Consider the following 47,815-nt stretch of genomic DNA (forward strand, 5'->3'; position numbering starts at 1 on the left):
GCCACCACCCGCCCGCCGCCCAACCCCGCCCGATCCGCCGCCCCGCCCGATCCGCCGCCCCACCCCGCCCAGGCCCCCGCCGGCCTGGCCGGCGGCGTCCGCGCCTGAAGTCGAGTTGACCTTGGTGACTTTCCGCCGCCCAGGCAACGGAAATCCACCAAGGTCAACTCGGCCTCAGGCCGCGAGCGCCGGGCCGCGAGCAACAGGCGCGGGCAACAGGCGCGGGCGGCGGGCGCGGGCGGCGGGCAACGGGCGCGGGCGGCGGGGCGCGGGCGGCGGCCTGGCCGGCGGCGTCCGCGCCTGAAGTTGAGTTGACCTTGGTGACTTTCCGCCGCCCAGGCAACGGAAATCCACCAAGGTCAACTCGGTCTCAGGCCGCGAGCGCCGGGGCGCGGGCGGCGGGCGCGGGGCGCGGGCGGCGGGCGCGGGGCGCGGGCGGCGGGCGCGGGGCGCGGGTGGCGGGCGCGGGCGGCGGGTGATCCCGGCGGAGCGCGTGGGGGCTGAGTGGATGGTTGCGCTTCGGGGGCATCGCGCCGAGGATGCCGACAGGTGGCGGACCGGGTCCATCGGCGGGAGCCGGCGGCCGCCGTGGAGGGGTGTCGTGGTCGGTGCTGGTACCATAAATCAATTTGATGGAGGAAGCCCTGGGAGGATCGTGGAGAAGCGGCTGCCGACGAGGCGTGGCACCAACCTGCCAAGGATGGGCGACTTCAACGAATCGGTGGTGCTCGACGCGATCCGCAGGGTGCCCGACGGGCTGAGCCGCGTGGAGCTGGCCGACGTCACCGGCCTGTCGGCGCAGACGGTGTCGAACATCTGCCGGCGCCTGATCGACACCGGCCTGGCCCGCGAGGCCGGCACCCGCAGCTCGGGCAGCGGCAAGCCGCGGCGGCTGCTGCGGGTCAACGCCGGCGCGCGGTACGCGGTGGGCGTGCACCTCGACCCCGCCGTGGTCACGTTCGTGGTCCTCGACCTGCTCGGCACCGTCGTGGCCCGCGCGCAGCGGCCCACGCCCGAGGCGGCCGACCCCGACCACACGCTCGTCGAGATGAGCGAGTCGATCAACACGCTGATCCGCGACTCCGGGGTCGCCCGGGAGACCGTGCTGGGGCTCGGCATCGCCGCCCCCGGGCCGGTGGACGTGGCGTCGGGCCTGGTCATCGCCCCGCCCGAGCTGGCCGGCTGGGGCCGGGTGCGGCTGCGCGACTACCTGGCCGAGACCACCGGGTTGCCGGTCCTGCTGGACAAGGACGTGATCGCCGCGGCCGTCGCCGAGCGCTGGGCGGGCGCCGCCCGGGACACCGGCAACTTCCTGTTCTTCTACCTCGGCACCGGCTCCGGCATGGGGCTCGTCGTCGACGACGTGGTGCTGCGCGGGTTCTCCGGCAACGCGGGCGAGGTCGGCGGGCTGTACGCGGCGTGCACCACCAACGCCCTGGTCACCGAGGCGATCGAGCACGGGGTGCTGGGGCCGGAGTGCAAGCCGGCCGGCCCGCGCGACGCGGAGCAGAGCCTGCGGCAGCTGTGCCGGCACGCGGCGGCCGGCAACGTGACCGCCGGGGAGATCATCGACCGCTGGGCGGTGCGGGTCGGGCGCGGGGTGAGCGCCGCCGCGACGCTGGTCGACGCGGAGATGATCGTGTTCGGCGGGCCGATCTGGCCACTGCTGGCCGACCGGTTCACCGCGATCGTCCCGGGGATCGTGGAGAGCTCGCCGTTCGTGGAGCGGATCCACCCGACGGTCGTGACCACGACCGAGCTCGGCATCGACGTCGGCGCGATCGGGGCCGCCTGCCTGGTGCTCGACCAGATCCTGTCGGTGCAGCCCCAGTCGCTGCTGCTGGGGTAGGCCGTCAGGGGCGGTGGGCGGCGCCGTCCACGCCGCGCAGCAGGGCCCAGCGGTCGTGCTCCAGCGGCGGCGGCGCCGGGTGCCGGCGGGCGGCGGCCTCGTCGAAGTCGACCCCGAGGCCGGGCGCCTCGGACGGGTACAGCACGCCGCGGACCGGCACCGGCGTGCCCGGGAACACCTCGAGGGTGGCCTCGCGGAACGCCGCCGCCTCCTGCACGCCGAAGGCCGGGGACGACACGTCGAGGGCCACGTTGGCGGCCTGCCCGACCGGGCTCACGTCCCCCGGCCCGTGCGGCGCGGTCCGCACCCCGAACAGCTCGCACGCCGCGACCAGCTTGCGGGCCGGGGTCAGCCCGCCCAGGGTCGGGATCCGCACCCGGGCGAAGTCGATGACCCGCGCCTGCAGCAGCGGCAGGAAGCGGCTCACGTCGTCGAACAGCTCGCCCATCGCGAGCGGGACCGGGCCGGCCGCGCGCAGCTGCCCGAAGTGGGCGCTGTCCTCCGGGGCCAGGGCGTCCTCCAGGAAGTACAGCCCGGCGTCGGCGACCGCGGCGACCAGCTCGCGGGCCTGCGACGGGGTGAGCCGCTCGTGCGCGTCGTGCAGCAACTGCACGTCGTCGCCCACCCGGCGGCGCACCTCCGCGAGGGCCGGCGGGACGTGCCGCAGGTAGGCCAGCGAGTCCCAGACGCCCCGACGACCCCCGTCGCCGGCGCCGTACGTGTCGACGCCCGGCACCGCCACCTGCACGCGCACGTGCCGCCAGCCGGCCTCGACGGCCGCCGCCACCCGCTCGGCGACCTGTCCGGGGTCGGCGCCGTCGACGTGGGTGTACGCCTCGGCGCCGTGCCTCGCGCGCCCGCCGAGCAGCGAGTACAGCGGCAGGCCGGCGGCCTTGCCCTTGATGTCCCACAGGGCCACGTCGAGCGCGCCGAGGGCGTTGCCGGCGATCGAGCCGCCGCGCCAGTACCCGCTGTTGAGCAGCAGGCGGTGCAGGTCCTCGACGTCGGCCGGGTCCCGGCCGAGCAGCAGCGGTCCGAGGTACCCGTCGACGACCGCCCGGACGGCCAGTGTCCGCTGCGGATCGCTGGCGCAGCCCAGGCCGTAGAGGCCGGGCTGGTTCGTCTCGACCCGCACGATGAGGTACGGACAGCCCTGCGGCGCGCACAGGAACGTCCGGACCTGCGTGATCCGGGTGCCGCCGCCCGTGTCCCAGGGCGCCGCCGCGAGCGGGAACATCGATCACCGCCTTCCCAAGCGTTGGTTGACACAGTACATCAATTCGATTTACGTTCCCCGTCAGTGGCGCAAGTCGATGCGCCCCGGACAAAGGCTGGGCACCGTGATGACACACGACCGACGCGCGTGGCGGCCAGCACTGGCCGTGTTATTGGCGCTGACCCTCGGGGCCGGCGCCTGCAGCGGCGACTCCGACAACGGCGCCGGGGACGACAAGACCCTCACCATGTGGACCTTCAAGCAGTCGCACGTGAAGGCGCTGCAGAAGGTCGCCGAGGGCTTCGCCAAGGAAACCGGCATCACCGTCAAGGTCGAGGCCTACGGCCCCGACGACGCTTACGTGACCAAGGTGCAGGCGGCGGCGCAGACCCGCAACCTGCCCGACCTCTTCGAGGTGCACACGACCGGCGACGACTTCACCTTCGGCGCCGCCGGCCTGCTCACCGATCTCCAGAAGGACGTCGACGACGCCTGGCTCAACAGCTACCTGCCGCAGGTGCGCAAGGACGGCAGCGTCACCGACGAGTACTACCAGAAGTCCCTCGCGCAGGACGCCAAGACGAAGGGCATCCAGCTCGGCCAGCGGTACAGTGTGCCGCTGACGGTGGGGACGTTCGGCATCGTCTATGCCAACAAGCGGCGCCTCGCCGACGCCGGTGTCACCAGCGCCCCCACGACCTGGGAGCAGTTCATCGAGGTCCTGGGGAAGGTCAAGGCCAAGTACCCGGACAACGGCGGCGTCACCGTCGGCCTGAAGGCCCCCACCACCGGCCTGGAGTGGTTCCTGCAGCCCATGGCCTACGGCATGCTCGGGCCCGACAAGTTCCGCGCCCTGTGGGGCAAGGACAAGGCGAGCAACTTCTCCTCCCCCACCGGCGTACGGGTGCTGGAGACCTACGGGAAGATCACGCCGTACTGGACGCCGGGCACCCAGAGCCTCGACATCGACGCGGCCGACCTGTCGTTCGTGCAGGGCAAGTCGACGTTCGACATCGGCGGCACGTTCACCCTCGCGTTCCTGGCCCAGAACGGCTTCGACGCGGGCAACGTGCTGACGTTCCCGGTGCCGGCCCCCGCCGACGGCGCCGTCAAGGACCTGAGCCTCGCGCCGTTCACCCTCACCGGCATGTCGGTCTCGGCGACCACGAAGAACCGGGCGGGCGCGATCCAGTGGCTCAGGTACCTCGCCAAGGCGGACGTGTCGGCCACGTTCGCGAAGGAGGCCCTCGACGTCCCGCCCACCGACCTCGGCGCCGACCCCAGCGCCGCCGTCGGCCCCGCCCTCGGCGCGATGATCAAGGCGTTCGGCTCCGGCCCCAGCGCGTACAACCCGGGCGACACGAGCTACCGGCCCAACGCCTACGACGGGCCCACCGTCGCCTCGGTGCTCATGGACTACAGCCCGCTGCAGCAGCGGTCGGCCGCCGACGCCGCCGCGGAGATGACCAAACAGATCGACGCCTTCTGGACAAAGCAGTAATGGCGGTCGAGACGATCGCGAAGGGCCCGTCGCCGACCCGGCGGGCCCCGAGCCCCCGCCGCCGGCGCCGCTACCGCCCGGCGGACGTCGCCTGGGGCGCCGCCTTCGTGGCCCCCGCCGTCGTCCTCTTCGCGGTGATGGGCGCCTACACCATCGGCTACGGCTTCTCGCTGAGCTTCGCGACCTGGAACGGCTTCACGCCGACCTGGCGCTGGGTCGGCCTGCAGAACTACGCCGACCTGCTGTGGGCCGACCCCCGCTACGCCCCGCGGGTGCACGACGCCGCCCGCAACACGCTGTGGGTCATGATCGCGGTACCGCTGCTCACCGTCGCGGTCAGCTTCCCGCTCGCGGTACTGCTGAACTCCGTGCGGCGGCTCAAGGGCCTGCTGCGCTCGGTGTACTTCCTGCCCCAGGTGACCAGCGGGATCGCCGTCTACTTCGCGTGGATGTACGTGCTGCAGCCGGACGGGGCGATCAACCTGCTGCTGCGCTCGGTCGGCCTCGGCAGCCTCCAGCAGCCGCAGGGCTTCCTGGGCAACCCGTCGACGGCCCTGCCGACCCTCATCGTCATCACGGTGTGGTCCTCGGTGCCGATCGCGATGATGCTGTACCTCGCGGGCCTGCAGACGATCGACCCGAACCTCGTCGAGGCGGCCCGGGTCGACGGCGCCGGCGCCTGGCACGCCACCCGGCACGTCGTCTGGCCGCTGCTGCGCCCGATCACCGCGATCGTCGTGCTGCTCTCGGTGCGCGACTCGCTGCAGGGCTTCCAGACGTTCCTCATCATGACCAACGGCGGCCCCGGCAACCACACCAACGTGCTGGGCCTGGAGACCTACAAGCTGGCGTTCCTGTCCCAGCTCGACCCGACGCTCGGCCTGTCCAGCGCGCTGGGCTGGCTGCTGTTCCTCGCCGCGCTGATCCTCGCCTTCGTCAACCTGCGCGCCATGCGGCGGCTGACGTGAGCGCCCGCTGGATCGCCCGCGGCGTCGTGTTCGTCCTGCTCCTGCTGTACGCCGCGATCAGCGTCTATCCGTTCCTGTGGATGGCGTCCGCCGCGTTCAAGGACCAGTTCGAGGTGGTCGCGAGCGGCAGCCTCATCCCCCGCCGCCCCACGTTGCACACGCTCGCCGAGACCTGGAACGAGCTGCACTTCCTCGACTACTTCCTGAACAGCCTCAAGGTCACCGCGCTGACCGTGGTCCTGGTGCTGGCCAGCTACGCGGCGGCCGGCTACGCGTTCTCGGTGCTGCACTTCCCCGCCAGGAAGGCGCTGTACCGCCTGTTTCTCGCCCTGCTGTTCGTGCCGGGCGTCACCGTCCTGCTGCCGATCGTGCTGCTGGAGCACAAGCTGAACCTGCTCGGCACGCACTGGGGGCTGATCCTGCCGTTCGTCAACGGCTCCGCGCCCCTGTCGATCCTGCTGATGACCAACGCCTTCGACGCGATCCCGGGCGAGCTGCGCGAGGCCGCCCGCGTCGACGGCGCGAGCGAGCTGCGCATCTTCGCCACCATCTACCTGCCCCTGTCCCGGCCCGCCCTGATCACCATCGCCGTGCTCACCGCGATCCCGACCTGGAACGAGTACCTGCTGACCCGCGTCTCGCTCAACGACCCCGACAGCTTCACCCTGCCGATCGCGCTGCAGAACCTGCAGTCCGGCGCGGTGCTGCACTACAACGTGCTGATGGCCGGCGCGCTCATCGTCGTCGTGCCGGTCATCGTGCTGTTCGTCGCGGCGCAGCGGTACATCGTCAACGGGCTCATGGGCGCGGTGAAGGCATGACCCCCGGAGGCACTCCCATGCGACGGTTCCTCATCGCGCTGGTCACCGTCCTGGTGGCCGCGGTCCTCGTGCCGGTGCGGGCGCAGGCCGCGCCGGTCATGTACCCACGCGGCATCGGCGCCGACCTCGGCCCCGCCCCCGTCACGCTCGGCGCCGCCGTGCGCGCCGGCGACGACCCGGCCGGCCTGCGCACCGGCACGCTCGACGGCCGCGGCTACTGGCGGACCCAGGCCGCCGCGGGCACCACCTACCTCGGCGTCACCGCCGACGCCAGCTACGCCGCGAGTGTCGCCGGTGCGCCGGTCGTCGTCGTGGTCACCTACCGCGACGAGGGCACCGGGCAGCTGACCCTGCGGACCGCGTCCGGCGACACCACGGGGGTCGCCGACCTCGCCGGCACGAACGCCTGGCGGCTCGCGGCGGTCAGCCTGCCCGGTGCCGCGCTGGCCGGCGAGCTGCGGCTCTTCGTCGCGGAAAACGACGTCACCGTCGCCCAGATCAGGATCACCACGACCGGACCGCAGGCCACGCTCGGCCCGACCGCGACCGACACCGGCCTCAGCCCGCGCGCCGGCGACAACGAGGCCGGGCTGCGCACCGGCACGACCGCCGGCCGCGGCTACTGGCAGACGAACGCCGCCGCCGACCCGCCGGGCACCAACTACCTGTACATGAACGTGGCCGACAGCTACGCCTACGACAACACCGACGTCGTGATGGTGAGCGTCGACTACCTCGACGCGGGCAACGGCACCCTCTTCCTGCACTACGACTCCCCCGGCGAGGACCTGCCCGACAAGTTCAAGCCGTCGCCGGCCGTCAGCTACGGCGACACCGGGACCTGGAAGACCCAGCACTTCGTGCTCGACGACGCGATCCTCACCAACCGCACCAACGGCGCCGACTTCCGGCTCACCCACGACGGCTCCCCGGTCGAGCTGACGATCGCCGCCGTCCGGGTCACCGTCGTGCCGCGGCAGCTCGACGCCAAGGCGGGCCTGCGCAGCCTCGTCGCGTCGGCGAACCTGGCGCTGTACGCGGCCCGCGAGGGCACCCGCGACGGGCAGTACCCGCCCGGCTCGAAGGGCGCGCTCGCCGCCGCCGTCGCCGCCGCGCAGGCCGTGCTCGACGACCCGGCGGCGACCGAGGACCGGGTGGCGGCGGCGCTGCGCGCGCTCTACGACGCCGACCGGGCGTTCCGGGCCGCGGCCGTCGACACCGACCTGGCCCGCCACGCCACGCTCACCGCCAGCAGTACCGCCGGCGGGTCGAGCCCGGCCGCGGCGAACGACGGCGACCCGGGCACCGTGTGGACCAGCGGCAGCGGCGGCAGCGGCGAGTGGCTGCGGGCCGACCTCGGCACCGCCCGGCCGGTCGACGAGGTCGTCGTCCGCTGGGGCAACGCCTTCTCCCCCGACTACACCGTCGAGGTCTCGGCGGACGGCGCGAGCTGGGCCACCGTCGGCCGCAACGGCGCCGGCGGCGGCACCTCGCGGACCCGCTTCCCCACGGTGACCGCCCGCCACGTGCGGCTGCAGCTCACCGGCTACGCGGCCGGCCTCGGCACGTTCGACGTGGCCGCGCTGCAGATCCGCGACCAGCGCGACGTCGCGCCGGCGCCGCGCCTGGTCGCGACGCGGTACCCCACCGGGGACGCCGTGGTCGCCGACTTCGACGCCACCGCGTACGGCGCCGACCCGACCGGCCGCCGGGACGCCACCGCGGCGCTGCAGGCGGCGCTGTGGGACTGCTACGACGCCGGCGGCGGGACGGTCTGGCTGCCGGTGGGCACCTACCGGGTCACGGCCACGGTCGAGGTACCGGCGTTCTGCACCCTGCGCGGCGACCGCCGCGACCCCGACACGGGCCACGGCGCCTACGGCACGGTCGTCTCGGCCGACCTGCCGTCCGGCGACGCCGGCCCGGTGCTGTTCCGCATCGGCGGCAGCGCCGGCGTCGTGGGCCTCACCACCTGGTACCCGCAGCAGAGCGCGACCGCCCCGGTGCCGTACAACTTCACGTTCGAGATCCCCGGCAGCGCCTGGGCGAGCGACGAGAACTACATGATGAGCACGATCTCCGACGTCACGATGCTCAACTCGTACCGCGGGATCGGGATCAGCACCATGCGCGACGAGCGCGGCCGCCCGCCGGGCAACGGCCAGACCCACGAGTCGGCGACGGTCCGCAACGTGCGCGGCACCGTGCTCTTCGCGGGCGTCGAGGCCTACAACGGCGCCGACGTCGGCACCTGGGAGGACGTCCGGTTCGGCAACGCCTACTGGGCGTCCGCGCCGGCCGCCTTCAACCCGCCGCGGCGGGCCGCGCTCGACGCCTGGACCCGCGCCCACGGCACCGGGTTCGTGCTCGGCGACCTGGAGTGGGACCAGTTCGCGGGCCTGGCCGCCGCCGACTACCGCATCGGCATCCATGTCGTGCGGGGGCTGCGGGCCGAGTTCACCGGCGTCTTCGACGGCGTGCGGATCGAGCGGGCCGGCGTCGCGCTGCAGATCGACCAGTTCGACGCCCGGTGGGGCCTGGCCATGGCCAACAGCTCCCTCGACGGCGCGGTCGTCAACGCCGGGGGCGGGTACGTGAAGCTCACGGCCACGCGGGTGACCGGGTCGATCCAGGGCACGGTGTACCAGCTGGCCGGCCAGCCGCCGGTCGTCGCCGCCGACCCGGTCGCCGCCAAGCCGTCCCGGTTCGCCTTCTACGACGCGGGCGGAGCGCCGCACGGCAACGGCTACCTGCCGGCCCCGGACGCGACCGCGGCCATCCAGCGGGTCCTCGACCGGGCCGGGCGCGACGGCGGCGGCGTGGTGTACCTGCCGGCCGGCTGGTACCGGCTCGACGGGCGGCTCGTCGTCCCGGCCGGGGTCGAGCTGCGGGGCGCCTCGTCGGTGCCGAACCGGGACGAGGACGGGCGCAGCGGGGGTACCGTGCTGCAGTCCTTCGCCGGTCGCGGCGCCACGGCGGCCGACACCGACCAGGCGGCCGTCACGCTGCGGGGTGCCCGGTCCGGGGTGAGCGGGCTGCGGGTCTTCTACCCGGAGAACAACCCGGTCGCCCCGGGCGGCCTGGTCCCCTACCCCTACACGATCCGCGGCCAGGGCGCCGGCAGCTACGCCGTGAACATCGGCCTGCCGAACGCGTGGAACGCCATCGAGATGACCGGCGACCGGTTCCTGGTGCGCAAGATCAAGGGCACGTTCGTCCGGCACGGCGTCACGGTCGGGCGCGCCGACGGCGGCCGGATCGAGGGCGTGCTCAGCAACGGCAACACGTTCGTCCGCACCGGCTACCACGTGCCGAACTGGGTGCTGGGCAAGGACCTGTTCCCGCAGGTGATCGACGGCTGGACCCGCAGGCACGCGGACCTGGTCACCGTGGACGGCGCGCGGCGGCTGACCGTGGCCGGCGTGTTCGGGTACGGGCTGCACAACGGCGTGGTCGTGCGCTCCGGCGACGTGCGGGTGGTCAACCTCGGCACCGACAACCTGGGCTCGGACGGGTTCAGCGTCAAGGCCGACGGCGGGGACGTCACGGTCGTGAACCTCATGCGCTACAACGGGACGACGAGCAGCGGCCGGCTGTCGCTGTACAACGTGATGGTCATCAACATCGTGGAGCATCCGGTGACCGTGGCGGCGGCGCCCGGCGACGCGGGCAAGGTGCGGCTGGACGGCAACGCGACGCGGCCGGGGTACTACGAGCCGGGCACCCAGGTCGTCGCGACGGCGTCGCCCGCGCCGGGCCTGCGGTTCGTGAACTGGACCGTCGACGGGGTCGAGGTGTCCGCGGCGCGCCGGTACGCGTTCACCGTGACCGGCGGGCTGGCGCTGGTCGCGAACTTCGCCCCGGCCGCCTCGTGAAGGTCCTCGTGACGGGAGCCGGCGGCATGCTGGGCGGGGCCGTGGCGGCCCACCTGCACGCCGCCGGCCACCGGGTCCGCGCGCACGACCTCGCTGTCGCCGGACCGGTCGCCGACGACACGGTGATCGGCGACCTGCGGTCCGGCGCCGGCCTCGACCGCCTGGTGGCGGGCGTGGACGCGGTGGTCCACGCGGCGGCGATCCCGGCGCCGGTGCACGACGACGTGTTCGACAACAACGTGAGCTCGACGTACCGGCTGCTGGAGGCGGCCGGCACGGCGGGCGTGTCCCGGATCGTGTTCGTCTCGAGCCTGTCGGCGGTCGGCCTGGCCTGGTCGCGGCGCGGCGCGGCGCCGCTGCGCCTGCCGCTGACGGAGGACCACCCGTACGTCGGCGACGACCCGTACGGACTGTCCAAGCTGGCCGGTGAGCTCGTGACGGCGACGGTGAGCAACCGCTGGGGCAGCCCGGCGGTGAGCCTGCGCTTCCCGTTCATCGGCACGGGCGACCGCCTGCGCCACCACCTGGCCCACGTGCACGAGGAGCTGTCCCGCGACCGCGGCGGCCTGTGGGCGTGGATCGACACCCGGGACGCGGCGGCCGCGGTGGCCGCCGCGCTGACCCGCCCGCTGGAGGGCCACACCGTGCTGCACGTGGCCGCCGCCGACACGACCGCGCCGGTGCCGACGGCGGAGCTGCTCGCCCGCTACCACCCCGCCGCGGCGCTCACCGCGGACCTGCCGGGCTTCACGGTGCCGGTCGCGACGGACCGCTGCCGCGACCTGCTGGCCTTCGCCCCGGCCCACGGCTGGCGGTAGCGGGCCGTCTGGGCGGTCAGCGGGACTTCGCGTCGCGCCAGTCGCGGGGGGTCAGGCCGTAGGTCCGGCGGAACGCCCGGCTGAAATGGGTGGCGTCGGCGAAGCCCCACTGGTGGGCGATCGACGCGATCGTGCGGGTGCGGGACCTCGGCCGGGCCAGCTCGCGGCGGCAGGCCTCCAGGCGGTGCGTGCGCAGCCAGTCGCCCAGGCTCACGCCCGCGCGGGACAGGACGGTGTAGAGGTGCCGGACCGAGACGTGGTGCGCGGCCGCGATCTTCGCGGCGGTCAGGCCGTGGTCGCCGAGGTGCGTGTGGAGGTACTCCATGAGCCGCAGCTCCAGCGTGGACTCCATCGACTCGCGGCCCAGCGACGGGTCGGCCAGGCCGCTGAGCAGCGCCGCCCGCACCAGGTCGATCGTCGGCTGGGCCAGGCTGCCGGCGACCGCGCGCGACCGCAGGTCGGGGCTGTCGGCGATCCGGCGCAGGTAGCCGGCGGTGAGCTCGGCGACCGGGTTGCCGGGGCCGAGCGCGCGGGCGCAGACCTCGCGCAGCGCCGGCTCGGGCAGCGCCAGCTCGGCGACCGGGATCCGGAAGAAGTGCGCGTCCAGGCCGTGGTCGAACATCAGCGTGTACGGGTTGGTGGTGGTGTAGACGGCGAACTCGCCGGTGCGCAGCCGAGCATGCCGGCCGTGCTGCGCCATCGCCGACTCGCCGGCGCCCTGCAGCGTCAGGAACAGCTGCGGCTCGGCGCCGTCGCGGGCCAGCCGCGGGCTGCGGGTGACGGTCGTGGCCATCGAGCGGACGGTCAGCACCTGGACCGGGCCGGCGTCGGACAGGGTGAGCTCGACGTCGATGTCGCCCGGGTCGTCGGGCAGGGCGATCTCGACCCGGACCACGCGGCTCCCTACGGCTTCCCGCACGGCGGCCGCGCGCTGCCCGGCCGGCGCCCCGGCGGCGTTCCACACTGTCGTCATCGGCAGACCCCCGCCAAGCATCCCCAGCCAAGCATCCCCAGCCAAGCGAACGAGCACAACCACCGTGCACACCGGGCCGACCACGCTGCACACTGAGCCGATCGACGTACGCCAGGATCGTGGTGTCCGCACATCTTCGGAAGGGAGCGCCGCCGATGTCCGCTGAGCACGACCGCCAGCAGATCGAGCAGGCCAACGCCGGTGGCCGGGTGCCGGCCGTCTTCGTCCACGGGCTGTGGCTGCTGCCCAGCAGCTGGGAGCGCTGGGCGGCGGTCTTCGCCGAGGCCGGCTTCGCGCCCGTGCTGCCCGGCTGGCCCGACGACCCGGAGACCGTCGCCGAGGCCAAGGAGCACCCGGAGGCCTTCGCCGGCAAGACCGTCGGGCAGGTCGCCGACCACTTCGCCGGGCTGGTCGGCGGCCTGACCCGCAGGCCGGTCGTCATCGGGCACTCGTTCGGCGGCCTGCTCGCGCAGATCCTCGCCGGGCGCGGCCTGTCCTGCGCCACGGTCGCCATCGACCCGGCCCCGTTCCAGGGGGTGCTGCCGCTGCCCATCTCCTCGCTGCGCGCGGCGGCGCCGGTGCTCACCAACCCGGCGAACTACCACCGGGCGGTACCGCTCACGTTCGACCAGTTCCGGTACTCCTTCGCCAACGCGGTCAGCGAGGAGGAGGCGAAGGAGCTGTACGAGACGTTCGCCGTGCCGGCGCCCGGGGCGCCGCTGTTCCAGGCGGCGGTCGCCAACTTCAACCCGTGGAGCGAGACGAAGGTCGACACCGAGCATCCGGACCGGGGGCCGCTGCTGCTCATCTCCGGCGAGAAGGACCACACGGTGCCCTGGGCGCTGACCAACGCCGCGTACAAGAAGCAGGCCCACAACCCCGGCGTCACCGAGATCGTGGAGATGCCGGGCCGGGGCCACGCGCTGACCATCGACAGCGGCTGGCGTGAGGTGTGCGACACCGCGTTGACGTTCGTGCGCAGGTTCGCCGGCGAGCTCTGACGACAGCGCTGCGCCGGCCCGCAGCGGCCGGGCCGGCGCAGACGGGCGGGCGGATCAGGCCGTGCCGGCCCGCTCCGGCTCGGCAGCCGCCGCGGCCGGCGCACCGGTGCGCGTGCGCAGGGTGAGCGCGGCCAGCACCGCGCCGGCCGCTGCGACGAGCGCGGCGCCGGTGAACGCGGCCGAGTAGCCGCTCGTGAGGGCCGGCAGGTCGCCGAGCCGGTCGGCGCCCGCCGCGGCGGCGACGGCGGTCATCGCGGCCAGGCCGAGGGCCGAGCCGACCTGGTAGCTGGTGTTGACGATGCCGGACGCCAGGCCGCCCTCCTCGGGGCGGGCGGCGCCGATCGCCGTGCCGAGCGACGGGATGAACGCGAGGGCCATGCCCAGCGCGGCGACGAGCGAGGCGGGCAGCACGTCGGCGGCGAAGCTGCCGGACGGGCGCACGAACGCCAGCCAGGCGAGGCCGGCCGCGAGGAGCGCGAGCCCGGTGACGACCGTCGGCTTCGGGCCGAAGCGGGCGATCACCCGCGGCGCGAGGGCGATCATGCCCACCATGATGAGCAGGGTCATCGGCAGCAGGGCCGCGCCGCTGGGGAACGCGCTGTAGCCGAGGACCTGCTGGAGGTACAGGTTGAGGTAGAACCACATCGGGATCCACGCCGCGCCGAGCAGGAACTGGGCCAGGTTGGCCGCGGCGAGGTTCGGGGCGCGGAAGATCGCCAGCCGCACCAGCGGGTCGCGCCGGGTGGCCTGCCGCACGACGAACGCGGCCAGGGCGACAACCGCGCCGGCGAGGACGAGCCAGGTCTGCGCCGCGCCCCAGCCGGCCTCCGGCGCGCGGACGACCGCGAACACCGCCGCGCCGAGCCCGGCGGTGACCAGCAGGGCGCCGAGCAGGTCGAGCGAGCCGGGCCGGGCGGCGCCGGCGGGCATCACGGCCGGGACGGCGGCGAGCACGAGCACCGCGATCGGGACGTTGACGTAGAAGACCCAGGGCCAGCTGAGGTACTGCGTGAGCACGCCACCGAGGAACACCCCCGCGGTGCCGCCGGCCGGCGCCGCCGCCCCGTAGAGCGCGAGGGCCTTCGTCAGCTCCTTGGGCGCGCCGCCGAACAGCGTCATCAGCAGCGTCAGCGCCGACGGGGCGATGAGCGCGGCCCCGGCGCCCTGCACCGCGCGGGCGGTCAGCTCGACCGCGACGCTCCCGGCGAGGCCCGCGGCGAGCGAGCCGGCCAGCAGGATCGCCCAGCCGGCGACGAACATGCGCCGGGCCCCGAACAGGTCGGCCAGCCGCCCGCCGAGCAGCAGCAGGCCGCCGAACGCCACGACATACGCGTTGAACACCCACGACAGGTGCTCCGGGGAGAAGCCCAGGTCCTCGCGCATCCGCGGCAGCGCGACGCCGATGATCGAGGTGTCCATGATGACCATGAATTGCGCGAGGGCGATGAGCCCGAGGGCCCACCACCGGCGGGAAGTCGCCATCTCCATCACTCCTCAATACCCCTAGGGGGTATCCGAATTCGATGGAGAGATCCTTACCCCCAGGGGGTATCAAGTCAACCGTGTGCGGCGCCACACCGGGCGGCGTCAGATGTCGAGGTCCTCCACGACCGGGTCGTCCTGGATGGTCTGCAGCGCGACCACGTACAGCTCGGCGGGCAGCACCGACTCCAGCTCCTCGACCGTGTCGACGACCGAGAACGTGGCCTGGGCCGGGGTGCGCATCCAGGCCTGGTCCGGCGACCAGTCGCCGATCCAGCCGCGCCAGCCCGTGGACCACTTCCTGCTGCGCTCCGCGTTCGGGCCGACCGGGGTGTGCAGCGCCGACCGCGCGTGGTGCACGGCGAAGCGCCCCTTGCTCGTGCGGAACAGCGCGTAGGTCTCCTGACCCTCGGAGCTCGACGAGCTCCACTCACCCAGGGCCACCCCGAGGAAGCGCTTGATCGAGGTCTTCCCGACGCCCACCTTCACGGTGATCTCGTCGAACCCGGCCCGCTTGGCCTCCTCGACCTCGACCAGCCGGCGCAGCCCGGTGATGATCGCCGCGGACAGGTTGCTGCCGGTCAGCTCCTGGGCGCGCTGCAGCAGCGGTAGGTCGTCGTCGGCGACGTAGATCGTCTTGTTCGGCATCCGCATCTCACCCCTGGACAGCAGTGTACTCATACGTGTAAGACTACGTACATGCATACGTACACAGCAGCGGTGGAGGTCGACGACCTCGCCGTGACGTACGGCAAGGTGACCGCGCTCGACGGTCTCCACCTCCGGGTCGGGCCGGGCACCGTGTTCGGGCTGCTCGGCCCGAACGGCGCCGGCAAGACCACGCTGGTGAAGGTCCTGTCGACGCTCCTGCAGCCGGCCCGCGGCAGCGCCCGGGTGATCGGCCACGACGTGGTCCGCGACCCGATGGCGGTGCGCCGCTCGATCGGGCTGGCGGGGCAGTACGCCGCCGTCGACGAGGTGCTCACCGGCCGGGAGAACCTGGAGATGGTCGGCCGGCTGTACCGGCTGACCCGGGCCGAGGCCCGCCGGCGGGCGCGGGAGATCCTCGAGCGGTTCGACCTCGCCGATGCCGGCGACCGGCGCGTCGGCACCTACTCCGGCGGCATGCGGCGCCGCCTCGACCTGGCCGCCAGCCTCACCGGGCGCCCGCCCGTCCTGCTGCTCGACGAGCCGACCACCGGGCTCGACCCGCGCTCCCGGCTGGAGCTGTGGGCGATCCTCGACGAGCTGCGCGACGCCGGCACGACGATCCTGCTCACCACGCAGTACCTCGAGGAGGCCGACCGCCTCGCCCAGCGCATCGCCGTCATCGACGCCGGCGCCGTCATCGCCGAGGGCGCGCCCGCCGAGCTCAAGGCGAGCGCCGGCACCGACGTGCTGCGCGTCCGGCTGCACGAGCCGTCCGACGTCGGCGCCGCCGAGCCCCTGCTGGCCGCGTTCGCCGCCGCCGGCACCACCGTCGCCGCGGACAAGCCGGCCGGGGAGCTGACCGTCCGGGTCGCGCGCGAGGACGCCTCGGCCGAGGCCCTGCGCCGCCTCGACGCGCACGGCCTGCGGGTGGCGACGATCCAGCTCACCCAGCCGAGCCTCGACGACGTGTTCCTCTCCCTGACCGGCCACACCGCCACCGCCACGACCCCCGAGGAGTCCCGATGACGCCCGTCGCGGTCCTGCAGGACACGCAGGTGATGGCGACCCGGCAGCTGCGCCGGACGCTGCGCCGCCCGACCTACATCGTGTTCTCGTTCGTCCAGCCGGTCATCTTCGTGCTGCTGTTCCGGTACATCTTCGGCGGCGCCATCGACACCGGCCCGGTCTCCTACGTCAACTTCCTGATGCCCGGCATCATCGTGCAGACCGCGATCTTCGGCGCCCTGGTCACCGGGCTCGGCCTCACCGAGGACCTCGGCACCGGCATGGTCGACCGGCTGCGCTCGCTGCCGATGGCCCGCTCGGCGGTGCTGCTCGGGCGGACCGCGGCCGACCTGGTCACGAACGTGCTCACGCTGCTCGTCATGGCGGCCGTCGGCCTGCTGGTCGGCTTCCGCCCGTCGCAGCCGGCCTGGCAGCTGGCCGCCGCGTTCCTGCTGGTGCTCGCCTTCTCCTACGTCTTCTCCTGGATCAGCGCCTGGGTCGGCCTGTCGGTGCGCAACCCGGAGACCGCGCAGTCGGCCGGCTTCATCTGGGTGTTCCCGCTGACGTTCGCCTCCTCGGCGTTCGTGCCGACGGACAGCATGCCGGGCCCGGTGCGCGCGTTCGCCGAGGTCAACCCGGTCACGCTGGTCGTCGACGCGGTGCGCGGCCTGACCGTGGGCGGCCCGTCACCGGCGACCCCGGCCCTGCAGGCGCTCGCCTGGCTCGCGGCGCTGCTGCTGGTCTTCGTGCCCCTGTCGGTGCGCGCCTTCCGCCGGGCCTGAGCGCCGAGATGGTCGCGTCCCACGGTGTTCCCGAGCCCATCGCAGGACAGCGCCGCCTAGGCCGGCTCGGGCGATGCGGCCTGCGGCCGGTAGATGTCGGGCTCGACGAAGATGAGGGTGGCGATCGGCAGCCTGGCCCGGATGCGGGCCTCGGCGCTGTTCACCGCCGCGGTGATGTCCTCGGCGACGTCGCCCGGCGCGATCGCCACCTTCGCCGCGACGAGCAGCTCGTCCGGGCCGAGGTGCATGGTGCGCAGGTGGATGACCCGCTCGAAACGCGGCTCGGCGGCCAGCGCCTCGCGGATCCGGGCGATGTCGGCCTTCGACGCGGCCTCGCCGACGAGCAGGCTCTTGGTCTCCATCGCCAGGATCACCGCGATCGCCACGAGCAGCACGCCGATGACGAACGTGCCGATGCCGTCGAACACGGTGTTGCCGGTCAGCACGCTCAGGCCGACGCCGAGCAGCGCCACCACCAGGCCGATGACCGCCCCGGCGTCCTCCAGCAGGATCGTCGGCAGCTCGGGGGCCTTCGCGTGGCGGATGAACTGCCACCACGTCTTGCCGCCGCGGATCTCGTTCGCCGACTTCGCCGCGGTGTAGAGCGCGTAACCCTCCAGGCCGATGGCGATGACCAGGATCACGACCGCGACGAGCGGCGAGGTGAGCTCGTGCGGGTGGCGGATCTTCTCGTAGCCCTCGTACAGCGCGAACAGGCCACCGAGCGTGAACAGCACGATGGAGACGATGAACGCGTAGATGTACCGCTCGCGGGCGTAGCCGAACGGGTGCTTCTCGTCGGCCTCGCGCCGGGCCCGGCGCCCGCCGACGAGCAGCAGCGCCTGGTTGGTGGTGTCGGCGAGGGAGTGCACGGCCTCGGCGAGCATCGACGAAGATCCGGTGACGAGCGCCCCGACGCCCTTGCTGACGGCGATGCCGAGGTTCGCCGCCAGCGCCGTCACCACCGCCCTGGTACTGCCGCCGTCCGCCGCCACCGCATCCGCTCCCTCGTCCGTGTTGAGATCAACAGTCTGCCACGGCCGCCGCCCGCCGGTACCATCGCGGACCGATTCCGGTCCTGCGGGGCCGGCACGCCGCAAGAGTGCCGGCCCCGCAGGACGTTCAGCGCAGGCCGTTGTCCCGGATCACGTCCGCGTACCAGCGGGCGCTGCGCTTCGGGAGTCTCCGCTGGGTCGGATAGTCGACGTAGTAGATGCCGTAGCGGACGCCGTAGCCGGAGGCCCACTCGAAGTTGTCCATGAACGACCACGGGAAGAAGCCGAACAGCGGGACGCCCCGCGTCAGCGCCTCGTGGGCCGCGCGCAGATGACCTTCGAAGAACGCCACCCGCTCGTCGTCGGCGATCTCGCCGTCCGGGCCCGCGTAGTCGTGCAGCGCCAGGCCCGTCTCGGTGACCACCAGCGGGAGGGGTGTGTACTCCTTCGCCACCCGTTCCAGGATCTCGGACAGGCCCTCCGGGTGGATGCCGATGCCGGTCACGGTCGGGTGTTCCGGTGGGACCCGCTGCCAGCCGCGCGCCGGGTCGGCCGGGTCGGCGCGGACGTGGTGGCGCTCGTAGTAGTTGATGCCGAAGTAGTCCAGCGGGGCCGCTATCTGCTCCAGGTCGCCGTCCCGGACGAACCCGAAGTCGGTGACCGGGGCGTAGTGGGCCGCCGCGTCGTCCGGGTAGGCGCCGCGGAACAGCGGGTCCAGGTACATCCGGTTCTCGTGCAGGTCGAGCCGGCGCGCGGCGGCCACGTCCTCCTCCGCGTCGCTCGCCGGGTGGACCGAGGTCAGGTTGCAGGTGATCCCCACCTGGCCGGTTACGCCCGCGGCGCGCAGTGCGGCGACCGCCTTGCCGTGGGCCAGGAGGAGGTGGTGTACCGCGGTCACCGCAGTCAGCTCGTCGCGCAGGCCCGGCGCGTGGCGGCCCTCGAGGTGCCCGACGACGGCCGCGCAGTACGGCTCGTTCAGCGTCAGCCAGTACGGCACCCGGTCGCCGAGGCGGCCGTGGACGACCGCGGCGTAGTCGGCGAAGTGCTCGGCGGTGTCGCGGTTCGCCCAGCCGCCGGCGTCCTGCAGCGCCTGCGGCAGGTCCCAGTGGTACAGCGTGAGCATCGGCGTGATCCCGCGCTCCAGCAGCCCGTCGACCAGCCGGTCGTAGAAGTCGAGGCCGGGCGCGTTGACCCGGCCGGCGCCGGCGGGGACGACCCGGGGCCAGGCGACCGAGCAGCGGTAGGCACCGACGCCCAGCTCGCGCAGCAGGTCGAGGTCCTCGCGCCAGCGATGATAATGGTCGCAGGCGATGTCGCCGGTGTCGCCGCGCAGGACCGCCCCCGGGGTGTGGCTGAAGGTGTCCCAGATGGACGGTCCGCGGCCGTCCTCGGCGACGGCGCCCTCGATCTGGTACGCGGCGGTGGCCGCGCCCCACAGGAATCCGTCGGGAAAGCGCATGGTGGAGCCTTTCTGGTGAGTCCGCTGAGTCCGCGGCTTAGTCCGCGGCGCCGCGGGCGAGGCGCCGGCGGCGGCTGACCGCGTCGAGCACGACGGCGACGACGAGGATGACGCCGGTGGCGATGTTCTTCACGGCGGCCGGCTCGCCGAGCAGGTCGAGGCCGTTCTGCACGCTGCCGACGACGAGCGCGCCGAGGATCGCGTGGTAGATCTTGCCGCGGCCGCCGAAGAGGCTGGTCCCGCCGATCACCGCCGCCGCGATCGCGTTGAGCTGCAGGGTGCCGCCGCCGAGCGCGTTGGAGGCCGAGAACTGCCGGGACGCCTCGATGACACCGGCCAGGGCGGCGATCGCGGAGACGAGCACGAAGACGACGACCACGGTCCGGGCGACCGGGATGCCGGCGCGGCGGGCCGCCTCCCGGTTGCCGCCGATGGCGGTGACGTGCCGGCCGAAGCCGGTGCCGGTCATGAGCACGCCGGCGCCGCCGGTCAGCAGCAACAGGAGCACGAACACCCAGGGGATCCCGAAGTACGAGTTCAACAGCCACGTGACGGCGGCGACGAACACCGCGACCGCGGCCACCGCGAGCGCCTCGTGCAGGTGCGGCGGGTTGGGCAGGCCGTGCTTGGCGCGGCGGACGCGCCGCACCGCCCGCAGGCCGGCGAAGCCCGCGACGACGAGCAGCGCGAGCACCCACCCGAAGGCCGGCACCACGTAGCTCGACGCGATCGACCGGATCGCGGTGTCCCGGATCGGGATCTGCCCGCCGTCGCCGACCAGGGCGAGCTGGGCGCCCTGCCAGACGAGCAGGCCGGCGAGCGTGATGATGAACGACGGGATGCCGGCCGAGGTGATGACCAGGCCGTGCACGAGGCCGATCGCCCCGCCGGTGAGCAGGGCCGCGGCCACGGCGAGCCCGGCGGGCGCCCCGTGGTCGGCGATGAGCCGGGCCAGGACCGCGGCGCTGACGCCGGCGACCGCGCCGACCGACAGGTCGATCTCGCCGAGGACGAGCACCATCACCATGCCGACCGCGAGCGTGCCGAGCACCGCGATCTGCAGCAGGAGGTTGGACAGGTTCCGCGCGGACAGGAAGTTGTCGTTGAGGGCCTGGAAGATGCCCCAGACGACGACCAGCCCGACGAGGACGGTGGTCGTCCCGCTCGCCCGCCGGATCACGATCGGCTCCCGGTGATGGCGGCGACGACGTCGTCGGTGGTGTCGTGGCCGGGCCGGAACTCGCCGGCGTTGCGGCCCAGCCGCAGCACGGTGATCCGGTCGGCGACCGCGAACACGTCGGCCATGTTGTGCGAGATGACGACGACGGCCAGGCCGCGGTCGCGCAGGCGGCGGATGAGGTCGTACACCATCGCCGTCTGCGCCACCCCGAGCGCCGCGGTCGGCTCGTCGAGCAGCACGATCCGCGAGCCCCACAGCGCGGCCCGGCTGACCGCGATGGCCTGCCGCTGGCCGCCGGAGAGCGCCGAGACCGGCTTGTCGAGGTCGGGCAGGTGGGCCGCGAGGTCGGCGACGACCGCCGCGGCGTGCGCCTGCATCGCCTCCCGGTCCAGCAGCGGCGAGTGGCGGCGCCGGCGCTCGCGGCCGAGGTACAGGTTGGCGGTCACGTCGAGGTTGTCGCAGAGCGCCAGGTCCTGGTAGACGGTCTCGATGCCGAGCGCCGAGGCCTCCGCCGGCGAGCCGATGGTGACCGGCTCGCCGTCGAGGAGGATCCGCCCCGCGTCGATGCGGTGGGTGCCGGCGATCGCCTTGACGAGGGTGGACTTGCCGGCCCCGTTGTCGCCGACCAGGGCCACCACCTCGCCGGCGGTGGCCGTGAAGTCGACCTCGGTGAGCGCCGCGACGCGCCCGTACCGCTTGACGACGCCGCGGAGCTCGAGGGTCGGGGGACTCACAGACCGCACTTGTCGGCCGCCAGTCCCGCGCAGATCTTGTCCTTCGTGGTGTACCCGTCCTTGATCACGACGTCGGCGATGGTCTCGCGCGTGACCGCGACCGGGTCGAGCAGCACCGCCGGGACCTTGCCCGTGCCGTTGTCGACAGTGCTGGTCGTCAGCTGCGTGGCCCCGGCGGTGTCGCCCTTCGCGAGCGCCACCGCGATCTTCGCGGCGGCCGTCGCCTCGGCGCGGATCGACTTGTACACCGTCATCGACTGGTTGCCGGCCACGATGCTGCCGAGCCCGGCGTCGGTCGCGTCCTGGCCGGTCACCAGGACCTTGCCGTTGAGCTTGCGGGCGGTGAGCGCGGTGATGACGGCGTTGGCCAGGCCGTCGTTGGGGGCGATGACGCCCTGCACGTCGTCGTTGAGCTTGGTCAGCCCCTGCTCCATCGCCTGCTGGCCCTTGGCCGGGTCGAAGCCGGGGGTGTCCGACTCGTACCCGAGCTTGAGCCGGCCGGACTGGAACGCCGGGTCGAGCACCTTGTGCGCGCCGGCCTTGAACGCCCGGCCCGGCGCCGACGTGACGTCGCCGTTGATCATCGCGACCGTGGCGCCCTGCGGCAGCTTGTCCAGCAGGTACTGGCCCTGCAGCTCGCCGACCTTCTCGTTCTGGAAGGAGACGTACGCGGCGGGCACCGCGCCCTCGATCGCGCCGTCGTAGGCGATCACCTTGGCGCCGGCGGCGTCGGCCTTGGCCACGATCGCGGCGCCGGTCTCGGCGGTGAACGGGCTGACGACGATCACCTTGGCGCCGTTGGTGAGCGCGGACTCGGCCTGCTGCAGCTGGACGGCGGCGTCGCCCTGTGCGTTGTTGGCGATCACCTTGATGCCGGGGTCGAGGGCCTTGACGGCCTCCTCGAAGTACGGCTTGTCCTTGCTCTCGAAGCGGTCGGCGCAGGTCGAGCAGGGCATCAGGAAGGCGATGGAGAGGTCCTTGGTGCCCCCGCCGGGCTGGTCGGCGGCCGGTGATCCCTGCGTGCAGGCGGTGGTGGCGAGGGCTAAGGCCAGTGCGGCCGGAGCGAGCAGGCGTCGCAGCATCTGGGTGTCCTTCTCTTTCGGGTGTGGGAGAACGCTTTTGGGGTGTTGGAGAACGCTTTTGGTTGTGGGAAATGCTTTTGGGTGTGGGAAACGCTTTTGGGTGCGGGGAACCGTGCCACCGGCTCTCGCGGGTGGCGTGACGGGGTGTGTCGGGTCTGGTCGGGCGGTTGGTCAGGCGGTTTGGTCAGGCGGTGGTCAGGCGCTCGACGCCGGCGCCGGACTCGATGAGCTGGCTGATCGGGAGCGTGGCCGCGCCGAGGACGGCGGCCTCGGGACCGAGCTGGGAGCGGACGAGGACGACCTCGCCGCCCGGCTGGTCGAGGGCGAACGCGCGCACGGCCGCCTGCAGGTCGCCCAGCAGCTCGGCGGCGATCCGGTCGCCGAACCAGCCGCCGACGATGATCTTCTCGGGGTTGTACAGGTTGACGAGGTTCGACAGGGCGAGCCCGAGGTGGCGCACCAGGCCGTCGATCGCCCGCTGCGCGGCGGGATCGCCGTCGCGCCAGGCGGTGAGGACCGCGTCGACGCCCTCGGTCTCCCGGCCGAGCCAGGTCTCGTCGGGGCCGCGCCACTGGCTCAGGACCGCGGACGCGCCGACGAACGTCTCGACGCACCCGGCCCGGCCGCACCGGCAGTGCGGGCCGTCCAGGCTGATCTTCGTGTGGCCCCACTCGCCGGCGCTGCTGGACGAGCCGCGGTAGAGCCGGCCGTCGGTGATGATGCCGGCCCCGGCGCCCTCGCCGATGAGCACCATGACCGCGTGGTCCGTGTCGCGCGCCGCGCCGAACCAGGCCTCGGCCTGCGTGGTCGACTTGGCGCCGTTGTCGATGTACGCCGGGATGCCGAGGTGGTCGCCGAACCCGGAGAAGTCGACGCCGTGCCAGCCGACGACCTCGGCGTGCACGACCTGCCGGTCCTCCTCGACGATGCCGGGCACGCCCAGCCCGAGGCCGACCACCCGTGCGGCGTCGACGCCCAGCTCGGCCAGCATCGAGGTGACCTGGTCGGCGATGGCGGTGCGGGCCTCGCCGACCTCGATGCGGCGGCCCTTGAAGGGGTACACGCGGCCGGCGAGGCGGTTGAGGCCGAGGTCGAGGACGTCGACCCCGATCTGCGTCTCGCCGACGTCGGCGCCGATGACGAGCGCGGCGTCGTGGGCGACGCTGACGATTGCCCGCCGCCGCCCGCCGTCGGAGTCGAGGAAGCCCTCCTCGCGCACGGTGCCCTCGGCGAGGAGCTCGTTCATCACGTTGGTCACGGTGGCGGCGGACAGCCCGGTCGCCGCGCCCACCTCACTGCGCGAGGTGGGGCCGTTCAGCCAGACGTGCCGCAGGATCAGCGCCCGGTTGCGCCGCCGCACGTCCCTGACCGAAGCCTTCTTCGCCACCGGCCGCCTCCAATCCTTGGTTCAATGATTGTTTTTTAGTCGAAAAAAAGTCCCGGCGCAAGCGTCCCCAACCATCGGCCCGGTTTGCCGCCTTGCGGACCAACACGCGCGACCTTGGACTTGTGGTCCCGAATTTGTCCCCCTTGTCGGACATTTCCGGGACCACAAACTCCAAGATCGGCGCGGTGGGGCGCTGCGCGACGGAGTCAGGCGGGCGACGGCCCGGGCGACGCCGCCCCCGGGAGGGTCACCGTGACGTGCAGGCCGCCCTCCGGGATCGGGGCGGCGACCACCGTGCCGCCGTGGACCTGGGCGATCGACGCGACGATCGCCAGGCCCAGCCCGAAGCCGTCGGTGCCCATGCGGTCGTGCAGGCGGCGGAACGGCTGGAAGAGCGCGCCGACCGCCTCGGCGGCCACCACCGGTCCGTGGTTCGACACCTCCAGGCGGACGTGGCCGTCGGCCACCGAGGTCGCCAGGCGCACCTCGCCGCCCGCGACGTTGTACCGCACCGCGTTGTCCACCAGGTTCGCGGTCAGGCGCTCCAGGAGCACCGGGTCGCCCGTCGTCGGGGCCGGGTCCAGCGACACGCGGGCCCGGCGGTCGCGCAGGTCGGTGCCGTCCAGGACGTCCTCGGCGACCGTCGCCAGGTCGGTCGGCTCGCTCACGACCAGGCCGCGGTCGTTGCGGGCCAGGGTCAGCAGCGCCTCGATGAGCGTCTGCGCCTGGTCGACCGCCGTGCGGACGTCGCGGGCCATCCGCAGCAGCTCGGCCTCGGTCGCGTGCGGCTTGGCGAGGACCACGTCGACGCTGGCGCGCATGACGGTCAGCGGGGTGCGCAGCTCGTGGCTGGCGTTGGCGATGAACTGCCGCTGCCCGTCGAACGAGCGCTGCAGCCGGTCGAGCATCCGGTCGAACGTGTCGGCCAGCTCGCGCAGCTCGTCGCGCGGGCCACCGAGGGCCACCCGGGCCGACAGGTTGTGCTCCGAGGCGGCCCGCGCGGCGGCGGTGAGGCGGTGCACGGGGCGCAGGACCCGGCCGGCGACGAACCAGCCGGCCACGGCCGCGAGCAGGGTCGTCGCGCCGAGGCTCAGGCCCGACTGCCACAGCAGCGAGTCGAGGGTCGCGTCCCGCTGGGTCCGGGCGCCGACGATGATCCCCTCCTCGTACGCCTTCTGGCACTTGACCCGCTGGTTGTAGTCGGCGGCCGGCTCGCCGTTGAGGATCCGCTTGCACGCCTCGATGAACTCGGCGGGCGGCACGTCCCGCCTGCCGTCGACCGGGGTGCTCACCCGGCCGTTGTCGCCGGCGGCCAGGTCGTCGATCCCGGGCAGGTTGGCCGCGAGCAGGCCGTAGGTGATCGCGATGAGCGCGGTGCCGCAGGCCGCGAACAGCACCGTGTACAGCAGCGTGAGCCGCACCCGCACGGTGAACCGGGGGCGCCTCACAGCCGGTAGCCCTTGCCGACGACGGTCTCGATGAGCGGCGGCGCGCCCAGCTTGCGCCGCAGCCGGGCCAGGGTGACCGAGACGACGTTGCTGAACGGGTCGGCGTTGGCGTCCCAGACGTGTTCGAGGAGGTCCTCGGCGCTCACCACGGCTCCGTCGGCGGCGACGAGCATCTCCAGCACGCCGAACTCCTTGCGGGTCAGCGACAGCGGCTGGCCCGCCCGGCTGGCCCGGTGCCGGGCCCGGTCGACGGTGAGGTCCCCGCGGTGCACGACCGGCGGCGCGGACGGCGCGCGGCGAGCGAGGGCCCGCACCCGGGCGACCAGCTCGTGGAACGCGAACGGCTTGCCGAGGTAGTCGTCGGCGCCGAGCTCCAGCCCGTCGACCCGGTCGTCGACCCCGGCCGCGGCGGTCAGCATGAGGATGCGCGCGCCGTCGCCGGCGGCGAGCGACCGGCACACCTGGTCGCCGTGGACGACCGGCAGGTCCCGGTCGAGCACGACGACGTCGTACTCGGTCTCGGCGGCCCGGGCGAGCGCCGCCGCGCCGTCGTGCACCACGTCGACCGCCAGGCCGGCGTCACGCAGCCCCTCGCCGATCCGCTCGGCCAGCGTCGCGTGGTCCTCGACCACCAGCACCCGCATGCCGACATTGTGCGCCACCCGAGATGACATCGGTCCGACACGAGCGGTAGCGCCCGTGTCACCGGCCCGCGCGTACACCTGAGGGTCATGAGAATCGGACTGCTCACCGCGGCGGCCCTGGCCGCCGCGGTCGCCGCGGCGCTGACCGCGTGCAGCGGCAGCGAACCGCCAGGCGTGCCGACCCTCGGCGCGACCGGCCAGTCGTCGCCACCGCCGGCCACCGGCGGCTGCCTGAACGCGGCGGACGGCCTGAACCTGATGACCGGCGGCGACCACAAGACCGAGGGCGGAGGCGGCGGAGGCGAGGAGCTGGGCTACCAGCCGACCTGCGCCGGGACGACCGGCGACGCGCGCAAGAACGCGCTGCACGCCGCGGCCGAGTGCATCCGGCAGCACGGCATCCCGACGTACAAGGACCCGGTGCTGACCGAGGACGGCCACGTGTACACCGACGCGCGCAGCCTCCACGAGGCCGACGAGAACACCATCCGGGCCGCGGCGGACGCCTGCCACGACCTCATCGTCACCGCGCAGCTCGTGCCCGACGGGCAGGCCCCGGCGCCGCCGAAGCTGGTCGAGGCCGGGGTGAAGTCCGCCCGGTGCATGCGGGCCAACGGCCTGCCCAACTTCCGCGACCCGACCGCCAACGACCTGTTCACGCCCGGCCACGGGTTCGGGATGCACCCCGAGGACCTGCCCGGCGACAAGGACGACCCGACGGTCAAGCACGCGATGGAGACGTGCCGGCCGCTCCTCGACGACGAGGCCCGGGTCTCCAGCCTGGGGAGCCTGGCGGCATGAGGCGGCGGACGCTCATCGCGGCCACCGCCACGGCGGCGGTCGCCGCGACCGGGGGCTGGCTCACGTGGCGCCTGCCCGGCGCGCCGGTCCCGGCCGCCGCCGAGGTGCCGACCACGACCGCGAAGGTGACCCGGACCGACCTGTCCACCAGCAGCCAGGTGTCGGGCGCGCTGGGGTACCTCGGCGACTACAGCGTCGTCTCCCAGGGCGCCGGCGGCACGCTCACCGCGCTGCCCGAGCCGGGGAAGGTGATCGGCCGCAACGAGCCGGTGTACGAGGTGGACAACCGGCCGGTGCGGCTCTTCTACGCCGGCCGCCCGGCGTTCCGCCCGTTCGAGGCCGGGATGACCTCCGGGCTCGACGTGCGGGCGCTGGAGGAGAACCTCGCGGCCCTGGGTCACCTGGCGTCGGCCGACAACCGGTTCACGGCGGCGACCGCCACCGCGATCCGGCGCTGGCAGCGGGCGACCGGGCAGGCCGTCACCGGCCGGGTCGAGCTCGGCGCGGTGACGTTCCAGCCGGGCCCGATCCGGGTCACGGCCGTCGCCGCCAAGCTCGGCACCCCGGCCGGCGGCGGGGAGCCCCTGCTCACCGCGACGTCGACGACGGCCGTCGTCACGATCACCGTGCCGGCCGGGCAGACGTACCTCGTGCGCGCCGGCGACCGGGTGACCGTGACGCTGCCCGACCGCCGGAAGGTGCCGGGCAAGGTCGCCTACCTCTCCCCCGTCGCCGACCAGCCGCAGCAGCAACAGGATCCCGGCCGCAGCCAGGTGACCGTGCCCGGCATCGTCACCCTCGACGACCCGCAGGTCGGCGCCGGCCTCGACCGCGCGCCGGTGCAGGTCAGCATCACCGACGAGACCGTCACCGGCGTGCTCGCGGTGCCGGTCACGGCGCTGGTCGCGCTGGCCGGCGGCGGCTACGGCGTCTACAAGCGGTCCGGCGCCACCCGCACCCTGGTCGCGGTCACCCCCGGGCTGTTCTCCGCGACGCTGGTCGAGGTCCGCGGCGGCGACCTGCGGGAGGGCGACGACGTGGAGGTGCCGTCGTCATGACCGCCGCCCTCGAACTGCGCGGCGTCGGCAAGACGTACCCGCCGCCGACCGCCGTCACCGCACTGTCCGATGTGGACCTCACCGTCGAGCCCGGCGAGACGGTGGCGATCACCGGCGCGTCCGGGGCCGGCAAGACGACGCTGCTGAGCATCCTCGGCACCCTCGAACGGCCCACCGCCGGCACGGTCCGCGTCGCCGGCACCGACACCTCGGCCATGTCCGACCCGCAGCTGTCCGCCGTCCGGGCGTGGCGCATCGGGTTCGTCTTCCAGCAGTTCTTCCTACTCGACCACCTCACGGTGCTCGACAACGTGGCGACCGGCCTCGTGTACCGCGGCATGCCCGCCGGCACGCGCCGGGAGCACGCGGCCCGCGCGCTGGAGCGGGTCGGGCTCGCCGACCGGGTGCGGCACCGGCCGGCCCAGCTGTCCGGCGGCGAGCGGCAGCGGGTGGCGATCGCCCGCGCCGTCGCCGGCCGCCCGGCGGTCCTGCTCGCCGACGAGCCGACCGGCAACCTCGACACCGCCAACGGCCGCCAGATCGTGCGGCTCCTGGCCACGCTGCGCGACACCGGCGAGGACACCACGGTCGTGCTCATCACCCACAACGCCGACGTCGCCGCGGCGATGGACCGGCAGATCCGGCTGGAGGACGGGCGGATCGTCCACGACTCGGGAGTCGCCGCATGAGCCTGCGCAGCCGCCTCCGACCGGCCGACGCGATATCCATCGGTACCGCCGGAATCCGCGCCCGGCGGATGCGCTCGACCCTGTCGGCCCTCGGGATCGCCATCGCCATCGCCGCGCTCGTCGCCGTCCAGGGCGTGGCCGAGTCCTCGAAGCGCCAGCTGCTCGACGAGCTCGGCCGGCAGGGCAACCTGCTCACCGTCGCGACCGGGCAGACCTTCGACGGCCGGCCCACGCCCCTGCCCCTGACGGCGCAGGCGATGATCGCGCGCATCCCGCCGGTGCTGTCGACCACGGCGGTCGGCGACATCGACGGCGCCACGGTCCGGCGCACCGACCGCATCCCGCCGCAGAACACCAACGGCATCACCGTCCTGGCGGCGCAGCCCTCGCTGCCGGCCACGCTCTCGGCGCGGATGGTGCGCGGCACGTACCTCGACCAGGTCGCCGAGCAGTACCCGGAGACCGTCCTCGGCAACGCGGCGGCGCGCAGCCTCGGCATCGACCGGCTGGACGGGCGGACCCAGGTCTTCATCGCCGGCCGGTACTTCACCGTCGTCGGCATCCTCGACCAGGTCGGCGTCGCGCCGGAGCTCGACACCGCGGCCCTGATCAGCTTCGGCGTCGCCGACCGCTTGTTCGGCCTGGGCGGCGTGCCCACCCGCATCTACCTGCGGGTACACCCCGACCAGGTGGCGGCGGTCGCGGCGGTGCTCGGCCCGACCGCATCGCCGGAGAACCCGCGCGACGTGCAGGTCCAGCGCCCCTCCGACGTCCTGCTGGCCCGCCTGCAGGCGAAGGACGCGTTCGTCGGCCTGTTCCTCGCCCTGGGCGCGATCGCGCTGCTCGTCGCCGGCGTCGGCATCGCGAACATCATGGTGATCTCGGTGCTCGAACGCCGCGCCGAGATCGGCCTGCGCCGCGCCCTCGGCGCCCGCCGGCGGGACGTGGCCGCCCAGTTCCTGCTCGAGTCGTCGCTGCTTGCGGTCGTCGGCGGCGTCGCCGGGGTCGCCCTGGGCTGCCTGGCGACGGCGGTCGCGGCCCGGCTGGCCGGCAACCCGGTGGCGATCCCGCCGGAGACGGTGGCGGCCGGCCTGGCCGCGGCGCTGCTGGTGGGCACGCTCGCCGGGCTGTACCCGGCCGCCCGCGCCTCCCGCCTCCCCCCGGCCGACGCCCTACGCACCCTGTAGGCCCCCGCCGGCGGATCGGATCGGAGCCGACAGGCGAGCCGAACCGCGTCAGGGGGAGGACAGGGCCTCTGTCGGGGGCAGGCGGGCCGCCCGGACCGCCGGATAGAGGCCCGCTACGCCGCCGATGAGCACCGTGGCGGCGAGTGCGCCGGCCGTCGCCCATCCCGGGACGACGGCCGGCCAGCGTTGGTAGGTGGCGTACGAGGCCGTCACGGCCACGCCGAGCAGGACGCCGCCCAGGCCGCCGAGTGCCGACAGCAGCAGCGACTCGGTGAGGAACTGCAGGCGGACCTGGCCGCGGGTGGCGCCCAGCGCCCGGCGCAGGCCGATCTCCGAGCGGCGTTCCAGCACCGAGATGACCATCGTGTTGGCCACGCCGACGCCGCCGACGAGCAGGGCGACCGCGCCGAGGCCGAGCAGCAGGGCGTTGAGGGTTTCGCCCGCCGCGCGGCGGGCGGCGAGGAGGTCCGAGGGCTTGGAGACGGCGACGGCGCCCGGCGCGACCGGGTTGGCCGTGGCGGCGAGGACCGCGCGGACGGACTCGACCTGCGGGTCGGCGCACCTGAGGTACACCATGGTCGCGTACCCGTCGAAGCCCAGTGCCTCGGCGGCGACGTCCCAGCCCACGAGGACGGCGGCGTCCAGCTCGGGGGCGAGCGGGACCGGGTCGAGGACGCCGACGACCGTGAAGCGCTGCGCGCCGACGAGCAGCGAGGTGAGCGGGCTCGGGCGGCCGACGCCGAGCCGGTCGGCGGCGGACGCGCCGAGGACGGCGGCCGGGTACCGGGCGGTCGCGCCGTTGAGCCAGGTGCCCTCGCGCACCGTCGCGCCCACGGTCTGCGGCAGGCCCAGCCGGGCGGCGAGCACGACCAGGCCGTTGGTCTCGGCCTTCGGGATGCGGTCGCTGCGGTACACGCGGGCACCCTCGACCTTGCCGGTGGCCGCGACCGTGGTCACCGGGCCGATCCGGCCGATCATCGGCTCCGCCTCGGCCGGCAGCGTGGCCCGCCGGCCGAGCAGCGTCTGCCCGGGCGCGACGGTGAGCAGGTTGGTGCCGAGCGCGGCGAGGCGCCGGTCGAGCTGCTCCTGCGACGAGGACGAGATGCCGACGACGGCGACCATCGCGGCGATGCCGATGGCGATGCCGAGCGCGGAGAGCAGCGCGCGGGCGGGCCGGGTGCGCAGGCCGGCGCCGCCGACGCGGACGACGTCGGCGGGTGCGAGCCGGGCCGGGGACAGGCGGGTCATGCCGCACCCACCAGGCGGCCGTCGTGCAGGCGGACCTGCCGGTCCAGGCCGGCGGCGAGGTCCCGGTCGTGCGTGATGACCACGACCGTGGTGCCGCCGGCGTGCAGCTCGCGCAGCACGGCGAGGACGCCCTGCCCGGCGGCCGAGTCGAGGTTGCCGGTCGGCTCGTCGGCGAGCAGCAGGGCCGGCTCGCCGACGACGGCGCGGGCGATGGCCACGCGCTGGCGTTCGCCGCCGGAGAGCCGGTGCGGCTCGTGGCCGAGGCGGTGCCCGAGCCCGACCCGCTCGAGCGCGGCCACGGCCCGCTCGCGGCGCCGCCGCCGCGGCACCCCGGCGTAGAGCAGCCCGTCGGCGACGTTGTCCAGGGCGGGCACGCCGGCGGCGAGGTGGAACTGCTGGAACACGAACCCGATCCGGGTCGCCCGCAGCGCCGACAGCTGCCGGTCGGTGAGCGTGGACAGGTCGTGGCCGGCGATGCGGACCCGCCCGCTGGTCGGCCGGTCGAGCGCGCCCAGCATGTGCAGCATCGTCGACTTGCCGGACCCGGACGGCCCGACGACGCCGACGAGCTCGCCCGCGGCGACGGCGAGCGTGACGCCGGCGAGGGCGTGGACGCCTCCGGGGTACACCTTGGAAACCTCGGTCAGCTCGATCATGCCGGCATCCCCACGGTCAGGCCCTCGCGCAGGCCGTCGCCGGTGACCTCGACCCGGCCGCCGGCGAACAGCCCCGGCTCGACGCGGACGTAGTGCGTGGTCGCGCCGTCGACGACCTCGACGCCGTAGCCGCCCTCGGCGAGCGCCACGAGCGCCGCGACCGGCACCGTGAGCACGTCCCTGCGGTCGGCCGCGGTGAACACGACGGTGACCACGGCGGCCTCCAGGCCCGCGGCCGTCGCCGGGTCGGCGAGCGCGACGACGGTCTCGATCCGGGTCTCCGGCGGCGCGTCCGGGCCGGACGGCTGCTCGACGACGGTCGACACGCGCTCGACCCGGCCGGCGACGGCGCGGCCGTCGGGCAGCCGCACGCCCACCGCGACGCCGGCCCGGGCGAGCCGCTGCTTCGACACGTCGAGCAGCACGACGATGCGCCGGTCGGTTCCGGTGTACCGCAGGACCTCGTCGCCGCCGCCCGTGGAGCGGTTCACCCCGGCCGTCAGGGCGGCGACGCGGATCTCGCCGGGCGCGAACAGCACCCGGCCCAGCTCGACCACCCCGGTCTGCGGCAGGCCGAGGTCCCGCTGCCAGCGGCGCACGGCGGCGGCGGTGCTCGCCGAGTACCGCGCGTCGGGCGTGAACCCGCCGTGGCCGAGCGCGGCGAGGTTGCTCTCCAGCTGGCGCACGTCGGCGCCGGTGACGCCCGGGGCGAGCGGGCGGTAGGCGGCGACGTCGCCGTAGAGCAGGACGACGGGCGTGTCGTCGACCCGGTACACCGCCTGGCCCCGGGTGACGCGGTCGCCGGCGAGCGGCATCCGGGTGACGACGCCGGCGATCCGGCCGGCGAGGCTGGTCTCCGTGCCGTACCCGAGGTTGCCCGCCTGCTCGTAGGTGTCGACGATGGTCTGCCGGGTCACCTCGGCGGTGGCCGGCGGCCGGCGGGCGCCCGGCGGCGCTCCGGCGTCGCCCCGGAGCCTGAGGCCGCTCGCGGCCGCGGCGGCGGCCCCCGCCGTGAGCACGCCCATCGCCCACAGCGCGGCCCTGCGCCTCACCGCGACGGGGCGGGTGACCGGCCGCCATGCCGGATGCACGCCGCCGCGGCCTCGTCGTACTGCGGGTCGAGCCGCACCGACTCCGGCACGTCCCGGTGCAGGTCGGCCTCCGGGTCGGGGAAGTCCTCGACGCCGTGGGCGCGCATGCAGCGCGACTCCTCCCGCGCGGCCTCCAGCTTCAGGTTCAGGTCCTCGGGGCTCAGGACGCTCTCGTACTGCCGGCAGGCCGCCATGGCGGCGGCGAGCACGTCGGCGTCGATCTGGCCCTTGTCGAACCCGCCGCCGACGCGTACCCCACCGTCGGCGCCGACCACCGGGTCGGCCTCCGGCACGCCGTGCTCACGCATGCAGCGGGCGTGCCGCAGTCCCTGCTCCTGGGCGCTGAGGGTGGTCGTCGCCCGGGGCGTTGCCGAGCCGCTCACGGTCGCCACCGGGTCGCCTCCGGCCGGGGCCGTGCACCCGGCGAGCGCAGCCGCGAGCAGCAGGGCGGCGATCCGCACTTCTCTCGTCATGGAGTCCAGTGCAGCGGGGAGGGCGCAACGGTACCGTTGCCGCGTCTGTAACGCCCGTGTAACCCCTCGTCGCCGAGACTGCGACGGTGCGGGTGTTGCTCATCGAGGACGAGGCGGTGCTGGCCGAGCAGGTCGCCGAGGGCCTGCGGGACCAGGGCATGGCGGTCGACGTGGCGGCCGACGGGCTGGACGGGCTGCACAAGGCGACGGCGAACCGGTACGACGTCGTGGTGCTGGACCGGGACCTGCCGCTCCTGCACGGCGACCAGGTCTGCACCGCCCTGGCCGCGGCCGACGGCACCGCCCGGGTGCTGATGCTCACCGCGGCCGGCGAGGCGGCCGACCGGGTCGCCGGCCTGACCCTGGGCGCCGACGACTACCTGCCCAAGCCGTTCGTGTTCGCCGAGCTGGTGCTGCGGGTGCGGGCCCTGGCCCGGCGGGCGGCCGGCGCACCGCGGGTGCTGCGCCGCGCCGGCCTGACCTTCGACACCGCCCGCCGCGTCGTCACCCGCGACGGCCGCACGATCCCGCTGACCACGAAGGAGCTGGCCGTGCTGGAGATCCTCATGACCGCCGACGGCGCCGTGGTCAGCTCCGAGGACCTGCTGGAGCGGGCCTGGGACGAGCACGCCGACCCGTTCACCGCCACGGTGCGGGTGACGCTCGCCCGGCTGCGCCGCAAGCTCGGCGACCCGCCCCTGATCGAGACGGTGGTGGGAGCGGGGTACCGCCTGTGAGGCACCCGTCGATCCGCCTGCGCCTGACGGTCGTCTACGCGATCGTGCTGGTCGTCGCGTGCGCCGCGCTGCTGGCGCTGAACTACTGGCTGCTGTACCACAGCCTGTACAACAACATCCACGACCCGACCCCGGCCGAGCTGGCGAAGATGCGCAGCACCCCGCCCGACATCGCCCCCGAGCTGGGCGAGAAGCTGCGGGCCGTCGACATCGACGCGGCCCGCATCGCCGAGCGGCGCCGCGAGACGCTGCTCGGCACCGCCGGCACGTCCGCGATCGGCCTGCTCGTCACGGCCGTCGCCGGCCTCGGCATCTCGTGGATCGTCGCCGGCCGCCTGCTCCGCCCGCTGCGCACCCTGACCGCCACCACCCGCCGCATCTCCCAGGACCGCCTGGACGAGCGGATCGCGCTGACGGGCCCGCACGACGAGCTGCACGAGCTGGCCGACACGTTCGACGCGATGATCGGCCGCCTGGAGTCGGCGTTCGCCAGCCAGCGCCGCTTCGTCGCGGACGCCGCCCACGACCTGCGCACTCCCCTGGCGATCGTGCGCACGGGCCTGGAGGTCCAGCTGGCCAAGCGGCAGGCCACGGTGCCCCAGTGGGAGGAGGTGGCCCGCCGCGCGCTGACGGCGACGTCCCGCGCCGAACGGATGCTGGACGGCCTGCTGGCCCTGGCCCGCAGCGACAGCGGCGTGCTGGCGCTCGAGCCGTGCGACCTGGCGCTGGCGGCGGCCACGGCGCTGAGCGCGGTGGACGAGGAGGCCGTGGACCTGACCGTGACGAGCGACCTGCGCCCGGCCCCGGTGACGGGCGACCCGGTCCTGCTCGACCGCCTGGCCGCCAACCTGGTCGACAACGCGGTGCGGCACAACCACCCGGGCGGCCGGGTGTCGGTGTCGACCGGGCCCGCGGGACTCACGGTCCGCAACAGCGGCCCCGCCGTCCCGCCTGAGGACCTGGACCGCCTGTTCGAGCCGTTCCAGCGCCTGGCCTCGGGCCGCGCCGCCAGCCCCGCGTCGACCGGCCTGGGCCTGGCGATCGTCCGCTCCATCGTGCACGCCCACGCGGGCACCATCACGGCGACCCCGAACCCGCAAGGCGGCCTGACCGTCACCGTCGCCCTGCCTGCCCGGTGAGCGTCCGCGCGGCATCACCGCGGCCGGCGTCGGTCGTGCCGTCGCGCTGCCGGTTGACCGGTGGCCGGGCGGGGTGGCAGGTTGAGGAGATTCTGGTGCTGCGATGTGAGTTCTCGGCCGGCACGATGCGTTCGCTGCGCAAGCAGCTGCGGCGTCGTGCGCTGGACTGTGGTCTGAGCGGACGGGTGCTCGACGACTTCGTCGTCGCGGTCAACGAGATCGCCACCAACGCGGTCGTGCACGGCGGCGGGTCCGGGACGCTGTCGCTGTCGACCGGCGACGGCCAGCTCATCTGCGAGATCTCCGACAACGGGGCCGGGCTGCCGCTCGCCGCGCCGGACGGCGACGGCGGCGGCGACCTGGTGGCCGAGGCCGGCCGGGGGCTGCACCTGGCGCGCGCCCTGGCCGGCCCGATCACCGTCTCACGCGGCGCCGGGCCCGCCGTGGTCCGGCTGGTCGCCGATCTTCCGGCGCCTGGCTGACGGCGCGGATCGCGCCGCCGCGCGGCGCCGGCGACGATGGGCGGCGACGGCCAGGCCGAGGTTCAGGGCCGTGCTGACGAAGGTGAGCGCCGCGGCTGCTGCCTGCGCGTACTCGGTCCATGCGGTCATGGTTGGCAGTGCACGGCACCGGATCGCCGTTCGGCCACAGGTCCGAACGCATCCGAAGCGGGCCGGCGCCGCCGCGCTCGTGCGGCCGGCCGGGGTTCGGCGTTCGGCGAACCGCCGCCGGAGGGTCCGAACGGGTCAGCGCTCCAGGCTGCGGCTCACCGCCGCGGCGAGCCCGTCCGCGGCGAAGCTGTGCGGATTGGCGGCGGCGTGCCGGACCGCCGACGCCAGGCTCCCGGGCGGGCCGTGCGCGACGACGAGCGCGCTGGCGCCGGTGTCGAGCGCGGCGAGGATGATGTCGTCGCCGTCGTGCGCCGACAGGATGACGATGCCCATGGCCCGCCGCGACGCGCGCACCGCCCGGGCGAGGTCGAGGCCGCTGCCGTCGGGGAGCGCGGCGTCGAGGATCACCACGTCCGGATCGTGCTGGTCGAGCAGCGCCACCGCCGCCGCGGCGGTGTTCACGACGCCCGTCACCACGATCCGGCCGTCGGCGGCGAGGCCGGCGTGCTCCCCGTCGCGGTCGCCGACGACCACGACGGTGATCGGGGCCGCGGGGTCGGCGGGCGCGGTCCGGCGGGGGCGCCTGGTCCTCTTGCCGATCACGAGCGGTTCCGCGGCCGGTGCCGTGGCTTCCTGGCCGGGCGGGGCCGGCGACTCGGCCGCCGGCGGCGGCTCCAGCGCGTGGTCGACCGACTCGTACAGCTCGAACACGCGGTCCAGCGCCGTGATCCGGAAGATCTTGTTCAGGCGCTCGTGCGGGCACACCACCACGAGCCGCCCGCCCATCGCCCGCTGCCGGCGCAGCGCGCCGACGATGACGCCCAGGCCGGTGGAGTCGAGGAACTCGACCCGGCTCATGTCGACGATCAGCAGCCCGGTGCCCTCGTACGACACCTCGACCAGGTGCTCCCGCAGCCGCGGGGCGGTGTAGACGTCGACCTCGCCGCCCACCATGACGACGGCGTGGCCGTCCCCACGTCGGGTGGTGAGCGACAACTCCATCGGTTGGACTCCGGTGTGTCAGGCTGGCCGGCCTCTGCGCAGGGTAGCCGCAATGCTACGGGCGCGCTATGGAGCCGTCGGCGTTCAGGCCGAGGCGTTTGACCCACGTCGCCTCGTCGGAACGTCCGAGCGCGGTGAGCAGGGTGGGCAGCAGGTCGGCGGCGTGCTGGTCCCCCGCGTTGATCCGGGTGACCAGGGCACCGGCGTCCGCCCGCTCGACGAGGAGCTCGGCCAGGTGCCACGCCGCCGACCGGTCGCCGCCGTCGGCCCGGCGGGTGAGCTCGTCCACGGCGCCGCGCCCGGCGAGCAGCTCGGCCAGCTGCCAGGCCGAGGGCGGGTCACCGGCGTCCGCCCGCTCGCGGAGCAGCTCCTCGGCCTCGCGCTGTTCGCCGTGCCGGGCCATGAGGTCGGCCAGCTTCCCCGCCGCCGTGCCGTCGCCGCCGCGCATCAGGCCCTGCAGGACCGCCGCGGCGGCGGCCACGTCGCCGGCGTGGCGCTCCAGGAGCTCCGCCAGCCGGTACGCGGCCACCGCGTTGCCCGCCTCGGCCCGGCGCCGCAGGAGCTGCGCCGCCTCGTCGAGCCGGCCGTCGCTCCGGAGCAGGTCGGCGAGGCGCCACGCGGCGTCGTCGTCGCCGCCGTCCGAGCGCGCCCGCAGCTCGTCGACGTCGCCCCGGTCGGCGAGCACGCCCGCGAGCCGCCACGGGGCCGACCAGTCGCCGTTGCCGGCCTGCTCCTCCAGCAGGGCGATCGCCTCGTCGTCCTCGTCGTTGCGCACCAGCAGGTCGGCCAGGCGCGACGCGGCGTCGCTGTCCTCGGGCAGCCCCTCGAGGATCTCGATCGCCCAGCCGGTGTCGCCGCGTTCGGCCAGCAGGTCGGCCAGGCGGACCGCCGACGGCACGTGGCCCGGGCGCGTCGACATGAACGTCCGCATGACCAGGACGGCCCGGTCGACCGCACCGGCGTCGACGAGGTGGTCGGCGAGCCGGGACATGGCCGCCCAGTCACCGGCGAGCGCGCGGCTCGTGAGCGTGCCGACGTCGTCGCGCCGGACCAGCACCCCGGCGAGCCGCCGGGCCGCCGGCTCGTCACCGCCGTCGGCCCGCCGCGTGAGCTCCTCGATCCGGTCGTGCTCGACGAGCAGCTCGGCCAGGCGCCGGCCGGCCTCGTCGTCGCCGCCGTCGGCGAGCGCGCCGAGCTCGTCGAACTCGCCCCGCAGGGCCAGCAGGGCCGCCCGGCGCAGGGCGTCGGCCGGCGTGATCGGCGAGATCCGGCGGTACAGGTCGACGGCGTAGCGGTACCGCAGGGTGCGCTCCGCGCCGCGGGCCAGGCGGCCGAGGTCCTCGACGTCACCGACATGCTCGACCGCGGCCTGCCAGGCGGAGTCGGGGACCGGCTCGGCGTGCCGTGCCCCGCCGGCCTGCTGCTGGAGGAAGTCGGCCACGGTGTACCCGTCGACCTCGCCCATGTCGACCGCCTCGGGCCGCAGCGCGGCGGCGGCGCCGAGCATGGACTTCGTGGCGTACGCCAGGGCGGTGTCGAACCAGTCCGGCTTCGCCGCCGCCCGCTCCCGCGTGGAGCAGTAGCCCCGGGCCGCCGCCCGCAGGCAGGTGGCCGAGATCGGGTGCAGCACGCCGAGCCGGGTGAGGTCCACGGCCGCGGCGATGACCGCTCGCGCGTAGGGGTCGGCGTTCTGCCAGTGGCGCAGCAGGTGCGGCCCCGCGGCGAGGGTCTGGGTCAGCCCGTACTCGCCGGACGCGAGCGCGGCGCGGACCCGGGGGTCGGCCTCGGCGACGCGCCGGGCCCGGTCGAGCTCGGCGTCGCTGAGTCGCGGCTCGACGACGATGACGTTGGCGAGGTCGACCAGGGTGCGCGGCTTGGCGTGGGCGCCGTAGGGCACCTGGAAGGAGGTGTACTCGGCGTACTGCTCGGGCCACAGGGTGCCGACGATCATCACCGGTGCCGGGGCCCGCAGCAGCTGGCGCACGGTGCCGTCGTCGAGCGGCGGGTCGCCGCTGACGTACCGGTGCAGCTCGTCGAGCCACACGACCGAGTTGGCGACGGGGTGCTCCGCGAAGGCGGCGACGTCCTCGGACCGGTCGGGATGCACGAGCCACCACTCGGGCAGCATCCGCCGGATCGCCTCGAAGGCGCTGCGGGTCTTGCCGGTGGAGGAGTGGCCGACGAGGAGGATGAACGTGCCGGCCCGCGCGCCCTTCTCCACCGCCCGCTGCAGCCCGTTCCAGCCCTGGTCGAGGTCCCGTTCGATGTACGCCGGGTCGTCGGCGTCGGTGTCGCCGACCCGGATGGCGGCGTGGACGCCCAGGTGGCGCGGGTTGGCGTCGCGCACGCGGACCGCGTTGGCCGGCACGCGCCGGTCGTCGGCGCGGATCCGGTGGAGGAGGTCGAGCCACCCCGGCAGCTCGGCGGCGGGCACCCGGCACGCGACCAGGAAGGTCCGCAGCGTCTCCTCGGTCGGCAGGCTCTTGCCGCCGAGCATCTCGCTCACCGTGCCCTTCGGCAGCCGCTTGCCGGAGTTGGCGTCGAGCTGCGCGTAGGTCAGGCCGGCGGCGCGGCGCAGCTCGTCGAGGCGGGCGGCGAACTCCGCCCGGTTCGTCACGCTCGTCACGTCCATGCAACGCTCCCGATGTCGTCCTTGGCGAGACTAACGTCGGTCGCTGTCCGGCGCCTCCAGGAGCCCGAGGCGCAGGGCCGTCATCAGCGCCTGCGCCCGGTTGGCCGCCCCGAGCTTGTCGTACAGCCGGCCGATGTGCGTCTTCGCCGTCGATTCGGCGGTCCCGAGCCGCGCGGCGATCCCGGCGACGCTCAGCCCCTCGGCCAGCATGTGCAGCACCTGCCGTTCGCGGGGCGACAGCTGCGGGCCCTCAGGGGCGAGCCGCCGCCGCATCGCCTCGGCGAGGTTCGCCGCGGTGAACGCGCTGGGCGCCGACGCCGCGTGCCGGGCCGCCGCGACCACGACGTCGGCCGGGTCGGCCTTGGACACGAACGCGGACGCGCCCGCTTCGAGCGCGCCGAAGAGCTGGTCGTCGCCGGCGTACATGCTGAGCACGACGATGGCCGTCGTCGCGCTCACGCGGCGCAGCGCCCGGGTGGCGTCGAGGCCGCTGCCGTCGGGCAGCCGGAGGTCCATGACGATGACGTCCGGCTGCAGCGCGCCGGCCTGCCGCACCGCCTCGGCCGCCGTCGCCGCCTCGCCGACGACCCGGAACTGCGCGTCCCGCTCGAACACGTGCCGGAGCCCGTAGCGGATCAGCTGATGGTCGTCGACGATGAGGACGGTCGTGCGCACCCGATGCCTCTCGGACACGGACCGCGCGGTCCGGGCGACGCGCCGCAGCGCGGTCCGCTTCGCCGCGGCGGGCTCCACCCGCGGAGGCGGGGGCGGCGCGACCGCGGCGGTGACGGTGTCGTGCACGGCGAAGTAGCCGTGGACACCGGTGTCGACGAGCAGCTGCCGCACCCGGGCCGACGGGCTGGCGATGGCCAGCCGCCGCCCGGGTGCCCGGATGGTCCAGCACGCCTCGACGAGCGCCGAACATCCGGCGTCGTCCATCCGCCCGATCCCGCGCACGTCGAGCACCACGGGCCCGGCCCGCTCACCGGCGGCGTCGACGAGGAGCCCCCGCACCCGGCCCGCGGAGCCGTGGTCGAGCTCGCCGGACACCGCGATGACGACGTGCCCGGCGACCACCCCGACCGACAGCTCCACCCACTCACAGTGATCGCTGCCGGGTGCGGCCGCAATCCGTGGGCGCGATCACCGTGTTTGTTGCAGGACCGGTGCCGGGGCGCTCAGCCGCCAGTTGCTCTTGCCGGTGGTCTTGACCGCGTACATGGCGGCGTCGGCGCGGCGGAGGAGGTCGGCGCGGGACGTCGGGGCGTCGCTGACGAAGGCGATGCCGATGCTCGCGCCCACCGCCGCCCGGTGGCCGTCGATCGCCACCGGGGTCGCGACGGTGCGGACCAGGCGGTCCGCCAGGGCGGCGGCGTGGGCCGCGGTGCGCTCGGTGAGCACGACGAACTCGTCGCCGCCCAGGCGGCAGACGGTGTCGCCGGCGGCCTCGCGGGTCAGGCGGGCGGCGATCTCGCACAGCAGGCGGTCGCCGACCTCGTGGCCGAGGCCGTCGTTGACCGCCTTGAAGCCGTCGAGGTCGAGGAGCAGCAGGGCGGTGTCGGCGCCCGTGGTCGTGTACCGCTCGATCGCCTCGTCGGCCCGGCGGGCGAGGTACGCCCGGTTGGCCAGGCCGGTCAGCTCGTCGTGCCAGGCCTGGTGCTGCAACCGCTCGGTGAGGCGGCGGTTCTGGGCGAGCAGGCGGCCGTTCTCCCGCAGGGCCGCCGCCTGCCGGGCCGCGACCAGGCCCACCAGGACGCCTGCCGGCCGCGTACACGAACAGCGCCCGGGCGAGGCTGACCCAGAACCGGGCGGTGGCGGGTGCCAGGCCGGGGACGCGGGCGGTGCGGTACACCACGTGCGTCAGGGCGGCGATGAGCGCGAGGTTGGCCAGCACGATGACCGGGCGGGCCGCGGCGGGCGCCAGCACCAGCGCGGCGAGCACGCCCGCACCGGCCGTGGCCACGCCGGCCGGGAGGACCGGGCGCATGCCGTTCGCGTCGTCGGCCTGTCCCACGAGCCCTGACATCGGCAGCACCGGCCGTGACCTGAACGATTGCCGGACCCTGGTCGTGCGGCGGCGCGTAACGGACCGCGGGGGTGTGCCGCCCGTTCGGTATGCGGCGTCGTCCGCAGCGCTCCATCCAGCTTCAGCCAACGGACGGGGGTGGGCCGGGGCGCTTCGAGCGTCCCGGCGCACCGCGCCTACCGGGCCAGCCGCGCCCAGTCGCGTTCCATGCCCGCCAGCGCGACCGGCAGGTCCGGGAACCGCTCCTGGTCGGCGACCGCCGCGAGGACGAGCCGGCCCGCGTACGACAGGGCCAGGACGCTGACCGCGAGGTTCCCGGCGAGCGCGCCGACCGGCACCAGGTCGAGCACGGGGGCGCCGAGCATCCGCACCGGTGCGGCCGGTCCGGGCACGTTGCTCACCACCAGGTTGACCATGCGCTGGCCGCGGCCGAGCCGGCGGGCCAGCCCGGCCCGGGCCGCGGCGACCATGCACCACTGCTGGGCCACGGGCGTCTGCCCGCGCTTGGCCCGGGCCGTCGCCGCCGCCACGGCCCGCAGCCGGGCACCCGGATCACGGTGCAGCGGCAGGCGTACCACGACGCTGCCGTTGCGGTTGCCGTGCGCCGGGTCGTCCGGGCCGCGCAGCGAGACCGTCACCGCGACCCGCAGCTGCACGCCGTCGACCGGCTCGCCCCGGGCGAGCAGCAGGTCCCGGAGCCCGCCACCGACCACGGCGAGGAGCACGTCGGTGACCGTGCCGCCGGCCGCCCGGGCGACCGCCTTCGCCCCGGCCAGGTCGAGCCGGACCACCCCGAGCCGCCGCCCGGCGCCGACCGGCCCGTTCAGCGACGTCCGCGGCGCCGCCCAGGCCTCCCGCATGGTCCGCGCCGCACCCCGCCAGAGCCGCCGCCGCCGCTGAGGCGTCCGGTGGAGGCGGTCGACGACCAGCGCGCCCCACCGCGGCGGCGCCGCCGGCACCCACGCCACCGCCGCGGACCGCGGCGGCGGGTCGAGCAGCGCGCCGAGCAGCCGGACCGCCGCGACACCGTCGCCGACCGCGTGGTGGAGCTTCACCACGACCGCGAGCCGGCGCTCGGGCAGGCCGGTGACGATCCAGAGGTACCACAGCGGCCGCGCCCGATCGAGCGGCGCCGCCATGAGCCGCTCGGCCAGGCGGAGCAGCTCGGCCTCCCCGCCGGGCGGGTCGAGCGCGGCCGTCGCGACGTGCCGCTCGACGCGGAACGCCGGGTCGTCGGCCCACACCGGGCGCCCGGCGAGCGGTCCGGGCCGGTGCACCACCTGCCGCAGCCGCGGCGCCGCGCCCAGCCCGTCGCGCAGCCGCGCGTGGACCTCGTCCAGCCGCAGCCGCCCGCCCGCGTCGAGCAGCGGCCGGCCGTCCACCACCGCGACCACCCCGACGTGCATGGGGGCGTCCGGCGTCTCGACCGCGAGGTTGGTCAGGTCGAACGCGCTGAGCCGCTCGATCACCATACGTCGACGGTGTACCGCGCAGCCCGCCCGCGGCAGGGCCCAAGGTCCCGTCGCTACCGGGCGAGGTACGCGACCATCGCCGGCCGGGGCAGGCCCGGGTTCGCGGCGGCGGCCCCGGCGACGTTCTCCCGGTGCAGGAGCCCGCGGCGGACCAGCCGGATCGCCGGCCCGGCGCCGCCGCGGGCGACCAGCGCGCGCACCTGGCCGGCGGTGAGGTCGGCACGCTCGGCGAGCTCCTCGGCGGCGGTCGCCAGCAGCGCGTCGAACAGGTCGGGGGGCAGCGCCGGATTCCGCGCCAGGCCACCCAGTACCGTAGCGTTCCGGTCGACGGACATTGAGGGGGATCCTTGGAGACGGTGAACGGGTACTTCGAGGAGTTTGCCAGCGTCTTCGCCGGCGAGGAGGCCGACCCGGACGGCGAGGAGATCGCCCACCCGGAGCGGCTGGCCCGGGAGGCGCTGGACTTCACGCTCGACAGCCTCAAGCGGGTCGACGACTACCTCGCGCACCTGTACGAGCACCGGCCGGAGCACCTGGGCCCGCCGTACGTGCTGACCGCCCTGTGGGGCGGCGCCTACGTGGGCGAGGTCATCCGCCGCAGCGCGCCGCGGCGGTACCACTGGATCGACTACGACGTGTTCGTCGATCGGTACCCCACCTCGGCGGAGCTGCTGGGCGAGCCCGACCTGGGCGTGACCGCGGTCCTGTCCCCGGGCGGGGGCGGGTTCACGCTGCCGATCAACAAGATCATCAAGTTCCTGCGCAACGGCCCGGAGGACAGCGTGTGGTTCTACGCGACGGCCGAGTGCCAGGACCGCTGACCCGCCCCGCGGCCACGGTCGCGGCTTCGGCACCGCCCGCCGCGAGCCCGTCCATGATCACGAGGGAAGCCTTCGTGATCATGGACGGGACGGCAGCGCGTCAGCCCTCGTCCGGCTCGCAGTTCATGACCACCTCGCAGTCGCAGTAACCACCGAGCTCGTCGAGCCCTTCGGCGAGCCGCTCCCACGGCACGGCGTGCTCGGCGGCCCACCGCTCGGCGAACCGCCGGGTGTGGTCGCACCCCTCGGCCGAGACGCGCTCGTCGACGAAGCCGACCAGCTCCGCGAGCCGGCCCGCGTCGAGCGGCACGACGGCCGCCCGCGCGGCGCGCTCGGCGTTCTTGTACTCGTCACGCAGGCGCTTCCGGCGCGCCCGCTCGTCGTCGGAGCCCACGCCGGCATGATGCCACGCCGGACGGGGAAGCCGCTGGTCTAGGAGTAGACCTCCATCTCGTACAGCGAGTAGCCCCACTGGCCCGACAGCGTGACGCCCTGCATGCGGACGTACCTCGCCTGGCCGCTCACCGTGAGCCTCTCCGTGCCGCCCGGTGAGTTCGTCTGGGTGTAGACGTCGCGCCACGTCGCGCCGTCCGTGGACGCCTGGAGCTTGTACGACTTCGCGTACGACGCCTCCCAGCGCAGGTCGACCTCGCGCAGGTTGACCGTCGTGCCCAGGTCGACCTGGATCCAGCTGTTCGGGTCCTGGTTGGCGCTCCACCGCGAGTTCAGGTCGCCGTCGAAGGCCTTCGCGGGGCCCTGGTCGGCGTTCGACGATGACGAGGCCGTCGCCGGCTTGCCCAGGGCCAGGTTCACCGCCGCCTGGCTGAGCGTCAGCTCGACCGTCACCGTGCGGCCGCGGGTCAGCGGCAGCACGCGGGCGATGCTCCCCAGGGGCGAGCTCTGGACCGTGACGCCGTCGGCGGTGACGGCGGTGATGCCGGAGCGCTGGATGAGGGTCAGGCTCTGGTCGATGTTCGACGTGAGCGTCACCCGGACCTTCCGGGCGTCCATGTCCCAGGTGAGGTTGTCGATGCGGAACTGACCCTTGCCGAGCATGCCGTTGATCGAGCCCTTGCGGAGGGACTTCGGCAGCGCCGGCAGCACCTCCAGGGTGCCCGGCTTGCTCGCGGCCAGCATCTCCATCATGACCGCCGGCACCGCGTTGGCGACGTCGGTGGCGAAGACGCCGTGGTTGTTGTAGTGGGACGTGGCCATGCTCGTGTAGTAGTAGTCGTCCTTCGCGAAGCGGAGCAGCTTCGCGTTGACCGAGTCGGCGTTGTTGAGGTCGGCCGCGATGAGCGCGCCGTGCAGCAGGCCGTGCCCGGCGTTCTCGTACGAGCCCGTGTCCTTCTTCTGCAGGAAGACCTGTGCCGCGGTGTACTGCGCGCGGTTGGTCTCGGGCGTGATCTCGCGGTACGGCCACACCGGCATCAGGCCGCTGGAGTGGCGGTGCTGGTAGTTGTTCTTGTTGGCGAGATCCGGCCACGCCCACTCGGCGAGGGCACCGTCATTGTTGATCAAATAGGGCGGCAGGTGGTCGAGCTTCTCCTGCCAGACGGGGATCTTGTCGGCGTCGCGGCCGAGCGCCCGGCTGGTCTGGATGAGCGTCGACAGGGCGAACCGGGCGCCCGCGATGTCGTAGACGGAGTTGACGGTCAGCGGCACCCCGCCGGGCGGCGTGTTCTCCGGCGAGATCGACCCGGCGAAGATGTAGTTGCCGTTGCCGTCCTTCTTGACCAGGAAGTCCTCGTAGAAGTCGCCCATGTCCCGGATCAGCGGGTAGTACTGGTTGGCCAGGAACGTGGTGTCGCCGGTCACCTGGTAGTACTCCCAGAACGGGTAGAGCAGCCACGACTCGCCGCCGGTCACGTACTGGTACGGGTAATCAAAATTAATGTTTGAAATGAGGCCCTCGTTGTTCGGCGTGTTGCCGCCGGTGAGCATGCCTCGCGTGCCGAGCAGCTTGCGCGCGTTGGTGCGGAAGTCGGCCTGCCACTGCTGGTTGAGCCAGAAGTACCCCTGCATCGCCTCCGGCATGTTGCCGACGTTCCCGCCGGAGATCTGCAGGTTGAGGTTGGCGTCGAGGTGGTAGTACCCGTCCCAGCCGACGTTGCTGTCCCCCGTCCAGTTGCCGAGCAGGTCGGGCGCGGCGGTCGCGTTGCTGGAGGCCAGCAGGTGGTAGCGGCCGGCGTTGAACATCCGCTCGTACAGCGCGGGGATCGGCGCCGACGCGTTCTTCTGCTCGGCCAGGAGCTGCTCGGTCGGCTTGGCGCGGTCCGCCGCGCTCGCGCCGAGGTCGAGCGTCACCCGGTTCATGATCGAGCTGTGATTGGCGACGTGGCGGTTCAGCAGCGTCTGGTAGTCGCCGCTGAGCGCGCTGAGCCGCGACTGCAGCTGCTGCCGGTTCCACTCCGTCTCGGCCGTGACGCCGCCGTTGTAGGTCCCGTCGTACCGCTGGGTCAGCGTGAGCAGCAGGACGTAGGTCGCGTTGGTGACCGACACGTCGGCGCCGTCCATCGTCTTCGTGCCGTCGGTGACGATGCGGGTGACGCCTTCGTAGCCGGCGTTGTAGGTCCCGCCGGCGTACTTCGCCCGCAGGTTCAGAAAGTTCGTGTTCGAAGCGTTCGTGTACGTGACGCCCTTGTTCAGGAGGTTCATGCCCGGGTCGATGGACAGGCCGACCTTGACGCTGAGCCGCTGCCCCGACGGCGCCGGCAGGAACTGCACGGTGGCGCCGTCGGCCCGCGACACGAACGACGTGCGCTCCCACCCGCCGGCCCCGTCGTTCCAGTTCACCTTCACCAGGCCGTTGGCGTAGTCCGTCGAGCGGCTGTAGTTGCTGACCTGTCCGGTGCCGCCGAGCTGCATCGTCATCTTGAAGCCCGGGTGCTTGCTGCCCTCACCGCCGCCCTGGTACCCCTGGACGTTGGCGGCCAGCTGGTTCGCCTGCTGGTACTGCCCGGCGATGAGCAGGTCCCGGATCCGGTTGATGTCCGTGGCGCTGACCGTGTTGAACGTCCGGTGCGGCCGGGCCTCCGACCGCGCCATGAAGAAGTCCTTGTCGTTGAACACGGTCGTCTCGCTGCGCGGGTTGCCAAACACGATGATGCCCTGCTTGCCGTTGCCGGCGAGGAGGCCGTTGGCCCAGTCGGCGTAGGTCTGCGGGTAGCTGGTCGACGGCGCGACCGTGGCCGAGCCGCCTCCGCCGCCGGTCGAGCCGGTGCCCCGCACCTCGAACTCCCACAGCGAGTACCCCCACTGCGTGTTCGGGGTGACGCCCTGCATCCGCACGTACCGCGTGGTCCGCCCGACGGTGACCGAGTCGCTGCCCCCGTCGCCGGTGGTGGTCGAGTAGACGTCCGTCCACTGTGTCCCGTTGTCGGAGACCTGGAGCTTGTAGCCGCGCGCGTACGCGGTCTCCCAGGACAGGGTCACCGACGACACGCTGGCGGCGGCGCCGAGGTCGACCTGGATCCAGGCGTTGTTGTCGTTGCTGTGGTCGCTCGACCAGCGCGTCGCCGAGTTGCCGTCGATCGCATTCGCGGCGGTCAGCGCGCCGTCCTGGTAGGACGCCGTCGCGCGGGCGCCGGCGTTGCGGGCGAGGTTGACGGGGTCGGCCGAGGCCGACGGCAGCCGCAGCGCGACCGGTGCGAGGATCAGCACCGCGAGCGCGACGCCGAGAAGTCGCCGTTTCATCGATGACCTTCCTTCACAGGGTGCTGATGCGCAGGGAGGAGATGGCGTCGTTGTTGCCGGTGCTGACGAGGTTCGGGGCGTCGGCCGTGAACGTCCAGGCGGTGCCGGCGAAGCCGGCGTCGGCGTAGGCGGTCACCGAGTAGCCGGCCGGCACCCGGATCGACGAGATGGTGTCGTTGGCGATGCCGGCGGCCTGCAGCTGGGCCAGGTCGTAGCTGCCGGGGGCGAGCGTCGCGGCCGCGCCCGCGTAGTTGGCGTCGGCGTAGAACGTCGGGCCGGTGCTCGTCGTGGCGGTACCGTAGATTTCGAACTCCCAGAGGGAATAGCCCCACTGGGTGGCGGGCGTGACACCCTGCATCCGCACGTAGCGGGCGCTCCGGCCGACGGTCACCTGGTCGGTGCCGCCGTCGCCGGTGGTGGTCGAGTAGGCGTCCGTCCACTGTGTCCCGTTGGCGGAGACCTGCACCTTGTAGCCGCGGGCGTACGCCGCCTCCCAGGCCAGGGTCACCGAGGACACGGTGTAGGCGCCGCCGAGGTCGACCTGGATCCAGGCGTTGTTGTCGTTGCTGTGGTCGCTCGACCAGCGCGTCGCCGAGTTGCCGTCG

At 74.1% G+C, this 47,815-nt stretch carries 42 protein-coding genes and 2 pseudogenes; 17 read left to right on the forward strand and 27 right to left on the reverse strand.

Going from position 1 to position 47,815, the window contains the following annotated elements; genetic code table 11:
* Window positions 1–700 precede the first annotated feature (700 nt).
* On the forward strand, window positions 701–1,849 hold the full coding sequence (locus tag IEZ31_RS26260; RefSeq protein WP_190252647.1) for an ROK family transcriptional regulator: 1,149 nt from the start codon (window positions 701–703) through the stop codon (window positions 1,847–1,849).
* A gap of 4 nt (window positions 1,850–1,853) precedes the next feature.
* Here IEZ31_RS26260 and IEZ31_RS26265 read toward each other — a convergent pair whose 3' ends face one another.
* Window positions 1,854–3,086: an enolase C-terminal domain-like protein gene (locus IEZ31_RS26265; protein WP_190252648.1), complete on the reverse strand. Its 1,233-nt coding sequence runs from the start codon at window positions 3,084–3,086 to the stop codon at window positions 1,854–1,856.
* A 106-nt stretch (window positions 3,087–3,192) separates the two neighbouring features.
* On the opposite strand from IEZ31_RS26265, the gene IEZ31_RS26270 reads away from it, so the two are divergent.
* From IEZ31_RS26270 to IEZ31_RS26290, 5 genes are read left to right on the forward strand one after another with little or no spacing between them, the layout of a single operon-like run.
* Complete coding sequence (locus IEZ31_RS26270) at window positions 3,193–4,566, forward strand: ABC transporter substrate-binding protein (RefSeq protein WP_190252649.1); 1,374 nt, start codon at window positions 3,193–3,195, stop codon at window positions 4,564–4,566.
* Window positions 4,566–5,534, forward strand: a complete 969-nt coding sequence (locus tag IEZ31_RS26275) for a carbohydrate ABC transporter permease (RefSeq protein WP_190252650.1) — start codon at window positions 4,566–4,568, stop codon at window positions 5,532–5,534. Before IEZ31_RS26270 ends, IEZ31_RS26275 begins: the two co-directional genes overlap by 1 nt.
* Window positions 5,531–6,355: a carbohydrate ABC transporter permease gene (locus IEZ31_RS26280; RefSeq protein ID WP_229835855.1), complete on the forward strand. Its 825-nt coding sequence runs from the start codon at window positions 5,531–5,533 to the stop codon at window positions 6,353–6,355. The genes IEZ31_RS26275 and IEZ31_RS26280 overlap by 4 nt, the downstream gene beginning before the upstream one ends.
* A 17-nt stretch (window positions 6,356–6,372) precedes the next feature.
* Complete coding sequence (locus IEZ31_RS26285; protein ID WP_229835856.1) at window positions 6,373–10,230, forward strand: discoidin domain-containing protein; 3,858 nt, start codon at window positions 6,373–6,375, stop codon at window positions 10,228–10,230.
* A gap of 8 nt (window positions 10,231–10,238) precedes the next feature.
* Window positions 10,239–11,048 carry an NAD-dependent epimerase/dehydratase family protein gene (locus tag IEZ31_RS26290; protein WP_229835857.1) on the forward strand — a complete coding sequence of 270 codons (810 nt, stop codon included), beginning with the start codon at window positions 10,239–10,241 and terminating at the stop codon, window positions 11,046–11,048.
* Window positions 11,049–11,064: 16 nt separating this feature from the next.
* Here IEZ31_RS26290 and IEZ31_RS26295 read toward each other — a convergent pair whose 3' ends face one another.
* Entirely contained in the window at window positions 11,065–12,021 is a 957-nt protein-coding gene (locus IEZ31_RS26295; protein WP_190252652.1) for a helix-turn-helix domain-containing protein, read from the reverse strand.
* 155 nt (window positions 12,022–12,176) lie between these two features.
* Here IEZ31_RS26295 and IEZ31_RS26300 point away from each other — a divergent pair, with 155 nt between their 5' ends.
* Window positions 12,177–13,022: an alpha/beta hydrolase gene (locus IEZ31_RS26300; protein WP_190252653.1), complete on the forward strand. Its 846-nt coding sequence runs from the start codon at window positions 12,177–12,179 to the stop codon at window positions 13,020–13,022.
* 54 nt (window positions 13,023–13,076) lie between these two features.
* Here the strand turns inward: IEZ31_RS26300 and IEZ31_RS26305 are convergent, their stop codons facing one another.
* On the reverse strand, window positions 13,077–14,504 hold the full coding sequence (locus tag IEZ31_RS26305; RefSeq protein WP_229835858.1) for an MFS transporter: 1,428 nt from the start codon (window positions 14,502–14,504) through the stop codon (window positions 13,077–13,079).
* 105 nt (window positions 14,505–14,609) lie between these two features.
* Window positions 14,610–15,185 (reverse strand): EXLDI protein, encoded by a 576-nt coding sequence (locus IEZ31_RS26310; protein ID WP_229835859.1) that lies wholly within the window; start codon window positions 15,183–15,185, stop codon window positions 14,610–14,612.
* A gap of 18 nt (window positions 15,186–15,203) precedes the next feature.
* Here IEZ31_RS26310 and IEZ31_RS26315 point away from each other — a divergent pair, with 18 nt between their 5' ends.
* Together IEZ31_RS26315 and IEZ31_RS26320 are read left to right on the forward strand one after the other, a co-directional pair.
* Window positions 15,204–16,181, forward strand: coding sequence for an ATP-binding cassette domain-containing protein (locus tag IEZ31_RS26315; protein WP_190252655.1), 978 nt, complete (start codon window positions 15,204–15,206; stop codon window positions 16,179–16,181).
* Window positions 16,178–16,942, forward strand: a complete 765-nt coding sequence (locus tag IEZ31_RS26320) for an ABC transporter permease (RefSeq protein WP_190252656.1) — start codon at window positions 16,178–16,180, stop codon at window positions 16,940–16,942. Before IEZ31_RS26315 ends, IEZ31_RS26320 begins: the two co-directional genes overlap by 4 nt.
* A gap of 56 nt (window positions 16,943–16,998) precedes the next feature.
* Here IEZ31_RS26320 and IEZ31_RS26325 read toward each other — a convergent pair whose 3' ends face one another.
* The 8 genes from IEZ31_RS26325 to IEZ31_RS26360 all read right to left on the reverse strand — a co-directional run bounded on the left by IEZ31_RS26325 (window position 16,999) and on the right by IEZ31_RS26360 (window position 25,871).
* Window positions 16,999–17,937, reverse strand: a complete 939-nt coding sequence (locus IEZ31_RS26325) for a cation diffusion facilitator family transporter (RefSeq protein WP_190252657.1) — start codon at window positions 17,935–17,937, stop codon at window positions 16,999–17,001.
* 127 nt (window positions 17,938–18,064) lie between these two features.
* Window positions 18,065–19,396, reverse strand: a complete 1,332-nt coding sequence (locus IEZ31_RS26330) for a GH1 family beta-glucosidase (RefSeq protein ID WP_190252658.1) — start codon at window positions 19,394–19,396, stop codon at window positions 18,065–18,067.
* Between the two features lie 37 nt (window positions 19,397–19,433).
* Window positions 19,434–20,576 carry a sugar ABC transporter permease gene (locus IEZ31_RS26335; RefSeq protein WP_190252659.1) on the reverse strand — a complete coding sequence of 381 codons (1,143 nt, stop codon included), beginning with the start codon at window positions 20,574–20,576 and terminating at the stop codon, window positions 19,434–19,436.
* On the reverse strand, window positions 20,573–21,310 hold the full coding sequence (locus IEZ31_RS26340; RefSeq protein WP_190252660.1) for an ATP-binding cassette domain-containing protein: 738 nt from the start codon (window positions 21,308–21,310) through the stop codon (window positions 20,573–20,575). The genes IEZ31_RS26335 and IEZ31_RS26340 overlap by 4 nt, the downstream gene beginning before the upstream one ends.
* On the reverse strand, window positions 21,307–22,392 hold the full coding sequence (locus IEZ31_RS26345; RefSeq protein ID WP_190252661.1) for a sugar ABC transporter substrate-binding protein: 1,086 nt from the start codon (window positions 22,390–22,392) through the stop codon (window positions 21,307–21,309). Before IEZ31_RS26345 ends, IEZ31_RS26340 begins: the two co-directional genes overlap by 4 nt.
* A 184-nt stretch (window positions 22,393–22,576) precedes the next feature.
* On the reverse strand, window positions 22,577–23,779 hold the full coding sequence (locus tag IEZ31_RS26350) for an ROK family transcriptional regulator (RefSeq protein WP_190252662.1): 1,203 nt from the start codon (window positions 23,777–23,779) through the stop codon (window positions 22,577–22,579).
* Between the two features lie 206 nt (window positions 23,780–23,985).
* Window positions 23,986–25,227 carry a HAMP domain-containing sensor histidine kinase gene (locus IEZ31_RS26355; RefSeq protein ID WP_190252663.1) on the reverse strand — a complete coding sequence of 414 codons (1,242 nt, stop codon included), beginning with the start codon at window positions 25,225–25,227 and terminating at the stop codon, window positions 23,986–23,988.
* Complete coding sequence (locus tag IEZ31_RS26360; RefSeq protein WP_190252664.1) at window positions 25,224–25,871, reverse strand: response regulator transcription factor; 648 nt, start codon at window positions 25,869–25,871, stop codon at window positions 25,224–25,226. The genes IEZ31_RS26355 and IEZ31_RS26360 overlap by 4 nt, the downstream gene beginning before the upstream one ends.
* Window positions 25,872–25,958: 87 nt before the next feature.
* On the opposite strand from IEZ31_RS26360, the gene IEZ31_RS26365 reads away from it, so the two are divergent.
* The 4 genes from IEZ31_RS26365 to IEZ31_RS26380 are packed head-to-tail and all read left to right on the forward strand — an operon-like array spanning window position 25,959 to window position 29,606.
* Window positions 25,959–26,672, forward strand: a complete 714-nt coding sequence (locus IEZ31_RS26365) for a hypothetical protein (protein WP_190252665.1) — start codon at window positions 25,959–25,961, stop codon at window positions 26,670–26,672.
* Complete coding sequence (locus tag IEZ31_RS26370) at window positions 26,669–27,730, forward strand: peptidoglycan-binding protein (RefSeq protein WP_190252666.1); 1,062 nt, start codon at window positions 26,669–26,671, stop codon at window positions 27,728–27,730. The genes IEZ31_RS26365 and IEZ31_RS26370 overlap by 4 nt, the downstream gene beginning before the upstream one ends.
* Window positions 27,727–28,419 carry an ABC transporter ATP-binding protein gene (locus tag IEZ31_RS26375; RefSeq protein ID WP_190252667.1) on the forward strand — a complete coding sequence of 231 codons (693 nt, stop codon included), beginning with the start codon at window positions 27,727–27,729 and terminating at the stop codon, window positions 28,417–28,419. The genes IEZ31_RS26370 and IEZ31_RS26375 overlap by 4 nt, the downstream gene beginning before the upstream one ends.
* Complete coding sequence (locus tag IEZ31_RS26380; RefSeq protein ID WP_190252668.1) at window positions 28,416–29,606, forward strand: ABC transporter permease; 1,191 nt, start codon at window positions 28,416–28,418, stop codon at window positions 29,604–29,606. The genes IEZ31_RS26375 and IEZ31_RS26380 overlap by 4 nt, the downstream gene beginning before the upstream one ends.
* A 48-nt stretch (window positions 29,607–29,654) precedes the next feature.
* Here the strand turns inward: IEZ31_RS26380 and IEZ31_RS26385 are convergent, their stop codons facing one another.
* Genes IEZ31_RS26385 through IEZ31_RS26400 form a run of 4 tightly spaced genes read right to left on the reverse strand, consistent with a single transcriptional unit; the run spans window position 29,655 to window position 33,074 of the window.
* Complete coding sequence (locus tag IEZ31_RS26385; protein ID WP_190252669.1) at window positions 29,655–30,854, reverse strand: ABC transporter permease; 1,200 nt, start codon at window positions 30,852–30,854, stop codon at window positions 29,655–29,657.
* Window positions 30,851–31,510, reverse strand: a complete 660-nt coding sequence (locus tag IEZ31_RS26390; protein WP_190252670.1) for an ABC transporter ATP-binding protein — start codon at window positions 31,508–31,510, stop codon at window positions 30,851–30,853. Before IEZ31_RS26390 ends, IEZ31_RS26385 begins: the two co-directional genes overlap by 4 nt.
* Complete coding sequence (locus IEZ31_RS26395) at window positions 31,507–32,562, reverse strand: peptidoglycan-binding protein (RefSeq protein ID WP_229835860.1); 1,056 nt, start codon at window positions 32,560–32,562, stop codon at window positions 31,507–31,509. The genes IEZ31_RS26390 and IEZ31_RS26395 overlap by 4 nt, the downstream gene beginning before the upstream one ends.
* On the reverse strand, window positions 32,559–33,074 hold the full coding sequence (locus tag IEZ31_RS26400; protein WP_190252671.1) for a hypothetical protein: 516 nt from the start codon (window positions 33,072–33,074) through the stop codon (window positions 32,559–32,561). The genes IEZ31_RS26395 and IEZ31_RS26400 overlap by 4 nt, the downstream gene beginning before the upstream one ends.
* 86 nt (window positions 33,075–33,160) lie before the next feature.
* On the opposite strand from IEZ31_RS26400, the gene IEZ31_RS26405 reads away from it, so the two are divergent.
* From IEZ31_RS26405 to IEZ31_RS26415, 3 genes are all read left to right on the forward strand, one after another.
* Entirely contained in the window at window positions 33,161–33,811 is a 651-nt protein-coding gene (locus tag IEZ31_RS26405; RefSeq protein ID WP_190252672.1) for a response regulator transcription factor, read from the forward strand.
* Entirely contained in the window at window positions 33,808–34,950 is a 1,143-nt protein-coding gene (locus IEZ31_RS26410; protein ID WP_190252673.1) for a sensor histidine kinase, read from the forward strand. The genes IEZ31_RS26405 and IEZ31_RS26410 overlap by 4 nt, the downstream gene beginning before the upstream one ends.
* A 95-nt stretch (window positions 34,951–35,045) precedes the next feature.
* Window positions 35,046–35,432, forward strand: coding sequence for an ATP-binding protein (locus tag IEZ31_RS26415; protein ID WP_229835861.1), 387 nt, complete (start codon window positions 35,046–35,048; stop codon window positions 35,430–35,432).
* A gap of 264 nt (window positions 35,433–35,696) precedes the next feature.
* On the opposite strand, the gene IEZ31_RS56815 is transcribed toward IEZ31_RS26415, so the two are convergent.
* The 8 genes and pseudogenes from IEZ31_RS56815 to IEZ31_RS26445 all read right to left on the reverse strand — a co-directional run bounded on the left by IEZ31_RS56815 (window position 35,697) and on the right by IEZ31_RS26445 (window position 43,028).
* Window positions 35,697–36,164 (reverse strand): response regulator, encoded by a 468-nt coding sequence (locus IEZ31_RS56815; RefSeq protein WP_229835869.1) that lies wholly within the window; start codon window positions 36,162–36,164, stop codon window positions 35,697–35,699.
* Between the two features lie 75 nt (window positions 36,165–36,239).
* A pseudogene (locus IEZ31_RS56820) lies at window positions 36,240–36,563 on the reverse strand (STAS domain-containing protein); the annotation flags it as partial.
* Between the two features lie 55 nt (window positions 36,564–36,618).
* A complete protein-coding gene (locus IEZ31_RS26425; RefSeq protein ID WP_190252675.1) occupies window positions 36,619–39,195 on the reverse strand; it encodes a transcriptional regulator in 2,577 nt (858 codons plus the stop codon).
* Window positions 39,196–39,225: 30 nt separating this feature from the next.
* Window positions 39,226–39,888 carry a response regulator transcription factor gene (locus IEZ31_RS56825; RefSeq protein ID WP_229835870.1) on the reverse strand — a complete coding sequence of 221 codons (663 nt, stop codon included), beginning with the start codon at window positions 39,886–39,888 and terminating at the stop codon, window positions 39,226–39,228.
* A gap of 96 nt (window positions 39,889–39,984) precedes the next feature.
* A pseudogene (locus IEZ31_RS58250) lies at window positions 39,985–40,290 on the reverse strand (STAS domain-containing protein); the annotation flags it as partial.
* Between the two features lie 48 nt (window positions 40,291–40,338).
* A complete protein-coding gene (locus tag IEZ31_RS26435; RefSeq protein WP_190252677.1) occupies window positions 40,339–40,944 on the reverse strand; it encodes a GGDEF domain-containing protein in 606 nt (201 codons plus the stop codon).
* Between the two features lie 453 nt (window positions 40,945–41,397).
* Complete coding sequence (locus tag IEZ31_RS26440) at window positions 41,398–42,693, reverse strand: wax ester/triacylglycerol synthase domain-containing protein (protein ID WP_190252678.1); 1,296 nt, start codon at window positions 42,691–42,693, stop codon at window positions 41,398–41,400.
* A 53-nt stretch (window positions 42,694–42,746) separates the two neighbouring features.
* The gene (locus tag IEZ31_RS26445) at window positions 42,747–43,028 is read right to left on the reverse strand and encodes a hypothetical protein (protein ID WP_190252679.1); all 282 of its coding nucleotides are present in this window, start codon (window positions 43,026–43,028) and stop codon (window positions 42,747–42,749) included.
* Window positions 43,029–43,040: 12 nt separating this feature from the next.
* Here IEZ31_RS26445 and IEZ31_RS26450 point away from each other — a divergent pair, with 12 nt between their 5' ends.
* Window positions 43,041–43,514: a hypothetical protein gene (locus tag IEZ31_RS26450; RefSeq protein WP_190252680.1), complete on the forward strand. Its 474-nt coding sequence runs from the start codon at window positions 43,041–43,043 to the stop codon at window positions 43,512–43,514.
* A gap of 100 nt (window positions 43,515–43,614) precedes the next feature.
* Here the strand turns inward: IEZ31_RS26450 and IEZ31_RS26455 are convergent, their stop codons facing one another.
* From IEZ31_RS26455 to IEZ31_RS56835, 3 genes are all read right to left on the reverse strand, one after another.
* Complete coding sequence (locus tag IEZ31_RS26455) at window positions 43,615–43,908, reverse strand: DUF2695 domain-containing protein (protein ID WP_190252681.1); 294 nt, start codon at window positions 43,906–43,908, stop codon at window positions 43,615–43,617.
* Window positions 43,909–43,946: 38 nt separating this feature from the next.
* Window positions 43,947–47,210: a glycosyl hydrolase family 95 catalytic domain-containing protein gene (locus tag IEZ31_RS26460; RefSeq protein ID WP_190252682.1), complete on the reverse strand. Its 3,264-nt coding sequence runs from the start codon at window positions 47,208–47,210 to the stop codon at window positions 43,947–43,949.
* Window positions 47,211–47,223: 13 nt separating this feature from the next.
* Window positions 47,224–47,815 (reverse strand): galactose-binding domain-containing protein (locus IEZ31_RS56835; RefSeq protein WP_229835862.1); only part of this gene is annotated, 592 nt, incomplete at its 5' end.

Source organism: Dactylosporangium sucinum (assembly GCF_014647515.1).
Classification (GTDB): Bacteria; Actinomycetota; Actinomycetes; order Mycobacteriales; family Micromonosporaceae; genus Dactylosporangium; species Dactylosporangium sucinum.

Coding starts and splice junctions, on each gene's coding strand:
- IEZ31_RS26260 (WP_190252647.1), top strand. CDS start 701: ATGGGCGACTTCAACGAATCGGTGGTGCTCGACGCGATCCGCAGGGTG.
- IEZ31_RS26265 (WP_190252648.1), bottom strand. CDS start 3,086: ATGTTCCCGCTCGCGGCGGCGCCCTGGGACACGGGCGGCGGCACCCGG.
- IEZ31_RS26270 (WP_190252649.1), top strand. CDS start 3,193: ATGACACACGACCGACGCGCGTGGCGGCCAGCACTGGCCGTGTTATTG.
- IEZ31_RS26275 (WP_190252650.1), top strand. CDS start 4,566: ATGGCGGTCGAGACGATCGCGAAGGGCCCGTCGCCGACCCGGCGGGCC.
- IEZ31_RS26285 (WP_229835856.1), top strand. CDS start 6,373: ATGCGACGGTTCCTCATCGCGCTGGTCACCGTCCTGGTGGCCGCGGTC.
- IEZ31_RS26295 (WP_190252652.1), bottom strand. CDS start 12,021: ATGACGACAGTGTGGAACGCCGCCGGGGCGCCGGCCGGGCAGCGCGCG.
- IEZ31_RS26300 (WP_190252653.1), top strand. CDS start 12,177: ATGTCCGCTGAGCACGACCGCCAGCAGATCGAGCAGGCCAACGCCGGT.
- IEZ31_RS26305 (WP_229835858.1), bottom strand. CDS start 14,504: ATGGCGACTTCCCGCCGGTGGTGGGCCCTCGGGCTCATCGCCCTCGCG.
- IEZ31_RS26310 (WP_229835859.1), bottom strand. CDS start 15,185: ATGAGTACACTGCTGTCCAGGGGTGAGATGCGGATGCCGAACAAGACG.
- IEZ31_RS26315 (WP_190252655.1), top strand. CDS start 15,204: ATGCATACGTACACAGCAGCGGTGGAGGTCGACGACCTCGCCGTGACG.
- IEZ31_RS26320 (WP_190252656.1), top strand. CDS start 16,178: ATGACGCCCGTCGCGGTCCTGCAGGACACGCAGGTGATGGCGACCCGG.
- IEZ31_RS26330 (WP_190252658.1), bottom strand. CDS start 19,396: ATGCGCTTTCCCGACGGATTCCTGTGGGGCGCGGCCACCGCCGCGTAC.
- IEZ31_RS26345 (WP_190252661.1), bottom strand. CDS start 22,392: ATGCTGCGACGCCTGCTCGCTCCGGCCGCACTGGCCTTAGCCCTCGCC.
- IEZ31_RS26360 (WP_190252664.1), bottom strand. CDS start 25,871: ATGCGGGTGCTGGTGGTCGAGGACCACGCGACGCTGGCCGAGCGGATC.
- IEZ31_RS26365 (WP_190252665.1), top strand. CDS start 25,959: ATGAGAATCGGACTGCTCACCGCGGCGGCCCTGGCCGCCGCGGTCGCC.
- IEZ31_RS26370 (WP_190252666.1), top strand. CDS start 26,669: ATGAGGCGGCGGACGCTCATCGCGGCCACCGCCACGGCGGCGGTCGCC.
- IEZ31_RS26375 (WP_190252667.1), top strand. CDS start 27,727: ATGACCGCCGCCCTCGAACTGCGCGGCGTCGGCAAGACGTACCCGCCG.
- IEZ31_RS26380 (WP_190252668.1), top strand. CDS start 28,416: ATGAGCCTGCGCAGCCGCCTCCGACCGGCCGACGCGATATCCATCGGT.
- IEZ31_RS26385 (WP_190252669.1), bottom strand. CDS start 30,854: ATGACCCGCCTGTCCCCGGCCCGGCTCGCACCCGCCGACGTCGTCCGC.
- IEZ31_RS26390 (WP_190252670.1), bottom strand. CDS start 31,510: ATGATCGAGCTGACCGAGGTTTCCAAGGTGTACCCCGGAGGCGTCCAC.
- IEZ31_RS26400 (WP_190252671.1), bottom strand. CDS start 33,074: ATGACGAGAGAAGTGCGGATCGCCGCCCTGCTGCTCGCGGCTGCGCTC.
- IEZ31_RS26425 (WP_190252675.1), bottom strand. CDS start 39,195: ATGGACGTGACGAGCGTGACGAACCGGGCGGAGTTCGCCGCCCGCCTC.
- IEZ31_RS26440 (WP_190252678.1), bottom strand. CDS start 42,693: ATGGTGATCGAGCGGCTCAGCGCGTTCGACCTGACCAACCTCGCGGTC.
- IEZ31_RS26445 (WP_190252679.1), bottom strand. CDS start 43,028: ATGTCCGTCGACCGGAACGCTACGGTACTGGGTGGCCTGGCGCGGAAT.
- IEZ31_RS26460 (WP_190252682.1), bottom strand. CDS start 47,210: ATGAAACGGCGACTTCTCGGCGTCGCGCTCGCGGTGCTGATCCTCGCA.